Raw genomic sequence first — 56,359 nt, 5'->3', positions numbered from 1 at the left:
AAGTTTCTCCGCGAAGAATTGAGAAGAACCCGCGGACGCCGCCGGCGAACATGCCTCCGCCGATGGCAAGGAGCGCCGCGCCCATGCTGGCCGCGACGAGCGTCTCGAACTTGCCGTGTCCGTACGGGTGATCCCAGTCAACCGGCTGGCGGACGAGCCGCAGACCCCAGAGCGCCGCCAAGTCAGTTCCCACGTCGGCGACAGAGTTGAAGCCGTCGGCTAAAAGGGCCGCGCTGCCGCCGAAAAAGCCGCCGAGCGTTTTAAGCAGCGCGAGCAGGGCGTTGCACCCCAGTCCAAGCCGGGATATTTTTGTCAGCCGTTCTGTTCGGTCCACTCTGCCACCTCCTTTGCGCTCATCATAGGTGCGAAGGCCGTGTTAGAGCAAGGCGACTTGGGTGAGTTCCGGTGAAATACGGGGAGGAAGGACTTGAAGTCCTCCCTCCCCGCGTCCCTAGCCGATGCCCCCAAGCCGAATGCCCATGACGAACACGAGGATCGTCAGGCCGCAGAAAACGTACTTGCCCAGCGGGACGATCAGCGGCGAAAGATTTCCGTTTCGTCCCAGCCGAATTTGGTCGGCCGCAAACCCGCTTCCGCCGATCCAGAAGAACATCACGGCGGCGAGCAGGGCGCCCAGCGGCAGGACGTAAATGCTGATCAGGTCCATCCACGCGCCGAGACGGGCCCCGTCTTCCAGCGCGATTCCCAAGGCCAGACCGGCCAAAGTGATGACCGCAACCGACGCGGCCCGTGAGAGGCCAAACCGGTTCTGAAGCGCTTCGATCGGAGCCTCGTACAGGTTGACCAGCGACGTCAGGCCGGCGCAGAGGGCGGCGAAAAAGAATATGGTGCAGAAGAGCGCGCTGGCGGGAATCCCTTTGAAAATTTCTGGCATCACGATGAACATGAGCGGCGGTCCGGCCGTCGGAGCGACCTGATGGGCGAACGTGGCGGGAAGAATGACGACCGCTGCCAGCAGGGCGGCGACTGTGTCGAAGAACGCCACAGATTTGGCGGACGAGACGATATCGACGTCGTCTTTCAGATAGCTGCCGTAGACCAGCGTGCCGCTGCCGGCAATGGACAGGGAGAAGAACGCCTGGCCGAGGGCGTAGACCCACGTCTTAGGCGTCCAAAGGACTTGAAAGTCCGGGTGGACGAGGAACTTGTACCCGTCGAGGGCTCCCGGCAGAAAGGCCACTCGGAGGGCCAACAGGGCGAACATGAGAAAAAACAGCGGCATGATCGCCTTGTTCAGCCGTTCAATTCCCCTGCTCACGCCGGCCGCCATGACGAAGAGCGTCAAGAGGATCGCGGCGGTGTGCCAGCCTAAACTGCCCATCGGTCCGGCGACGGCGCCGAAGAAAGCGCCGCTGTCGGGAGCTGACGTGACGAGACCTGAGGCGGACTGGACGAAGAACTTGATGATCCAGCCGACGACTACCGAGTACCCGACGGCGATTCCTAAAGCGCCCACGACGGGGATATAGCCTAGAATGGCGCCGCCTTTCAGGCCTCGGCGGCTCATGACCTTCTCGAACGCTCCGATCGGCCCGGACCTCATCGCCCGGCCGAACGCCATTTCCTCGATGACGCCCGAATAGCCCAGCAAGGCCACGGCGATAAAATACGGGATCAGGAACGCCGCCCCGCCGAGCTGCCCGACCCGGTACGGAAACAGCCAGATATTGCCCATGCCGACCGCTGAACCGACGCATGCCCAGATGAACCCGGCTCGGCTTTTAAAAGAATCTCTTTTCTGTGAAGACTGCAATCTGAAAACCTCCTTCGGTACGTTTTTCCATGAGAACTCATTTCCAAGGGGCGCGCGAAGCGGCGTCCCTTCAGGTCGGATAAAAAATCATGACGGGTCATCTCCTTCAAAAAAAGAGGGCCTCTCCTGCTGGAGAAGGCCCTCTCGTTCGTCTTAAACGAAAAGGCCGCGTCGGACAAGTCCGCGCGGCCCTCTTTGCGGTAGAACGGCACAAGGCGGCGGACTAGAAGTTCCGCCACCACCAAGACATATTCAGCTGGAATGAGCGTACGATCATAAAAATCGCTCCTCACTGAAGATAGGGCAATTATAGTCTCGGGAAGGCCGCCCCGTCAAGGAAAGTTCGCCAAGGGAGAGCCGGCCGGAGAGAGTATAATACCCGAAGATAAGGGAAAGAGTTTTCGCACAAAACACAGGGGGCATGTTGGTATGGAAAGCACGCTGATTCGGCCCGACGACATTTGGTCGCTGTGGGCCCTCTTGGTCGGTTGGGCGGCCGTGAGCATTTACTTGGAGCAGAAATATCGCTGGGCCGCGAAGGTGTCCGGCGCGGTTATCGCGCTGTTGGGCGCGCTGGTGCTGTCAAACCTGCGGGTCATTCCCACTGACAGCCCGGTGTACGACGCCGTTTGGGAGTATGTGGTCCTTTTGGCCGTCCCGATGATGCTCTTCGGTGCCGACCTGCGGCGTATTTGGCGCGAGAGCGGCCGGACGTTCTTGGCGTTTCACTTAGCCGCGTTTGGAACCGGTTTAGGGGCAACGCTGGCGATTGCCCTGATGGGCCGGGTAATGCCCGAGCCTCTGGCCATCGGCAGCATGATGACCGGCTCCTACATCGGCGGCACGGTCAACTTCGTCGCCATGGCCGACCAGTTCCACGTGAGCCAAAACGTGATGAACGCGGCGATCGTGGCGGATAACCTGAACATGACGCTGTACTTCTTCGTGCTTTTTGCCATTCCGACGGTCGCCTTTTTCCGGCGCCATTTCCCCACCCCCTACGAGACGAAAGCCAACGAGTTGGTGGACGCGGCGGCCAATCGGGCGGCGGCGTACTGGGGACGCAAGGAAATATCCCTGTTGGACATTGCCAAGGTCGTAGGAACCGGTTTCGTGCTGGCGGCTGTGAGCGTCAAACTGGCCAGCTGGGTCGGAGGCATGGCGTCGCTGCCGACTGTGGTGCGCGCGATTTTTGGCAGCAAGTACTTTGTCGTCACCACGCTGACCGTGATTGCCGTGACCTGTTCGCCCAAGTATTTTGCCGAATGCCGGGGTTCGAACGAGATCGGCACGTTCTTAATTTATATTTTCCTCGTCGTCATCGGCGCGCCGGCCTCGATCGGGGCGATTATCCGCCAAAGCCCGATCCTTCTCGTGTTCTGCGCCTTTGTGGTGTGCTGCAACATGCTCGTCACCCTAGCGCTTGGAAAACTTTTCCGGTTCAACTTGGAAGAGCTTCTCGTCGCGTCAAACGCCACAGTCGGCGGCCCCACCACGGCTGCGGCGATGGCTATCTCCAAGGGCTGGAGCGACCTCGTCCTGCCGGCGATGCTCGTGGGCGTTTGGGGATACGTGATCGGCAACTGGTGCGCCGTCTTTTTAGGTCAGCTCGTGTTCCCTTCGGTTCTGTAATATAGTTATTTAGTTAGGCCGCCGCAGGTTTCTGCGGCGGCCTAAGTTTTTCCGAACCGGCCAATGAAAAAGCCTCCCCAACGGGGAGGCTAATTCACGAAACTGAACGCTCGAAGCAGACCGGCTGAGGCGCGTCAGACGAAGCGTCGCAAAGCTTTGAGGGGGAAGAGGGACCGTCCGCGAGGGGGGTGGACGGCTCGACGCAGGAAGAGGGGTTCCTGCCGAACTAACGCGCCCAAAGGAGAGGGGGCTCCCGCTGTCAGCTGTTGCTTTCGAGGCTCCGCATAGGCTGCGGATCGTTCCTGGAGAGTCGGAAGAAACCAAGGCGAAGAGGGTCGTCTTGTTAGCTTCTTCTAACATGAGGAATAATAGCACGGGAATTTGGAACGCGCAAGAGGGGAGTTTTTTCTTTTTTCGTCTGGGACGAGGGCTTTCGTTCGTGATAGCATAAAACGGACGAAAAGAACTGGGAGGGTTGAGAATGATCTGCTGTCATCTGGACGACGCTGGGTTCTACGAGGCTCTTGGCCCCGGGCTGGTTCAAGCGGTATCTTTTCTGCGGCGGCCGTGGGAAGACGAGCGTTTTTCGTCCGTCAGGGCGCTCGCCGATCTGCCGGTCGGCAAGTGGCCTTTGGACGGCGAAAGACTTTTCGTGTCGGTGGAGGAGCCTTTGACCCGGCCAGCGGATTTGACGCCGCTGGAAAGCCACAGGCGCTTCGTGGACTTGCAGATGACGCTTCTCGGAGAGGAGCGGATGATCTGGCGCCCGCTCGGGGGACTGACGTCTCGGGGCGAGTGGGATTTGGCCCGGGACATTCGGTTTTATGAGCCCTGCCCTGAAGGCTCAATCGTCGACGCCTCTGACGGACGAATGGTCCTCTTTTTCCCTCACGACGGCCACGGCCCGCTCGTGGCGCCGAAGACCCCAGCGAAGATTAAGAAGCTGGTTGTCAAAATCAGCTGGGCCCTGTTGAACTTGAAGGGCTGAAGAAAAGCGCCCGCCGCAGAAACTGCGACGGGCGCTCTGTTTTTGAGCGGTTATTTTCGGTTGATTCGGGAGCTGTTGGCGATGACAGAAATGGAGCTTAAAGTCATTGCGGCCTCGGCGATGAGCGGGTGGAGCAGGGCAGCCATGGCCAGAGGAAGGGCGACAAAGTTGTACCCGAACGCCCAGAACAGGTTCTGTCGGATCACCTGAAAGCTGAGCCGAGAAACGGCGATAACGTCCGGCAGGGCGGGCTGGTCCATCTGGACGATCACCGCGTCGGCATTGTCGACTGCCAGCTCGCTGCCGCTTCCCACCGCGATACCCACGTCGGCGCCCTTGAGGCCTGCCGCGTCGTTGATTCCGTCGCCCAACATGACGACCTTGTGCCCTTGGGACTGATAGCGGCGGACGATTTTGAGCTTCTCTTCCGGGCGAACTTCCGAAAGCCACTCAGAAATGCCCACGGCCCGCGCGACTCGCTCGGCGGCCGCGTCGTTGTCGCCTGTAGCCATCACGGGCTGAACGCCTTGGTCGATCAGCCGGGAGACCATTTCCTTCGCTCCTGGGCGAATAGGATCCTGCAGGGCGATCAACCCGATCGGCTGGCCGTCCTTGGTGACTTGAACGACCGTCCGTCCCAGCGCCAGCTGTTCCTGAACCTCAGGAAGCCGCTTGCTGATCAGCCGACCGATGACCCACAGACAGCCGTCGACTCGGGCGGAGACGCCTTGGCCCGCTTCCTCGGATACGTCGGACGCCGGCCGGACGTCCGGGCACAGCGCCGAAATCGCCTTGGCGAGCGGGTGGCTGGACGCCGCCTCGATCGACGCCACAGTGCTGAGCGCGTCGTCAGGCAGGTTGTGCCAGACGACTTCCGGGCGTCCCAGCGTGAGGGTGCCGGTCTTATCGAGAACGGCGACGGAAACGGACCCCAGCGTCTGGACCGCTTCGGCGTTGCGGATAATGACGCCCCGCCGGCTGGCCGCGCCGGTAGCGGAAATCAGCGCCATGGGCGTTGCCAGCCCGAGGGCGCAGGGACAGGCGATCAGCAGAGTGGACAAAAAGGCGAACAGCGCCAGATCGCCAGGGCTGCGAAGTGACGTCACCCAAGGCAGGTACTGTCTCGCCGCGTCAAGGAACGAATAAAACCGGTCACCGGTGAGAAGCCAGAAAACCCCGGCGATGACGGCCAGCCCGGCGACGAGAGGGACAAACGCGCCGGTGACCCGGTCGGCGAACGCCTGAATGGGGATTTTTGCCCCCTGCGCTTCCTGAATGATGGCGATGATCTGGGACAGAAAACTGTCCTCGCCCACGTGGGTGACTTGAACGTCCAGCTGGCCGGAAACGAGCACGCTGCCGCCTGTGACGTCGTCGCCGGCGCTTTTGGCGCTGGGGATAGGCTCGCCGGTGAGCATGGCCTCGTCCACGGATCCTGTGCCGGTTAGGACTTGGCCGTCCGCCGGGATCCTTTCACCGGCCATGACCCGAATGACCTGTTCGGGCTGAAGCAGCTCAATCGGCACGGTGGTCGTCACGCCGTCGTCCGAGACCAGTCGGGCGTCTTTGGATTGAATGGTCAGCAGGGCGCGGATCTCCCGGGCCGCCCGGTCCCTCAGTCGGGACTCGATGTACCGCCCGATCAAGTGAAGGGTCACGATCATCGGCGCCAACATTCCAAACGACGGAATATGAAAGCCGGCGGCTTCCAAGGCGCAGGTCAGCCACGCGGCCAACGCGCTGAGGGCCACCAGCACGTCCATGTTGGCGTGTCCGTGGGACAGGGCGATCCACGAGCTTTTTAGGACGCCGGCGCCGGCGGCGAAAATGGCGGCCGCGCCGCAGACGAGGTTAATCCAAACGGCGTATGGAACGTGGTGGCCTGCCATGTGAAAGCCCATGAGAACGGTCGGCGGGATCATCGCGATCACGGCCACGGCCATATTCCGACGGGCGGCCTGATATCGTTTTCGCTCCGCGTCCAGCGGGCGCTCTCTGGACGTCTGATATCCCGCGCGGCGGATCGCTTCTTCGAGGACTTCCAGCGGAACCGGCTTGTCCAGCACGGCAAACGCGGTGCTCGTGGCTAGGTTGACTGCCGCGAACTTGACCCCGTCCACCTGCATCAGACTCTTCTCGACGATTCTGACGCACCCGGCGCAGGTCATGCCCAGCACCGTGATCGAACAGGTCGTCTTGTTTGCCGCTTCCATGGCGTTCACACTCCTCGCGATTTCTGACATTTTCAGCCTTATTATGGACGACCGGCCCGGCCGTGGGTATCAAGTAAAAAGGTGATCCCAGTCCGCGCAGATAAACTACTTTGGGAAAAATATCCCGCCGAGATTGAGCTCGCCGCGGTTGAAGGGAGAAGGGGAGAAGTTAGCCTTTCGTTACGATAACCTTTCAGGTAAAATGAACCCATGCAAGTGAAGTCACAGACTTGGCGTTAATACCAAAATTTCCCGAAAAAGGGGTGCGTACGCATGAAAAAACGTTCCATCGCTTTAGGGCTCCTGACCGCTCTTGCACTGCCGGCTATGGCCTTGGCCGCCTACCCGGAAAAGCCAATTTCAGTCATCGTCCCGTCCACCGCCGGTGGCGGCACCGACACGATGGCCCGCATCGTGGCCAAGTTCGCCGAACCGCTGCTGGGTCAGCCGATGGTGATCGTCAACAAGCCAGGCGCTGGCGGGCAGATCGGTTTTGAGGCGATTGCCAGAGCAAAAGCCGACGGCTACACGATTGGCTGTCTGTACACGCCTCACCTGACCGCTCACGTCTCCGACAAGCGGGCCGGGTACACCAATGACAGCTTCTACGCGATCGCCAACGTGGTGACCGACCCGGGCATTCTCGTCGTCCCGGCGAACAGTCCCTTCAAGACCATGGCCGATATGGTGGCGGCGGCGAAGGCCGAGGGCGCTCACCTGACTGCCGGAACGTCCGGCCCGGGCGGCGACGACGATTTCGCCCGGGGAATGACCGAGGAATCCTGCGGCATCAAGCTGACGCCCGTGCCGTCCAAGGGATCGTCGGACGCGAAAGCGACCGTCATGGGCGGTCACGTCGATATGTCGTTCATGAACGTGTCGCAGGTGGAAGCTCAGATCAAGTCGGGCGACCTTCGCGCCCTAGCCGTGCTGACCAAGGCGCGGGTTGCCGAGCTGCCTGACGTCCCCACCGCTTTGGAGCAGGGGTATGACGGGATTTTCTCCGACTCGTCCCGCGGTTTTGCCGCGCCCGCCGGCGTGTCCGACGAGGTCAAGGCGAAGCTGGACGAGGTATTTGCCGCGGTCATGAAGGATCCTGAGTTCCTGAAAGCCGCCGAAGGACAGCTTCAGCTGAACGTCATGGATCACGCTGCCTACGCGGAGTACTTGGCCGAGCAGCAGAAGATGACGGACAGACAATTCGAGGTCAACCCCTGGTAAGGGAGACGGCGAATGAATAAAAAAACCCTCGACATCCTGAGCGGAGCCGCGGGGATTCTTCTGGCGGCGGCCATATTCATGGCCGCCGCTTTGTTCCCTCAAAGCGCCGCGCGCTCGGCTCGGTACGTCAAGTTCCTGTCCTGCGTGATGGGCGTCCTGTGCGCCGTCTTGGTGGGAAGCGCGGCCTTTTCCCGGCGCAACGCTGAGCCGATTCGGTGGATTAAGGCTCGGCGGCCCTTCTGGCTGGCTTTGGTCGCTACGGTCGCCTACGCGGCGGCTATGAACTGGCTGGGTTTTTACCTGTCCAGCGGACTGTACGTGATCGCCCTCGGCTGGGGGCTTGGGTACCGCCGGCCGGTCAGCTTGTTCCTGTCAGCGGCGATCCTTCTGCTGGTCATCTGGGGCGTGTTCGAGCGCTTCCTCGTCGTCCCGATCCCTCGGGGAATATGGGGGTTCTGATATGTTGAGTCTGCTGACGCAAGCCTGTCTTACCCTCCTGCAGTGGAAGGTCCTGGCGGCAATTTTCGTCGGAACGGCGTCGGGCATCGTCATCGGCGCGATTCCTGGCCTGACCGCCACAATGGCCGTGGCCCTGCTGATACCAGTGACGTTCGGCATGGACCCGGTCGTCGGCCTCGCCCTGATGGGCGGTGTGTACTCCGGCGGCATGTACGGCGGGGCGATTTCGTCGGTTCTGCTTTCCACGCCCGGAACGCCCGCGGCGGCGGCGACGGCGTTTGACGGCTACCCGATGACCCGGAAGGGCGAGGGCGGCAAGGCCATTGCCGTGGCGACGGTCGCCAGCTTCTGGGGCGGCATCATCTCCACGCTCGCGCTACTGTTCGTCGCGCCGCCTCTGGCCCGGGTGGCGCTCGAGTTCGGACCGCCGGAGTACTTCCTGCTGGCGATCCTCGGCCTGTCCAGCATCGTCACGCTCACGTCAGGCAACCTGCTCAAGGGGCTTATTTCGGGCTGTCTTGGGCTGCTGGTCGCGCTGGTAGGGACCGACCCAATTGACGGGTACATTCGTTTTTCCGGCGGCTTCATCGAGCTGTTTGAGGGCGTGTCGTTCATGCCCGCGCTCATCGGGCTGTTCTCGGTGAGCCAAATTCTGGAGCTCACGTCTGAGACTCATATCCTGCAGCTGGAAGCCGATCCGAATTCGCTCAAGCGGTCCAAACTGCCCAAAGGTCTGGGCGGAACGATCGCCCGAGGCGGCCTGATCGGCACCATCGTCGGCATCCTGCCCGGAGCCGGCGCGACGATTTCGGCGTTCATCTCCTACAACTTGGCCAAGCAGATCGACAAGGAGCCGGAGACGTTCGGCACCGGGAACCCCAAAGGCGTCGCGGCATCGGAGAGCGCCAACAACGGCTGTGTCGGCGGGTCGCTGGTGCCCCTGCTCACGCTGGGAATCCCCGGCAACTCGGTGGCGGCCGCTCTCATGGGCGGGCTGATGATTCACAACCTCATTCCTGGGCCGGAGCTCTTCACCCGGTTCGGCGGGGTGACCTACGCGTTTATCCTGTCGCTGTTCTTGGCCAACGTGGTCTTTCTCGTGCTGGGGCTCTACTGCGCCCCAATTTTTGCCCGAGTGGCCACCGCGCCCAACGCGGTGCTCATTCCGGCGATCGCCGTTCTGTCCGTCGTGGGCAGCTATGCCATTCAGAACAGCATGTTCGACGTGGGGCTCATGCTGGCGTTCGGCGTGGCAGGGTATTTCCTCAAGCGGGCCGGGTTTGACCTAGGAGCCATCGTGCTTGGGCTGATCCTTGGCCCGATTGCCGAGCTCGGGTTCGGCCAGTCGCTGGCCATTTCCGGCGGGTCTTTTGCGATTTTCTTCGACCGGCCGGTCAGTCTGGTCCTCTGGGCCCTGATCGTCCTGCTGCTGGTGCCGGCGTTCATTAAAAAGCGCCGTCGGGCCCCAAAGGCCTGAAGCTGGAAAGGAGAAACGAAGATGACGCGCGGCGAAGTTGAAGCGTGGCTGAAAGAAAAAGGAATCCCGTTTGAGGTGACCGAACACGAGCCGGTGTTCACCATCGAGGAGATGGAGCGTTTAGGCCTGACGAAGCTGGGAACGGTCTGCAAGAACCTGTTCCTTCGGGACGGCAAGGGGACGAAGCACTTTTTAGTCGTCATGCGGGAGGACCGGCGGGCCGACCTGAAACGGCTGTCCGCCCAGCTGAACGCGTCTCGCCTCAGTTTTGCGTCGGCCGAGCGGCTGATGAAGTACTTAGGGCTGACCCAAGGGGCGGTCACGCCGCTGGGAATTTTAAACGACGCGTCCCATCAGGTCATTGTTGTGTTGGATAAAGGGCTTCTCGGCGAAAAGCGGCTGGGTATTCACCCGTGCGAGAACACCGCCACGCTGTGGATCAGCTGTCCTGACCTGCTGAAGGTTGTCGAACTCTGCGGCAACCCGCTGATCGAAGAGAACTTTGACTGACCGTGAGACAGAGAAGGACAAATTAACAGAAAAGAGAGAATTGCGGGCATATCCTACTGGAGGGCCCGCAATTCTTCGTTGCGGATCGTTGGGGCCCTCCATACAATGAATTTATCTGATAATTTGCACGGAGGTGACCCAATGAGAGGATTAGCAAAAACGGTTTTAACGCTCGCTATTTTAGGAGGTGCGACCATGGCAAACGCAGAAGTGAAGACGATTTATCTTGCCGGAGGCTGTTTTTGGGGACTTGAAGCGTACCTGTCAAATCTCCCCGGCGTGGTGGATACAGAGGTCGGTTATGCCAACGGCCTGAACAAGGCGCCCAGCTATCAGGAGGTCTGCACCGGGCTGACCGGTCACGCTGAAACCGTCAGAGCCCGATACGACGATCAGGTCATCGGCTTGGAACGGCTCGTCTCGCTGTTCCTGTCGGTCATCGACCCCACGTCGGTGAACCGTCAGGGCGGCGACGTGGGAACCCAGTACCGAACCGGCGTGTACTACGAAAACGAGGCCGACCGGCCCCAGATTCAGCTCGCCTTTGACGCCGCGGCCCGGCAGCTCGGCCAGCCGCTGGCAGTGGAGCTCAAGCCGTTGGAGAACTTCTTCCCGGCCGAGGACTACCACCAGGACTACCTGAAAAAGAATCCCGGCGGCTACTGCCATATCCCCCGTTCGCTCATCGAAGACGCGGCCAAGACCGTCCCGGAGACGCGCGCCTACGTCCGGCCGAGTGACGAAGAACTTCGCAAAAAATTGAGCCCCCTGTCGGCTCACGTGATGCTTGAAAACGGCACGGAAGCTCCGTTTGACAACGAATACTGGAAGACCGACGAACCGGGAATCTACGTGGACGCCGCGACCGGCGAGCCGCTCTTCTCGTCCCGGGACAAGTTCGACTCCGGCTGCGGCTGGCCTGCGTTCTCGGCCCCGATAGAGGGGAGCGCCGTTCACGAGCGGGTTGACGCGTCCCACGGCATGATCCGGACGGAAGTGCGGAGCCGGGCCGGAGACCTTCACCTCGGCCACGTGTTTGAGGACGGCCCGAAGGATAAAGGCGGCCTGCGGTACTGCATCAACAGCGCGGCGGTCCGCTTTATCCCGCTGTCCAAAATGGACGAGGAAGGCTACGGCGCTTGGAAGGACAAAGTAAAGTAACGATCCCTTGTTCCTCTTCCGACGACGTGCTATGATGTTAGTGCATGGTAACTTTATGTCGGGAGGTAGGGAGTATGAAAATCGGAGTCTTTTACGGCAGCACCACTGGCGTAACCCAAGAAGCGGCGGAAACGATCGCTGAAAAGCTCGGCGCCGACGTGAAGAACGTCGCGGAGGCTGAGGCTTCTGATTTTGACGGTTATGATGTGCTGGTTCTCGGCAGCTCCACGTGGGGGCTGGGAGATCTTCAGGACGACTGGGCCGATTTTCTGCCCAAAGTCGCCAGCAGCAATCTGTCCGGCAAAAAAATCGCCCTGTTCGCCTGCGGCGATCAGGTGGGCTACAGCGACACCTTCGGCGACGCCATCGCCGAAATCCACGATCAGCTGGCTTCGTCCGGCGCGGCCTTCATCGGCGCGTGGCCGGCGGACGGCTATGAGGGAACCGGCCGGGCTCTGAAGGACGGCAAGTTCGTTGGCCTCATGCTGGACGACAACAACCAGTCTGACCAGACGGCTGATCGGATCAGCGGCTGGGTCGATCAGATCAAGGGAGAAATGGCGTAACTCAACCGAGCTGAAGGGAAGCCGCATCGCGGCTTCCCTTTTTGCTTTCAGAAGATTTTTGAAGCGAAGACTATTCATCGGCTCAAGAAAACCTTGCTTCTTGGGCCGAAAAACATATAATAAAAGAGATACGTATATTATCTGCTTTAAAAGTCAGTGAAAGTTGTTAAGAGTTTCGCGGCGAAAAGAGGGATCTGCGTGAAAAAATTGCTAATGACACTTCTCATGCTGGGATTGGCAGCAGCCAATCTTTCGGCTGCCGCGCCCCGCAGTGGGCAGGAGAAGTCGGGAAGCAAACCGCAGGTATCTCAGGAAGCCCTTTCGGAGCCGACGGGCGACTCCTGCCGTGCCGTGCCGTTCTCGTCCCAGCCGGAAGAGTTGAGCGACCTGAAAAACGCGCTCTGTTCGGTGGATCCGAACGCTCAGTTGGAACAAAAAGGAGACCAGTCCGGCGTGGCGTTCTGTTTTGCCCCCGGGCTGAGGGGCTTTGCTCAGGTGCGGGCCGGGCACGCTCGGCTTGCGTGGTGGTACGACCAAAAAATTTCCGTCGCCGACGGCGAAAAGATCGCCAACGAGTGGAATTCGTGCGCTGACGGCGGCCGAGCTTGGGTCGAAACGATTGACGGCGGCTGCCGCTTTTGGCTGGCCACCGACGCGGCAATTCACCAGCCGATCGACTTAAAGGCCGTCGTCAAGCTGATGGGCGCTTCCGCGCTGCTGAGCGCGCAGACGGTCGACTTTAAAGGATACGTCGACCAGGCCGTGAAAGCGGGCCATTAAGAGATTTGTTCATTCCTAAAAGGACCGCCGGCCGTTCGGCGGTCCCGTTTTTTCTGGCAAATATTCCATACCGCTGGGGCGGCTGTGAGGGAGAAGGATGGAGTACAGCGAACTGGTCCGGTCAATCGGCAAATGGCTGTCCGAAACGTACCGGGCGTTTCATCGGACGCCTGAGTTGGACCGTCATCTGCCCCAGACGAAAGCTCGAATAGAAGCCGTCGCGGCCGAAATAGGCGTGCCGCTGCGCGAGTGCGCCGGCGGGCTTGTCGCGTTCCTGCCGGGCGGCGGCGGGGCTGGAATCGTCCTGCGGGCCGATATGGACGCCCTGCCGGTTACTGAGGCCACAGGCCTGCCGTGGTCGTCCCAAATTCCCGGGCAGATGCACGCCTGCGGGCACGACGCCCACGTGACCATGGCGCTGGGCGCTTTAAAACTGCTGAAGGGGCGGAAGCTTCCCGGTCCGCTGACGGTTTGCTTTCAGCCTGCCGAGGAGACGACCGGCGGGGCCAAGCCGATGATCGACGCGGGGGCGGCGGGCCGCGCCGGCATGGCGTTTGCCCTGCACGTGGCGCCTTGGCTGGACGTCGGCATCGTCGGCGCCGCTAGCGGCGCCGTGCTGGCCTCGTCGGATACCTTTTCGGTGACTATTTCCGGCCGAGGCGGCCATGGCGCGTCGCCTCACTTGGCAGTTGACCCGGTCGTGGCGGCCTGTCGAGCCGTCGACGCGCTGCAGACCGTCGTCAGCCGGACGAGCCGGCCGTCTGACGGCGTTGTCGTCACGGTTGGCAGCTTCCACGCCGGAAGCGCCGGCAACGTCATTCCCGAGGACGCTCGATTTGACGGGATCATTCGCACCCTGTCGCGGGACGGCCGGGTTCGGGCGAAAGAGGCGGTTCGCCGGGTCGCCGAGTACACCGCCAATTCATGCGGAGCCAGCGCGGCCGTCTCGTTCGTCGAAAGCTATCCAGCGGTGATCAACGACCCTCGGGCCGTTCAGCTGGTTCAGGCGGTGGCCCGCCGCTGCGGGGTTCAGTCCGTGACACCGCCGGAGCCGTCGATGACCTGCGACGACTTCGCCTACTTCTGTCAGGCTCTGCCAAGCTGTTACGCCCACTTAGGCTGCCGTCATCCAGGCGAAACGGACGCCGCGGGGCTTCACAGCTCTCGTTTCCGGCTCGACGAGTCGTGTCTGCCTCTGGGAACGGCGCTGCTGTGCGAGCTGGCTGCCGCCGGCGCGCCTTGCGAATGATCGGACGAGCGGCTGCGCGCCTATTAAAATTTGTCTGAAATGTTAAAGGCCCGGCCCCGCGGAAGCGGGGCTGGGCCTCTTATTAGAGTTCTTACTCAGCTATGATGCTGGGGACAAGTCCAGCTGTTTTCCCGAATGGAACGGGAAGCTTTTCGCTTGACGCTCCGACGGCGGCAGAACACAATGAAGCAGTTGCTTAAACGAGGGCCCGGACGACGGGAGTTAAACTCAGAATGGCCTTGAGGGAGCGCATCTCTTCGATGAGCTTTTTGACTCGAGGAACCGGCCCCCGCAGCATGATGACCTCCAAGCAGCCCCGTTCGTTGGCGTGAATGTGGGTGGTGCAGAGGATAACGTCTTTGTAGTGGTGCTGGATCTCGGTCATTTTAGTCCCAGCCTCGCGGGTGTTGTGATTGTACGTGATGGTGATGCTTCCGTACACTTCACCCTGTCCGCTCTGCCACGTGTCGGCGGTGACAAAGTCCCGTATCAGTTGCCGAAGGGCTTCTGAGCGGGTAGGAACGCCCTGTTTGTGAAACCGCTTGTCGAAGAGCTTCAGCAGGCTCTCCGGCACGGCGACGCCGAAGCGAATCAGCTGGTCGTCGTCTGTCTTTTGAGTTTTGTCCACGGAACTTCCCCCTGTCTCTTATGGTTATTTCAGTATACACGTTTAAGCATTTATCCGACAGGTGGGGGCGAAATGTTTTTCAAGGAGGAACGACGATGGAATATCGGATGGAGCACGATACGCTCGGTTCCGTCGAAGTGCCGGCGAACCGCTTGTGGGGGGCTCAGACCCAGCGGAGTCTTCAAAACTTCCCGATAGGGAACGAGTCCGACCGCATGCCGAGGGAAATTATCAAGGCGCTTCTGATAATCAAGGCGGCCTGCGCCAAGATCAACCGGCAGTTCGGGCTGGTGCCTCAGGATATCGCTGACGCGGTGGCGTCCGCGGCCCTTCGGCTGTACGAGAACACGCCGTGGGAAGACTTCCCGCTGCAGGTCTGGCAGACTGGCAGCGGCACTCAGACCAACATGAACGTCAACGAGGTGATAGCCCGCGTCGCGTCCGACGCCATCGGACGTCCTGTTCACCCGAACGACCACGTGAACCGATCCCAGAGCACGAACGACGTTTTCCCGTCGGCCGTTCATCTGGCATCGCTCCTGCTGGCGGAGCGCCGACTGCTCCCGGCGGGAGAGAACTTAGCCAAACGGCTGGAGTCCAAGGCGAGACGGTACTCTCGGCTGATAAAAATCGGCCGGACTCACATGCAGGACGCCACGCCGGTGACGCTAGGGCAGGAAATCGGCGGCTGGGCGGCGTCGGTCCGTCGGGACTTGGGAATGATCGCCACGTCGCTGGAGCTCCTTAGGCCGCTGGCGCTCGGCGGAACGGCTGTGGGAACTGGGCTGAACGCGCCGGCCAATTTCGGCCTGCTCGTGGCTACCGAACTGACCGAGTTTTTAGGCACTCGAATCCTGTCGGAGCGGAACAAGTTTCACGCCCTGTCGAGCCGTGGCGAGCTGTGCGCCTTCCACGGGGTCGTGCGGACGCTGGCGGCTGACGTATTCAAGATCGCCTGCGACGTACGGCTGTTGGCCTCCGGTCCGCGGTGTGGTTTCGGCGAGCTGGTGCTGCCGGCCAACGAGCCGGGCAGTTCGATTATGCCCGGCAAGGTGAACCCCACCCAGTGCGAGGCCATTACCCAGATCGCCATTCAGATCATGGCCAACGACGTGGCGGTATCGATCGCTTCGTCGCAGGGCGCGCTGGAGCTCAACACCTACATGCCTCTGTTGGCCCGCAACGTGCTGTCCAGCTGTCAGCTGCTGGCTGACGGCATGCAGAGCTTTGCCGAGCGCTGCATCGTCGGCATAACGGCGAACGAGAAGCAGATCAGCCGTTTCGTCGGGCAGAGCCTGATGGTTGCGACGGCGCTTACTCCCGTGCTGGGATACGAAAAAGTGGCCGCTCTGGCCAAGTTGGCGTACGAGAACGACTCGTCCATTCGTGAAACCGTGCTGGCCGACGGCGCCTTGACGGCAGAGCAGTACGACCAGCTGATGATGATGGACCGGCTTGTTGGCCGTTCCATGGGCCGCAGCAAGGGCCGAGGCGCCAGGTTATGACCGAGCTGACCGTCTCCGTGGCGATCAAGGCCCGGCGCTCGACGAGAAGCTACAAAAACGAGCCGATTCCCCACGCCCTTTTGGAAGAAGTCCTTCGCCTTGCTTGCATGGCCCCGTCGGCGAAAAACGGCCAGCCTTGGCGGGTTACCGTCCTGCAGGGCGCGCGGCTGGAAGCGTTTCGGGCGGCCGTGGTCGCCGCCTTTGAGTCCGGGAAGACGGGCTCTTTCGGGGCGTCTGCCGGTTCCCTTCGGTCGATGAGGGGCGGCCGGTCGCTTCAGAAGGCGTTTGCCCCGGCGATGGAAGCCGCGGGCGTCTCGCCGGCCGAGCTGATCCGCCGCAGCATCGTCTTTTTCGACGCGCCGGCGGTCGCGCTGGTGTCCCTCGACGAGGCTGACCTGCCCAGAGGACTGGTTGACGCGGGACTTTTTGTCTCTCACCTCTGTCTGGCGGCTCAGGGACTGGGACTCGACAGCTGTATTGCCGGGTACGTTCGGATCGTCGAAGGGGCGGTCTCAGACTTCCTGAACTGGGGAAAGGGGCGGCGGCTTATCCTCGGCGTCGCGCTTGGCTACGGGGCAGGAGAGCCGATCGACGGGTTTAAAAGCCCGAGAGAGCCGTTTGACGAGACGGTTGAATGGGAAGAGTAAACGAAAAGCGAAGCAGCCGGACGGGAAGCCCGTCCGGCTGCTTTTTTTGTGCTCAGTTTAGTTCGGTCGGCAGTTCCCATCGTCGGGAGCCAGCAACCCTTCGCCGGCCAGCAGGCCTTCCAGCTCGGACGGCGCGGCGCAGACCCGCCAAGCTCCGGCGCGGCGCAGCGTCTTCTCGTCGGTGCTCGTCGTCAGGGCGACCACCCTCACGCCCGCGGCGACACCGGCGGCCACGTCAAGGTCGGTGTCCCCGACGTAAACGGTGCATTCGGGAGACGCGCCTAGCTTTTCCATAGCCAAAAGGAGCATGTCCGGGGCCGGCTTGGGGTTGGGCACTTGGCCGGCGCCGATGGAACAGTCCATCAGATCCCACAGGCCGGTTTGGCGCAGAATGGCGTCGCCGGTTCGGCGGTTCGTCGCGCAGCCTGTCGCGAGCCCGCGGCGCCGAAGGTTTTTCAGGCACTGGACCGTTCCGTCCAGCGGGCGGAACAGCGGCAGCTCGCTCGGCAGACAGACCTGTCGGTAGTAGTCGAGTATTTCTTCAGAAATCCCGCCGATCGCCTCGCGCCAGTACGCTTCGTCGTGCAGGCCGATGAACTCCATTAGCCTCTCCCGGGTGACCGGCGGAAAGCCGAACCGCTCGGACAGCAGGCGGAAGCTGTTGAGCATGGCGTCGCTGCTGTCGATCAGCGTCATATCAAAGTCGAAAAGAACCGCTTGAAGCACGAAAAATGGGCCTCCCTTCGCCGGCAGAACCCGGCTGTGTGGGACAAGGATACCACGTAAAACCTGACAGCGTCTGTCGGTCGAACTTCTGATCGCCGCCGGTACAAATGGACGACCCATACTCTATACGATATAATGTTCAGCACTACTAACTTAGCGGACGAGGTATAAGAACCAGAATTTTGTTTTTCGGAAAGGGGTAGGGGGAATGACACTCGACGAGATTCGGCCGGGCAACGTGGTGCGCATACGCCGTTCCAACGCGGCTGGCGTCGTGGGCCAGCGGCTGATGGACATGGGATTCTTTCGGGGGGCGGTAGTCGAAGTTCTGCGCAACGCGCCGTTGGTCGACCCGGTGGAATTTGTCCTTGACGGGGCGCACGTGTCGCTTCGCCATGAGGAGGCCCGACTGCTGGAGGTGGTGTCTTGATACGCATCGGCTTAGTCGGACAGCCTAACTGCGGTAAATCGACGCTGTTCAACATGCTGACCGGCGCGCGGCAGCATGTGGCGAACTACCCTGGCGTGACTGTGGACGTGAAGAGGGGCGCGTTCAAGTTGGACGGGGAGACCTATCAGGTTATCGACCTGCCGGGCGTGTACAGCATGACGTCCTACTCGCTGGAAGAGACGGTTACCCGCGACAGCGTGCTGAGCGGCGAAGCTGACTTCGTCGTCAACGTGCTCGACAGCTCCAACCTGAAACAGGGGCTGTACCTGACGGTTCAGCTCATCGAAATGGGCGTGCCGCTCATTCTGGCTCTGAACATGGCCGACGTGGCCGAAGGCCGGGGGCTGAAGATCGACGCCGGCAAACTGTCCGAGCTGCTGGGCGTCCCGGCCGTGAGAACGGTGGGAAACAAGCTCAGGGGCAAGGCCGAACTTCTGGAAGCGATCAAGGCCAAAAGCCGGAAGAAGTCGGACATGAAGCCGCTGGACTACGGCGACTTGTCCGAGGCCGTCGAAGAGCTGACCAAGGCGATAGAAGGCGTTTCAGGCTTGGCGTTTCCACCCCTTTGGGGAGCGGTCAAGCTTCTCGAGAACGACTCCCAAGTGGAGGACATCCTGAAGGCGACGCCCGCCGGGCCGGGGATTCTTGAGGCGGCGGAGAAGCACAAGAAAAATTTTTTTGAAGAAATCGGCGACACCTCGGCGGCGGAAGTCGGCCTGAGGCGGCACACCGCCGTTTCGGCCGTGCTGAATCAGATTCAGTCCAAGAGCCGAATCGGGCCGTCGATGACCGACCGAGCGGACAGGATTGTGGTTCACCGGGTCTTCGGGCCGATTATCCTGCTCGGCGTGTTCTACCTGCTGTATTACTTGTCCATCAACCGGGGCTACAAGCTTACCGAGTACTTTGGGCCGGTCCTGCGGCGGATCGAGCTGTACGCCACAATGATCCTTCCCAAGGGCGGCCTCCTGACCGACGGCCTTCTGAGGGATCTGGGCATGAGCGTCGTCATCTCCTTGAACGCGGTGCTGAACTACGTGCCGATCTTCCTCGTGCTTTTTGCCTGCATCGCCGTCTTGGAAGACTTGGGCTATATGCCCCGAATCGCGTTCATTCTCGACCGGGCGCTTCGCCGGTTTGGCCTGCAGGGCCAGTCGACCCTGCCGCTGATTCTGGGCGGCGTCTTCGTCGGCGGCTGCGCGGTTCCCGGCGTCATGGCGACCCGGGTCATCGCCGACGAAAAAGCCCGGCTGGCCACGATTCTCGTCGTGCCGATGATGAACTGTCTGGCCAAGGTGCCCCTGTACTCGCTGCTGATCGGCGCGTTCTTCGCCGATATTTCCGCGTCGATGATGGTGTTTATCTCCACGATCACCCTGTTCATGGCGCTGTGCGCGGCCAAAGTGCTCACCATGACGGTGCTGAAGAACAAGCCGTCGGCGCCGTTCATCATGGAGTTGCCGCCGTACCACATCCCGACCCTTCGGGGGGTCGTCCTTCGGTCGGTCGAGCGGACGCTGATTTTCGTCAAAAAGATCGGCACGATCGTCGCGGCTGTGACCGTGGGCATATTCTTTCTGACCCGGTTCCCCGGCGCGCAGGAAGACGTCGTTCAGTCTTGCCAGGCGGATGTGAACAAGGCGGCTCAAGACTTTCGGAGCGCCATCGCGGACACCCGGTTCGCGCCGCTGGTCGCCACCGACGAGGGCATGGAAGAGCTGATCGACGCCATGGACCGCACCAAGCGGGCTATTTTCGCCGGCGTCGCGAAGAGCAATTTGGTGAACTATCTGCCGTCGTCCACGCACTTCGCCGACCTGTACGACGTCTCGAAGAGCAAAGACCCGGACGTCCGCAAGGTCAACAAAGAGTGGCGGGCGTTTTTAGCCGCCCGCGGCCGGGCGAGAAAGCGCCTGTCTGACGACGTGCTTAATCGAAGCGTTCTGGGCCGAATCGGCCAGTTCTTGGAGCCGGTGACCAAGTACGCCGGGTTCAACTGGAAGGTCAACGTGTCGCTGCTGTCCGCCTTGGCAGCCAAGGAAAGCACCGTCGCGACGCTGGGACTGCTGTACAAGCCCGCCGACGAATCGCCGAACGGCAGCATCGCCCACGGACTTCAGAGCGAGGACGGCTACACGCCGCTTCACGCTCTGGCTCTGATGATCTTCATGGCCCTCTATCCGCCCTGTCTGGCGACGCTCGTCATGGTTAAGGTCGAGGCGGGGTCGTGGCGGTGGGTCGGCCTGTCGCTTCTGTTCCCAACCGTTCTTGGCCTGCTGTTCGGTTCGCTGATTTTCAGCGGCGGCCGGGCGTTGGGCCTCAACGGCCCCCAGATGGTGATCGTCTTCTCGGTCTTTGTCGCCATCTGTACGGTTGTTTTAGGAATGATCAAGCCCAAGAATCAGCTGCTTGAACTTCGGAAGGACTCGCCCGAACCGGCGGCGGGAGACTGATTTTTCACTGTGGTGCCTTCCTGCCGGCGAGCGGCAGGTGGACGAAATACCAGATTTCATGCGAAATCTGTATCTTGCAGCACGGAAGGATGATTCAAGTTGAAAAAGAAACTGATCGCGCTTCTGACCCTCGGACTGCTGTGCCTGTCCATTTCCGCGTTTGCCCACACGGCGCTGTTGAACTGCTATCTTGACGGCGACAAGGTCATCTGCGAGGGCGGGTTCTCCGACGGATCGTCCGCTGCCGGCGTTAAACTGATCGTTCGGGACGGGCAGAAGAAAATTCTCATCGACGCCAAGCTGGACGACCAGGGCACCTACGAGTTCCAGAAGCCCGAAGGCGACTACGAAGTGGAATTCAACGCCGGCCCGGGCCATCAGGTGATCGTCGACGGCAAGGATATCGAGTAACGGCTTTTGCAAGACCACTTCCGAACACATTTGAAAGGGGAGCTATACCCGATGAAGAGATTTGCCGGCTTTGCCGCCGCTGCTGCGCTCGTCCTCTGCGCCGTCCCTGCGATGGCTCACTTCCAGATGATCTATACCCCGACCAGCGTCCTTGAAAAGGGCGCGACGATTCCCGTTCGACTGGTGTTCACCCACCCCTTCGAGGCCGGACACACGATGGACATGGGCGTTCAGGAGTTCTTTGTGGTGCACAAAGAGAAAAAGACCGACCTGAAGGGCGATTTGAAGCCCATCAAGTGGACCAGCCTGACCAACAAGGGGGACGCTTTCGCTGCCGACGTCAAGTGCCGCTCCATGGGCGACTACGCCTTTGGCCTCGTGCCGGCTCCGTACTATGAGCCCAGCGAAGACCTGTGGATGCAGCAGTGCACCAAGATGATCGTCAACGTCGGCGCCACGCCGACCGACTGGGATCAGCCGATCGGCCTGCCGGTCGAGATTCTTCCGCTCGCCAAACCGTATGGGCTGTGGAAGGGCAACGTCTTTGTCGGCGTTGTCACCGCCGACGGCAAACCCGTTCCGAACGCCGAAATCGAAGTAGAGTACCTGAACCACGCTCCTGATCTGAAAAAGAACTGCTTCGTCAAGAAGGCTGCCATCGAGGACGCCAAGGAAGTTTTCTTCACCCAGACCATCAAGGCCGACGCGAACGGCACGTTCGTCTACGCTTTGCCCAAGGCCGGCTGGTGGGGATTCGCGGCGCTCGAAGCGGCGACCGTCCAGGTTGACGGCCACGACGTCGAACAGGATGCAGTACTTTGGGTCGAGGTCACTGACCTGAAGTAACGGCGTAAAGCACCGGCGTACTTCTGGCGTCTGGGCATATCCCAGGAGTGGGGAACTTCGAGGAAGAAGTTCCGAAAAAGGAGTTTTTCATGAAACTGCATAGCGTTACCTGCGCGGCTCTGTGTGGCTTGTCTCTGCTTGCGGCTCCGGCCATGGCTCACCACCTGTGGCTTCGGGCCGTTCCGAGTGAGAAGGGAATCACGGCGAACATGATCTACGGCCACCACTTCCCGAACCCGGAAGATATCCCCGCGCCTCGGCTGTCGATCTTTGACGACGTCAAACTGTTCGACGCCTCGGGCGAGAAGGCCTTCAAGCGCTCTGAGACGCCCAACTACGAGCACAAGCTCGACTCGGCAGCGCCTGCCGGCGGCTCGATCGTGGCAGTAGTTTACAAGCCGACGATCTGGTCCAACGGTCCTGACGGCTGGGCGATGAAGGGCAAAGCCGAGTACCCAACTGCCACCTATACCGAACAGTCCACGATGGGTGCAAAGACCATCCTGGTCAACGGCGACGGCGACATGGCATTCACGATGCAGCCGATCGGTCACAAGCTGGAAATCGTCCCCATGGCTGATATCCGCACGCTTGAAATCGGCAAACCGTTCCCGATCAAGGTCCTTCTGGACGGGAAGGGACTCAAGACTGCCGAGATCAAAGCCCGTTTTGGCGGCTTCTCCGAAGACGACAGCGACGAAGCGTACTACGGCCGAACGGATCTGAAGGGCGAAGGCCACATCATCGCCCTGCGCCCCGGCTTCTGGGCCATCGAGACCCAAGCGGTTGTGAAGGGTGCTGAAGGCGAACCGATTGACGAATACATCTACATAGCGACCCTCACCTTTGAAGTCCCAGAAAAATAATGAGCAATCAAGGAAGCCGGCCTCGAAAGAGGCCGGCTTCCTTTTGCCTTGCCGGGAACGGTTTGGCCCCCTCCCGCGGCAGATTGAGCGAAGGCAGATGGGCCGATGAAGTTTCAGCGGCGGTCCGAAGGAACTGAAAGTCCTATCGGTCAAGGTCAGAAGAATTTGAGGACGTGACTTCTATTCTGAGAGTATTAAAATTAGATTAATTCTAAAATAGGTGCGTGAAAAATGACAGCCTACGCGAAGATGATTTTGGACTTAGTCAACAGGCCGGATCACCATTACACGGCGGAGGGGATTTTTCTGGAGCTGAAGAAGGAAAATCCCAAAATCGTTCTGGCGACGGTGTACAACAACCTGAAATCGCTGTGCGATCAAAAGCTGATCCGAAAGGTCTCGGTTGAGGGGCAGCCGGACCGGTACGACCGGATCGTCCGGCACGACCATTTGGTCTGCCGGCGGTGCGGCCGGCTTTCGGACATCAAGCTGTCGGATCTGACCGAGTCCCTGCGCCGGCAGACCGGCATCATCGACCTGACCTACGACCTGAGGATCAATTACCTGTGCCCGCGCTGCCGGGCGGCACAAACTGGGGAGTCTTCTGACGGCGAAGCCTAACCGCCTGGGGGCAAAAAATAAAACGAGGGGGTCATATCATGCGTTCAATCACGAAAGTCAGCATTCAGTACGCTCACCGTTTCTTGGACTATGAGGGCGAAGCTCAGTACCTGCACGGCCATTCGGGACTTTTGACCATCGAGGTTGAAGGGGACGTGGACAAGAGAACGGGTTTTGTGTATCCCTGCAACAGCATGAAGCGCATCGCGTGGGATTACCTGAAAGCGTTTGATCACGCCCTGATCATGCAAGAAAACGATCCGCTTCTGCCGGCCATTCTCAAGGTGTACGAGGAGCAGGGCATCAGAAACGGCGCTGAGACGAACAGGACGCTCGGGGTCGCGTTTGACACGCCGCTGGCCAAGTCCTACCCGGAGTGCCGCCTCGTGGTGGTCAAGAAAGTGGCTACCTGCGAGAACCTGATCGAGATCTTCTACAACCTGATGAAAGACCAGATGAACATCAAGAAGATGACCTTCGCTTCCGGCGACAACAGCGCGTCGATGGACTTCTAGTGAACGCAGAAAAAAGTCAGGGCCGCCCATTGGGCGGCCCTGACTTTTTCTTATGTCCCGCAACAGAGGAAAAATTTTGTGGAATCGGCGGCTGGAAAAGCGCGGCAGGAACAGAAGGTTCAAAAGGAATTTGCGCTGCCTCAGCGGGCGAGAAACGCGTTCGCGAGCCGGTAGGTTTGTTTAATTTCTTTCGTCTCGAGACGCCAAGTCCTGAGCTCGTCGCGGATCAGGTCGGGATGTTTTTTGCTGATGTCTCTGAGCGCGTTCCCGACGGACTTTCGGACGTATTCGCTCGGGTCCTCCTTGTGGAACGCGAGCCTCTTGGCCGCCTCCTGCGGGTGCTCTTTAAAAAAGGGGCGGCCCGTCCAGATTCGCAGTCCCTCGGAGACCGCCCGTCTGACGTTCGGGTTTTCGTCGCTCAGCCACATGTCGATGACTGGCAAAGAGTTTTCATATCCGCGGGTTTTGCAAAACTCGTCGAACGCTTTTGCTAGAATTTCCTGAACTCGCCAGTCGCCGTCGTTTGAGACGACATCTTTCATAAATTGTAAGGCGTCGTCTGAGGCCGAGTATCCTAGGAGAAAAACGCTGTACATCCTAGCTTGGCGAACGTCCAGCCGATAAAGTTCTTTGGCAAAATCCACGGCCGTTTGGGGAGAAAGCGCTTTCCAGTCCCGTTGGGCCGCTTTTTCGATGTCTTTAAACCCGTTGACCGTTTGGGCGAGTTCGTCAATCAGCGGGACGATTGGGACGGCGGCTGGTTCCCTCATGATGTTCTCCTTTCGTTCGTCTCGGTTGGGCGGACTGGGATTTTTTCGTTCAGCGCTCGTACGTTCCCCTGACGAGGATTTTTCCGTCCCAAACCGCAGGAACGCCTCGGGCGACCACCGATCGAACCGTCCAGTCGTCGTTCAGGACGAGGCAGTCGGCGTCAAAACCCGGTTTTAGGCTTCCCTTGCCGGGCAGGCCGAGCAGGGCCGCCGGGTTTTTCGTCGCCAGCGAGACGGCGGTCGTCAGGTCAGCGACGCCGCCTGTGACGATGTCCCCGATGGTCTTTAAAATGGACGACGGGCTGCCGACGCCCATGCCGACGAGCTCTTTCTCCTCGTTGAAGACCGGCATGGAGCCGTTGCCGTCGGACGTCAGCGTCACTCGGCTGACGTCAGCTCCGGCGACGACGAACTGGCCGAACCGGGACGCGGCCTCGTCTGAGGCGGTGATGTCTGCGGCGCCGCCCTCGCGCACCCAGCGGACCGCGTCGCGGGTCAGGTCCTCGCATCGGCCCACGTGGGTGGGCAAAAATTGGGTTTTCGGCACGTCGGTGCCTCGCAGCGCCTCTCGCAGCGGCTCAAGGCCGGTTTCCTCGCTGCCCATGTGGACGCAGACGACGCCGCGCTTGCCCGCCAGCATGGCGGAGACTCGGACCGACGAGACGAGGCTCCGCAGCGCTTCGGCCGACGGGTGGGACGATCGGTGGTCCGACAGGGCGATTTTGCAGCCGATGACCTTGTCGATGAGACAGATGTCCCGAGCCGTCGAGCCGCACAGGTTCGGCCCGGGCAGCTGATACGAGCCGGTGAATATCCACGTCGAAAGCCCTTCGGCGTCCAGCGCCCGGCTTTTAGCCAGCAGGTCTTCGAGGCTTCGGTTGTATCCGTCCGTTCCAAGAAGCCCGACGGCGGTCGTGATGCCCGACCGGGTGAAGTCGGTCAGCTGGGCCGGCGGCGTGCGGAACTGAAAACCGCCCTCGCCGCCGGCGCCGGCAAAGTGGTTATGCCCGTCAATCAGCCCCGGAAGGGTCCGCGCGCCCGATACGTCCATGACGACCAGATCGGGCAGGACCGACCGAATGGACCGCTCGTCCAAGTCCGGGCAGATTTGGGCAATGCGCCCGCCTAAAATCAACAGGCTCGTGATCCCTTGAGGGGCCGGGTCGTACAGGTCGGCGTTCTTTATCAGCAGAGGGGCTGGGGCGTCGCTGCGTTTCACTTTGGTCGCGTCTCCTTTGTGTCCTGTTTTGGCGCGGCAGAGGCCGCGCCGTTGGCGTGAAAGAGGAAATTCTTTTTTCATGATAGCACCAACAGGCAAGCCGGCAAAAGAAAAACCCGCCGCTGACGCGGCGGGCAGGCACATCTCCTGTGATTGGTTACTTGAACCACTTGTCCTTCAGGGCCTGCAGAGACCCGTCGGCTTCCATGGCTTTCAGGGCGGCGTCGACCTTTTCCTTCAGCTCGGGCGCGTCCTTGGACATGGCCAGCGCCTTGTCGCCAGTGGAGATCTTCTGCTCGAACAGGGCGATCTTGCCGCCGAACTGCTCGCTTTTCACGTAGTCCTTGGCGACTGGCACGTCCATCAGCGAGGCGTCGGCCCGGCCGAGGACCACTTCCCTCACGCAGTCGTCGTACTTCTGGAACTTCTTCACCGTCACGCCTTCCATCGAGTCGGCGAAGGTGTCCTGAATTGTTCCCAGCTGAACTGTGACGATTTTCCCCTTCAGCTCTTCAATGCTCTTCGGCCCGTCAGGCCGGGTGATGAAGGCGCTGACCGACTCCTCGTAGGGAATCGAAAACGCCACCCGCTTGGCCCGCTCCTCTGTGGCGCTCATGCCCGCCGCGATCATGTCAATCTTTTTCGTCAGCAGGGCTGGAATCAGCGCGTCGAAGGCCATGTCCTGCCACTGAACTTCCATTCCCAGCTTGGCGGCGACCGCTTCTGCCAGTTCGACGTCAAAACCCTCCAGTTTTCCCGACGGACCGATAAACTCGTAAGGCGGGTAGGTGCTTTCCGTCCCCACTTTCAGAACCGGCGCGGCGAATGCCCCGCCCGCCAAAGCCGCCAGAAGCGCTGCGGTACAAATCAGTTTTTTCATGATGAAACCTCCGTTCAGTCAATTTGTTTTTGATGAACTGATGATAATTAAGTTTCGTCGATCTGTCAAGTGAAACTTGCGTTTATTTTTGCTGGGGCCAACGGGTTTTCTGCTACAATACGAAAAGCGACCCGCGGAGGTGAGAACATGGCTCAGGAGATGACGAACGCCGTTCGTATGGCTCAAAAGGCCGGCGTTTCGGTGGAAGTCGTAACGTACCCGGTGGACGAGAGCGACTTGAGCGCTGTTCACGCGTCCAGCGTCCTGGGCATCGAGCTGAATCGGGTGTACAAGACGCTGGCTCTGTTGGGAGACGGTCGGAAGGCGAATCTGGTCGTGGCGTCCATACCGGCGGACTGCGAGGTGGACTTGAAGGCGCTGGCTCGGGCGGCCGGGTACGGCCGAGTCGAGATGGTCCCGCTCAAGGACCTGTTCAGCCTGACCGGGTACCAGCGGGGCGGCTGTTCGCCGCTGGGAATCAAGCGGGCGCATCAGTTCTTCTTGGACGAGCGGGCGCTCGCTTTGCCGACGATCGCCGTGAGCGCGGGCCGTCGGGGCGTTCAGATGATCATCGCGCCAAGCGACCTGCTGAAGCTGACCGGCGGCAGGGCGGCGCCGGTCGCGAAGGAAGCGGAAGGCGCGGAGAGATGAGGCCGATCCTGTTTGAGAGAGAGACGGAAGAAGGCAGACCGGTTCGCCCTCTGCCGCTTCATCGGCGCGAGCCGGTGATATCGGTCAAGTCTCCCGACGGCGAGGAGCCGGAGGAGCTGGAACCACCGTCCCGGACGGTTCGCCTGCTGTCCCTTTTGGGAAAAATCGGCTCGGCTCTTTTGGGGTTGGCTCTGGTCCTGTGGCTTTTGCAGGGCTGGCACCCGTTTGGGGCGATTCTGGCGTTCTGCGGTATTTTAGGGCTGGTCGCCGTCTCCGGCGGCCGGTCGGACGACGATTGATCGGCGAAGAAAAAATCAGCGGCCCGGACTCGAAGGAGTCCGGGCCGCTTCGTTTTTTCGGCGTCAGTTTTGTGGCGCTGTGATTCGGCTCAGGCCGACGACCTGATTTACCGGCACGGTGAACGCGATGCCTCGGCCGGGAGAATTGAGCTGTCCGGCTTCCGTGACCGCCTTGATGATGGCGTCGCTGTTCTGCGGGGTAATCAGCATGAAGATCAGCTCTTTCGACGACTCGATGGAGAAGCTGAGAAATTTTCGTATCTCCGACGAGGGCGCGCCGCGTCCGTAAAGCGTGGTGGCGCCGAAGGCTCCGGCGGCGTTGGCGGCCTGGACGACCGTGTCGGCCTTGCCCCGTTCAACGATGATGACTAAAAGTTCCATTCTATTTCCTCCTTCAAGCGTCACAGCCGAGCTGCGATGGAAAGGACCATTGTGGCGATCATTGAGCCGAGCGACGTCAGCCCTACCAGCCCAAAGCCGGCGAGCAGGGGGTCGACCCCCGCGATGGAGCCTGCCAGGCCGAGGGCGATGGCCATGTTCACCGGTATGTTCACCGGCCCGGTGGTGGCGCTGGCCGCGTCAAGCGCCACGGCGGCGAACGGCTGAGGGGTGATGCAGGCGAAGAGGCCGACGGTCGCAAGGAGCGGCAGCAGCACCTTGATGTAGGAAACGCCGCTCATCAGCCGCCACAGCCCGAGCCCCATGCCTAGGCCGAAGCCGATCGCCACACCGTTGATCAGGAGCCGGCGGGAGATGACGCCGACCGAGAGCTCTTCCACCTGCAGTGCCAGAGTCCGCAGGGCCGGCTCGACCAGCGTGCCGAAGTAGCCCAGCACGACGCCGACGAGGACGATGAGCCACCGGTGATTCAGGACGTACAGGTTCCGTCCCACCGTGTCGCCCAGCGGGAGCAGGCACAGGTTCGCGCCGACGAGGAAAAAGTGAAGCCCGACGACCGTGTAGGCCAAGCCGATGAGAAAGCTTTTCACGTCGGCCAAGGGCTTCTTGAGCACCACGACTTGAATGACGAGAAGGACGGCAACCAGAGGGAGAACGCTCTTGGCCGTCTGGGCCAGCGGCTGAAGAAATGACAGGGTCTTCACAGCCGAACGACGCTCCTTTCAGGGAAGTTTTGTCCCTATTATAGGCGATCGGTTTCTTCCGTGCCGGAATATTTCCTTACGGTCGATTTTGGCTGACTTTCGGTTGCGCAGAGGTAAAAAAGTATGCTACAAAGTATTCCATATGAGAGGAATGGTGATGTATGGCGCGAAACGATCTGTCTCGGCTGGGAACTGCCCCGCTGGGAAAGCTCTTGCGGGAGTTTGGCGCGCCGGCGGTGGTGTCGCTGGTCGTCAACTCGGTTTACAACATTGTGGATCAGATTTTTATCGGCTGGGGAGTGGGGTATCTGGGCAACGCGGCGACCAACGTGTCGTTCCCGTTGGTCGCAATTACCATGGCCTTGGCGCTTTTGTTGGGCAACGGGAGCTGCTCCAACTTCAGCCTGTCGCTGGGGCGGCGCCAGCCGGAAGAGGCGGCCTTTTTCGTGGGCAACTCGCTGGCGGTTGAAAGCGTCCTCGGCTCGGTCTTAGCAGTCTTTTCATGGGTCTTTCTCACGCCGATGCTGAAGCTGTTCGGCGCGACGCCGACGGTTCTTCCTTACGCTCAAAGCTACGGCGCCATCTGCCTCATCGGCACGCCGTTCGTCATGGTTACCCTCGGGCTGGTCAACCTCATTCGGGCCGACGGCAGCCCCCGCTGGGCCATGTGGTCGTCTCTGACCGGCGCGCTGCTGAACGTGGCGTTAGACCCGATTTTCATCTTTGACTGGGGGCTCGGCATGGGAGTGGCCGGCGCCGCGGCCGCTACGGTCATCAGCCAGATGGTCTCGTTTTTCATGACCGTGGCGTACGCGTTTCGGTTCAACTCGATCACCCTGCAGCGGCACCACTTCAGGATTCAGCGGCAGGTGATGAGTCGAATTTTGTCCTTGGGCGCGTCCAGCCTGCTGAACAACGTCACCTTCATTATCGTCCAAATCTGCATGAACAACGCGTTGGTCAGCTGGGGAACTCAGTCACCCTACGGCTCGGATATCCCGCTGTCGGTCATGGGCATCGTGATGAAGGTCAATCAGATCCTCATCGCCGTTTTGATCGGTATCAGCATTGGCGCTCAGCCGATCTTGGGGTTCAACTACGGGGCCGGGAACATGGGCCGGGTTCGCCGAACCTACGGCCTGTCAGTTTGGACTGCCACAGTCGTCTGCGTCCTCGGCTGGAGCGTCTTCCAGCTTTGGCCCGATCAGGTGATGGAACTTTTCGGCCGGGGGAGCGACCTGTACTTCCAGTTCGCCCGCCGGTGCTTCCGGGTGTACCTGTTCACCATGCCGATCGTGGGCTATCAGATCGTCTCGGGTCTCTATTTTCAGGCGACCGGACGGCCCGGTCGGTCGATCGTGCTCACGCTGGTTCAGCGGATTCTGTTCATGGTGCCGGCAATTCTGCTGCTGCCTCTGGCTTGGGGGTTTGACGGGCTCCTGTACACCATGCCGGTGGCCGACCTGGCGGCCACGGCGGCCACGACGCTGATGATCGTCCCCGAGCTCCGGCGGCTCAGACAGCTGGAAAACTCGCGCCCGTCCGAATAGATCGGTAGAATGGCGTTGCACAGCCGAATAGGGTCACAGTATCATAGGTCAGTATTAGTTAAATAAGAGGTGATGGGCCGTGACGGCTTCGTACAAGGATTATTACAAAATACTCGGCGTCGAGCGCACGGCCGACGGGGCGGCGATCAAGTCGGCGTATCGGAAGCTGGCGAAAAAGTACCATCCGGACGTGAACAAGGCGCCGGACGCGGAAGCCCGCTACAAGGACATTAACGAGGCCTACGAGGTGCTGAACGACCCGCAGAAGCGGGCGACCTACGACCAGCTGGGGCCGGACTGGCAGAGCGCCTCTCAGGGGGCCGGTGGGTTCGGCGGTTTCCCCGGCGGAACGCGGGTGGACTTCGGCGACGCCGGGGACTTCAGCGAGTTCTTCAGGACGATATTCGGCGGTTTTGGCGGCGGCGGCCGGACGTTCCACTCGTCGGCGGGGCGGCGCGGAAGCGACGTGGAAGCGTCGATCGAGCTGTCGATCCGCGAGGCGTTTCACGCGCCGATGCGAAAGACCTTGACGCTTCGGGACGAGCGGGGCAGTCGGGAGATCGAGGTCAACCTGCCCCGGGGGCTCAGCGACGGCACGCGGCTTCGGCTTCGCGGCCAGGGCTCGCCCGGCTTGGGCGGTGGGCCGAACGGTGATCTGTTCGTCACTGTGAGGTTCCGGACTGACCCGGTCTTCGCCGTTCAGGGCTGGGACTTAGAGGTGAAAGTCCCTGTGGCCCCGTGGGACGCCGCTTTGGGCGGCACGGCGAAGGTTCCTACCGTGGACGGATCTGTGACCGTAAAAATTCCGGCCGGCACGAGGGGCGGCATGCGGCTTCGGCTGAAAGGGCGCGGCCTTCCCCTGCGGGAGGAGAGCCTGTCAGGCGACCTGTTCGCCCGGGTGGAGATCACCACGCCGCAGAGCCTGACGCCCCAGCAGAAAGAGCTGTGGGAGCGCCTGCGCGCGCTGGCCTAATAGACGATCAGCAAAAAAGTTTCCAAACAGGGGTTGCTCTTGGCCCGTCGAATCAGTTGGCTGGCGGCCTGCGAAGGCAGGCCGGCGCGGCTGGCTACTCGGCGGGCTTTTTCGTCGGCTTCCTGCCAGAACTTTTCCTCTGTCGCGCCTCTGCGGCGCGCCTCGGCGACGTCCCGCACCGGGAGAATAGAGGCCACGACGCGAATATTGCTGTCCCACCGGCCTGTCGCCGACGCGCGGACTTCCCAGTAAGTCATTTAACGGGTAATCCTCCTTGACTGATTTTCCTTGCGAAACGGCCTCGCGGCCGTCATAATACAAGATATACCACCACTGGAGGAGGTAATCGATATGAAACTTGGCGAATTGATTCAGACTGGCGACTGGAAAGGCGAAAAGCACGTTCCTGTCATCGACGCTCCTGAAACCGTCGCGGCCGGCGAGGCGTTTGAAGTCTGCCTGTCAGTGGGGAAGGAGATCGCTCACCCCAACACGACGGCTCACCACATCAGCTGGATGAAGCTGTTCTTCCTGCCCGACGGGGCAAAAAATCCGATCGAGCTGGCGGACTTCCACTACGTCGCTCACGCTGAATCGCCGAAGGGCGCGGACGAAGGCCCGTCGCTCTGCGAGCCGAAAGGATCTGTGACCCTCAAGCTCAAGACGAGCGGCACGCTGATGGCCCTTTCGTACTGCAATATCCACGGTCTCTGGGGCTCTGAAAAGCCTCTCGCCGTCAAGTAACAAGTTTCTGCGAGGAACTGAAAAAGGCCGGCCCGTTTGGGGCCGGCCTTTTTTTAACTGATGGAGCCGTCCGCCTGGTACGACTGGGCCAGCTGATCGCTCAGCTCCCGGACGACCGCCAGAGCCTTCACGGCGCTGGGCCGGGGATGACGGGGCTCAAGCCGGTAGCAGATTCGCTGCGGCGGCCGCTCGGCCAGCTGCTGGAACGAGAACTCGCCTTCCAGCGCGGCGCGGACGGACTGGGGGACGAGGCACCACTGGTCGGGAGAAACCAGCAGGCGACGGACGAGCGCCACCGTGTCGGGACGGCAGAGCGGCGATACCGTCGGATCCCAAATCTGGTCGTGCCACAGCGCCACGCGGTCGCCCCAGAGGATGGGCAGTTCGCCCTTTGGGTCCAGCTCGTCGGCAGAAACTGCCTCCGGCCAGTCGTCTCGCCGGATCCGCATGACCGACAGGTTCTCGTAAAACAGCGGCGTTGCGGTCACCTGAACCGACGGGCGGGCCGTCAGGACGAAGCCGAGATCCAACTCGTTCCGCTCGATCAGCTCGTAGACCTGCCAGCTCTGGTGAGTCCCCACTTCCAAGTGAATGCTCGGCTCGTTCTGCCGAACCGACTCGAACAGCCCGGCCAACAGATAGACGTTCACGCTGTCAACGGCCCCGATTCGCAGCTTTGAGTCGGCCTCCCGGCCGGTCGTCACCGACTGTAGGGCCGTTTTAATCTGCTCGGCGGCCCGAAGGAACCCGTCTCCGGCCGGCGTGAGACGCACCTGCTTGTCCCCCCGACGGCGGTCGATCATCAAATAGCCCAGCTCGCTTTCCAGCCGCTTGAGCCTCAGGCTCACGGTCGACTGGGTGACGTTCAGCATTTCCCCGGCCTTGCGGAAGCTGCCCGTCGCGGCGATGGCGAGAAACGTTTCGATTTCTGTCAGAAGCACCCTTATTCCCCCGTTCAGAGATGGATATTTATATAGATCATATCATAAATAGTATTCATTGGATTTACCAATGATTGCTTAGCTGGTATGCTGAATTAAGAAACTCGAGCGGTTCAGAACCTGGCGGCAAGGCCAGAGGAGGGGAGACCATGAAGGAAATTCGCGGGATTTTTGCGCCGATCGTCACGCCGTTCACCGATGACGACAAAATCGACTACGAGAGTTTGGCGTTCAACTTGGAGCGGCTGGGACGGACGAAACTGGCTGGAATTGTCGTCATGGGTAGCAACGGCGAGTTCGCGTCCCTGACCCAGCGGGAGAAAATCGACCTGATGAAGTTCGTTCGGGCGCATTTGGCCCCTTCAAAAGCGATGATCGCCGGCACAGGCAGCGAAAGCCTGCCGGTCACAAAAGAGCTGAACGAGGCGGCTGCCGACGCCGGAGCCGACGCCGTACTCGTCCTGAGCCCCACGTACTACAAGGGCGCTCTCACCCCGGCAGGGCTGACCGCGTGGCTGACCGCCGTCGCCGACGCCTCGCCGCTTCCCGTCATGCTCTACAACATGCCGGGCAACTCGGGCGTCAACATTCCTCCGGCCGTGACCGTGGCTCTGTCTCAGCACCCCAACGTGGCGGGGATCAAGGACTCGGGCGGCGTCATCGCCCAGATCGCCCAAGTCGCCCATCAGGCCCGGCCGGGTTTCGCCGTGTTCGCCGGCAGCGGGTCGTTTCTCATGCCCACGCTGCTCGCCGGCGGAGTGGGAGGAACGCTCGCAGTGGCCAACATCGCGCCGGACTACTGCGTCGAGCTGGCCGAGCGTGCTCTGTCGGGGGATATACCGGATGCGCGGCGCATGCAGGGCGAGCTGATTCCGCTCAACGGGGCCGTCACGTCCAAGTGGGGCGTGCCGGGGCTCAAGTGCGCCATGGCTAAGCTGGGCTGGAAGTCAGGACGGCTCCGCCTGCCGTTTTTGCCGCTGGGCGCCGAGGCCGAGCGCCAGCTGGCCGAAACGCTTGAAACGTTCCAGAGCCGAACCGGGTACGACCTGCACGTCGTCTGAGAAGACGGCTAATCGCAGACAAACTCAAGCCGGCACGCCGTGAGGCGCGCCGGCTTGTCTCTTGAACAAGTTCTCTTGACTGCCGCGTATGAACGCTATTTTTCTTCGGCCCGGAACGTGAAGATATCAGGTCGGGAGTAATGGCCGCAGGCGTCAAATTCCATTCGGCTTTTGGCTACCTCGTCCATATCGAGGTCCGCGATGATGATGTCCTCTTTGTCCCAGACCGGCCCAGCAACCACGTGCCCGTACGGGTCGATTACCGAGCTACCGCCGCGGCAAACAGTCCGTTCGAGGGAAGCGACCCGCTCCGGCTCGTGCAGGCCCTTCGGATAGCTCTCCTTCGTGATCAGCAGGTCGGCGTTGATGAAGTAGCAGTGGCCCTCAATAGCCACGTGCCGGATCGTCGACTGCCACTCCTCGTTGTCGTTCGTGTTCGCTGAGATGTAGATCGAGACACCCTTCTCGTAGAGGGCTACCCGCGCCAGCGGCATGTAGGTCTCCCAGCAGATCAGGACGCCCACAGGGCCCCAAGGCGTGGCGACGACAGGGAAGTACCCCTTGTTCCCGTCGCCCCAGACGACCCGCTCGGAGCCAGTCGGCTTGATCTTTCGGTGCAGGGAAAGCAGCTCGCCGGTGGGGCCGAAAATCATGTTGGAGTTGTACAGGGTCCCGCTCACGCCGTCCCGCTCCGAAAAGCCGATGCTGACGTACGCGCCGGCGCGTTTGGCCGCCTCGGACAGGAGCCGCGTCTCTTCGCCGCCGGTCACGACCGAGTTGTCGTAGTAGCGCTTCCAGTCCTCCCGGCCGCCCTCGTCCCGTTTCCCCACCGTGAAGCCAAAGGTCATGCCCACCGGGTAACCGGGGATAAACAGCTCGGGAAAGACGATGAACTCGGCGCCCTTCGCCGCCGCCTCGCCGATCAGCTGAACGGCTTTCGCGACACAGGCGGCCTTGTCAAAAAGAATCGGCTCGGCCTGAACGATTGCCAGACGGCAGTGCTTTTTAAGGTCCTGCATGGTTACGCTCTCCTGTCTTCGCTGGAATAGGATAATAATCTGAAGTTTCTTTATTTTATCTTAGCCCATCAGCTTCGCGCAAGGTCGCGTCCTCTGATGGGCCGATAAAAAGCGAGCCGCCCGATAACTTTCGTTATCGGGCGGCTGAATGTTTAAGTAAGTTGGTGCAGAAGAGTGAAGCTGTTTGGAGAGAAGAGAAGAGTTTAGAACAGACCGGAAATGACGCCGTTCTCGTCCACGTCGATATTGCACGCCGCAGGACGCTTCGGCAGACCAGGCATCGTCATAATCGCGCCGCACAGGGCCACCAAGAACCCGGCGCCGGCCGACAGACGAACCTCACGTACCGTCACGCGGAAACCGGTCGGACGGCCCTTCAAGTTCGCGTTGTCAGAAATCGACGACTGGGTCTTAGCCATGCAGACCAGAAGGTCGTCCTTGCCCAAATCGTGAAACCGCTTCAGGTCCTTCTCCGCGTCCGCCGTGAAGTCCACGCCGTCAGCCCCGTAGATCTTCGTCGCGATGGTCGTGATCTTCTCCTTCGGGCTCATCGACGGCTCGTACAGGTAGTGGAACGTGTTGGGCTGGTCGCAGGCCTCGACAACCGCCTTTGCCATCTCAATACCGCCCTCGCCGCCCTTGGCGAAGATCTCCGACAGGACGACCTTGGCGCCGAGCGCCGCGCACTTGTCCTCGACCAGCTGCAGCTCCTCGGGCCGGTCGGTGGGGAACGCGTTCACCGCCACGACGACCGGCAGGCCGAACGAGTTCATGTTCTCGATGTGTTTCTCCAGGTTCGGGATCCCGGCGGCCAGAGCCTCCATGTTGACCTCGCCCAGCTTGTCCTTCGCCACGCCGCCGTGCATCTTCAGAGCCCGGACCGTCGCCACAATCACGACGGCGTTCGGCTTGATTCCACCGAGACGGCAGACGATATCCAAGAACTTCTCAGCGCCCAAGTCAGCGGCGAAGCCCGCCTCAGTGATCGTGTAGTCGGCCAGTTTCAAGCCGTACTGGGTCGCCATAATGCTGTTGCAGCCGTGGGCGATATTGGCAAACGGCCCGCCGTGGATGAACGCCGGCGTGTGCTCCAGAGTCTGAACAATATTCGGCTTCAGCGCGTCCTTGAGCAACATCGTCATCGCGCCCTGAGCTTCCAAATCGGCGCAGGTCACAGGCTTGCCGTCGTAGGTATAGGCCACGATGATCCGGGAGAGCCGCTCTTTCAGGTCGCTCAGGCTCGTCGCCAGACAGAAGATAGCCATGACCTCGCTGGCCACGGTGATATCGAAGCCGTTCTCGCGGGGCACGCCGTTGGCCTTACCGCCCAGTCCGATGACGATATTCCGAAGCGAGCGGTCGTTCATATCCATCACGCGCTTGAGGACGATCTGTCTGGGGTCGATGTTGAGCGGGTTGCCCTGCTGGAGGGAGTTGTCGAGCATTGCGGCGAGCAGGTTATGAGCGGCCGTGATGGCGTGGAGGTCGCCGGTGAAGTGGATATTGATATCCTCCATTGGGACGACCTGGCTGTATCCGCCGCCGGCGGCGCCGCCCTTGACGCCGAAGACCGGCCCGAGCGAGGGCTCGCGGAGGGCGAGAGCGGCCTTCTTGCCGATCTTGAACATCGCCTGAGCGAGTCCGACGGCCGTGGTGGTCTTCCCCTCTCCGGCGGGGGTGGGGGTGATGGCCGTGACGAGAATCAGCTTGCCGTTGGGGCGGTCTTTGACCGAGTTCCAGAGGTCGTGGGAGATCTTGGCCTTGTAGCGGCCGTACAGCTCGAGATCGTCTTCGGGAATGTTCAGCTTCGCGGCGACGCTGACGATGGGGTCCATCTTGCAGGACTGCGCTATTTCGATATCGCTCGGAAAGGGCATGGATATCTCCTCCTAAATAGAGAAAATTTGCATGGCCGATCATAAGATTCGACTCTACGGCCAGCAATCAACAACATTATACTGTGGTCGAAAAGGTTGAGGATCAGAACTCTGACGGAATGCCGAATAAATAAGGGCAGAACGTCGGACGTTCTGCCCTTAAAAAGCAGCTTGGCTTCCTGTTACTCGGCGTCGCTGATCAGGGCGAGGACGTTGTTTTCGAGGATCTGCTTCTCGTCGAAGTTGATCAGCCGGAGGAAGTAATCTGCAATACGCTCGTACTTGTGCCCAAGCGATCTCTATAATGGGACGGTTTTGACATGGCTTATACCCATCAGCAATACCTTGCATGAACACCTCCAAGTGAGTTGATTTTCAGTTGGTATTCCTCATTTTTTGAAGAGCAAATCTGGCAATACCATTGAAATTTGTGGAATATAGGTAATAAGAAATAAGGCAATAAAGCTGATCAAAATCCATATCCAAACGTCTTTCATTAGTTCGCTGAGGGATATTTTGGTCACTCCTGCGGCGACAAAAAGATTCAGTCCAAAGGGTGGAGTAAACATTCCAATGGCGCCATTTACCACCATAATAATACCCAAATGTACGGGGTGTACACCGAATTGCACCGCAGAAGGCAAAAATAGAGGCGACATTATTGTTTGAATAGACGCTGGATCTAAAAACATTCCGGATATTAACAATATGATGTTGATAACTAATAGAACCATTATTTGAGATTGGGCTACCGAGTTTAGAACCTTTGCTAATGTTGCGGGTATTTGAAGTCTAGTCAGTAACCAAGAAAAAACGCTAGCTCCAGCTAAAATGATCATCACTTGAGCCGTGCCTATAGCCGATTCATAAGCGACATTGACGAGCTCTTTAAAAGAAAGCTCCCTATATATGAAACAACTGACAAAAATGGCATAGACAGATACAATACCTGCTGATTCTGTAGGTGTGCAGAAACCTCCGTAGATACTTCCAATAATCAGAATTGGGATAATTAAGGCCCAACCAGAGCTTTTAAAAGAATTCCATCTGTGTTCGGATGTTGCTTGGGGTCTTAAGGGAACATTGTGTTTTCGAGTGTAATAAGCGCTGTAAAGCATAAAAGCTGTACCATAAATGATGCCTGGGAAAAAACCTGCCAAAAAGAGTTCCCCTATGGAAGTTCCTGTCACTGTACCATATACAATCATGCCGATGCTGGGGGGAATAATCACAGCTACAGAGGAAGCTGCCATGATAAGTCCTACGGAAAATCCCCTGCTATAGCCGCTCTGTTCCATCACGGGTAGCATTAAAGAGCATATCGCTACGACTGTAGCGGGTGAAGAACCGCTGACAGCTCCCAGAAACATGCATGTGAGTACCACGGTATACGCTAGCCCACCACGCTTATGTCCTACCAATGCATTGGTAAAGTCCAATATACGGGGCGCTAAACCGCCTTGATTCATTACATTGGCCGCAAAGATAAAAAAAGGAACAGCCATCAAGGAAAATTTGTCGATACCTGCAAACATCCGCTGGAGTATGATGCCTGGTGTGATTGAAGTAAAGCATGTCAATACAGTAGCAGTTGAAACAATCAAGGCCATAAAAACAGGAAGATTCAATGCCAGCATGATAAATAAAAAGAAGAATAAAATACTTGTCATGATTGTGTGCTTTCTTTTTTTACGGATTTTAACAATGATCGCACCTTGTCTAAGGATTGCAGCGTGTAAAGAGCAAAGCCGATGGGAAAACAAAGATAAATTACGTACATTGGCATATTCCCTATGGTCGATGAAACTTGGTTTGTAGTATAAACTTTCTGAATAAATTTAAAGGATACGATCAACAAAATGGCGCCGAAGATGATTCCTACAACGTTGAGTAAGATTTTGAGGATGCATTTGCCCTTCCTGCTTAAAACATTGGAAAGAACGTCAATAGCAATATGAGATTCTTCACGAATGCACATAGAAGAACCGATGAAAGTAATCCATACAATTAGGTACCGTAGCGTTTCTTCAGCCCAAAAGATGGCAGATTTGAAGAAATAGCGAAGTGTCACATTGACGAAAAGTAAGATGATGGCGAACAAGAGACAAGTTGCTAAAAAAATCTTAGTCGCATGATTAACATATTTCATCTTATTCCTCGCTTATGCTGTTATTTTGTTTCCTTTTCCACAGCCTCAGTCACCAGATTGAGCAAATCTTTGCCTACAATGCCTTCAGCGATATCATAGACGTTTTTCATATGGGCTCTCATTTTTTCCCGCTCTTCTGTACTAAGATTGAGAACTACCGTTCCGCTATCCTTGATAGTTTTTAGGTACCCTACTTCTTCTTCGGCTACGAGATGTCTTTCCCAAGTTGCTATTTCCTTAGCATTACGTGTAATAATTTCTTTTTTCTTCTCATCCAATCCATCAAACCAGTCCTTACATACTAAAAATACATGACCTAGATATGCATGGTTGGAAAGCAGCATGTAGTTTTGGACTTCGTAAAGTTTTACCGAAACAATGGTTACTAAAGGGTTCTCTTGACCATCAACGCTCCCTTGCTGCAGTGCATTGTATAATTCGCTGAAGTCTATGGGGGTTGGGTTGGCTCCTAGGGCTTTGAATTGCTCCATAATAATGGGGCTTTCCATAGTGCGAAATTTTAACCCCTGAAAATCATCCATTTTTGCTATTTTCTTGTTGCAAGTAAAATTCTTGAAACCATCTTCATAAATTGCTAATCCTTTTACACCATTAGCTTCGAGAGTGGATAATAATTTCTGTCCTATTGGTCCATCAAATATTTTATAGGCTGTATTTTTGTCGGGAAATAGGAAGGGAAGGTCAAAAATTTGTAATGTGGGATTAAAGCCGCTGATGCGCGCTGTAGGAAGAAGAGCAATTTCCTGTGTACCCATCTGCACACCCTCGAACATCTCACGAGCTGATCCCAGCTGACCGGATGGGAAAACGTCAACCAAAATACTTCCTTCGGATTCTTTTTCTACCCGTTTTTTGAATTCATCTGCCGCTCTGGCTTGAGGAGTATTGGGCATAAAGCCATGACCGTAAGTAATTCTTATAGGGTCATCCGCTCCTTTGGCCTGAAGGGCTCCAATCGCTAAAATAAAAAAACAGGGGCATATCCACATAAGAGCTTTTTTCAACTTTAATCCTCCTCGTTATTTTTACTGTCGCAGCACAGGTCTTGGCTGCATTATTTGTTCCTTAGATCACCAAGCTAGCCACAATGATGTCAATGCTCAATGAAAATGGTACGGCCTCCTTTCTGAACGGCACTTTGTCTGAAGGGTAAGCTAAGCTCGTGCAGTAGATGACCAAAGCTGGACAGTGGCTTAGTTCCCCCCTCGTGGTTGTTACATAATGTCTCAATAAAATACAGTCCTTAAGCTGCATATAATTCGAAAAAGGTTTATCCCTCCTTCTCGATCATAAAGTGAAGCAATGTCTGTCAGATTGCTTTGTTACGGTGAAATAATAAAATGAGAAGCTACTATATAATAATAAGGACAAAATGATGGGGCGAAGGTGTCCTTAAAGGACACCTTTTTATCCAAGGAATAGCTATAAAGTACAATGCTCATTGGGGAAAACTTGAAGAAGGTATACTAGCCCAAAGATAATGTTGTTTTTAGCGAGTTACTATGAACAGGGTTTTACAGGCATTGTTAGTGATTTTATCTGATGATCATGGATGAATCGCTGATGATAAAAGTAACAAATGATTACAGTGAGTTCTCTCCTAGACGTCTTGATAAGCGAGCCTTCGACCGCTATAGTTAAACTATCGCGTTGATTTGATGAAGTGCTGTGTAGTTATGGGGACGAAGTATTTTCTTCATTAAGGAGGGATTCGGATGAAACGGTGCGGTTTTCTTGTAACGGCGCTCGGCGCTCTGGTTCTGTGTTCGACGGCTTGTGCCGATCCAGTGCAGTTGGTTATGGGGACAGGCGGCACGACGGGGACGTACTATCCTTTGGGCGGCGCTATTTCTCAGATTGTGTCTGACCACTCCGACGGTGCGGTGACAATTTCAGCTCAGGCGACAGGGGCTTCAAACGAGAACATTAACCTGCTGAAAAACGGCGACGTTGATTTGGCGATCGTCCAGAACGATATCGCGTTCTACGCCAAGACCGGTTCGATGTTCTTTAAAGAGCCTGTGAAGAATATCCGGGCGATTTCCCGCCTGTGGCCAGAACCGATTCAGGTGGCGGTGAACAAGGACTGCCCGGCCAACTCGATCGCCGATTTTGGGAAGCTGAGAATTTCTATCGGCGCGCCCGGCTCCGGCAACGAGGCGAACGCCCGTCAGATTTTCGGCGCGTACGGTTTCTACGAGGAGAAGGACGGCAAGGGCGAGTACAAGGGCTTTGAGCCGTTCTTCCTGTCTTATGCCGAGACGACAAGTCATTTCAAGGACCGCCAGATCGACGGATTCGAGTTCACTACGGCGGCACCGAACTCGGGCATTCAGGAGATCGTGACGACCCAGCCGCTCAAGTTCATCAATATCGACGGCGCAAAGCGTGACGAGATTATCAAGGCGTACCCGTTCTTCGCTCCCAGCGTTATCCCGGCTGACACGTATCAGAACCAGCCCAAGCCGGTCGATACGATTGCCGTTCAAGCGTGCTTGTTCTGCCGCTCCGATTTGCCGGATGACTTGGTCTACACGATCACGAAGACGATGTTCAGCCAGCTGGCTCTGATCGGCGAGGCGCACCACAAGGGCAAGGAGATTGTCTTGGAGAAGGCGCTGGACGGTCTGCAGGTTGAGGATCTGCACCCGGGCGCTCTGAAGTACTACAAGGAAGTCGGCCTGATCAAGTAGTCGGCCTTTTCGAGCCCAGCGGCTTCTTTGGCTCTAATCGAGGAGGGGATCCGGTTCGCCGGTTCCCCTCTTGTCTTCAAAGGGGCGGAGGACGTGAAAAAATTTTATTTCGCCGGTCTGGTCTGTCTGGCTGCGGCTGCCGTTTTTTTCGCGTTTCGTCCCCAGTTGTACTTGATCGTTCGGGACGAGTCCGGGAGGGTTCGATATGCCGCCAAAGTCGACGAGGGGCAGCAGTTTACGGTTCGTTTTGTCCACTCGGTGGCTCTGAGGCCGGTGGACGAGATTTACACGGTTCGGCCGGACGGGATTCAGGTGACCGCGACAGATTACGATATGACCGGCGCGGGGCTTCCGGCTGAGCCGCTGCCGGGGCAGAAGTTTGAAATTTCGAACGGTAAGTTTCACATCACCGGGTTCACGACGGTTTTAAAGACGCTGACGTATCGGGTGGCTCGAGTGGTGGCAAATCATCGGTTCATTATGAACGGCGCTGAGCATCGGCTCAGCGAGTGGGGGAATCCGGGGCGTCCTGTGACGTTTTCCGTGATCCGAACGTCGCCGCTTTTCATCTGGCGGGGTTTTTGACCGGCTGGAGGCGCTGGGCGGACGCTGGGACAGTTGATGGGAGTGAAGACGATTGAAGAACGCTGAGAAGGATCTGGAGAAGAGCGCGGCTCAGTCTGGCGAGTCGCCGGCGGTTTTGTCGGCGGAGACTGTGACAAATGAGGAAAAGACGCAGGAGATTTTGGAGAAGTACGACCGAGAAGCGCAGGTCCGCGGCTTGAGCAGCCCCTGGGGGCTGGCGATTCGTTGGATGTGCATTCTTTTCTCGCTGTTCCAGTTTTACACCGCCGGGTTCGGCGTGCTGCCGGCGACGATTCAGCGGTCGACTCACCTGTTCTTCGTGATGGCGCTGATCTACCTGCTCTATCCGATGACGTCCAAGATGTCCAGAAAGTCAGTCCACTGGGCTGATCTGGCGTTGGCAGTCATCAGTTCGGTGGTGGCGCTTTATCTGACGGTCAACTATCACAATCTGATGTTCCGCGCCGGCGAGCCGACGACGATTGACCTGATTTTCGGCGCCTTGGCGATTCTGCTGGTGCTTGAGATCTCCCGCCGTATCGTGGGAATGCCGATTGTGATCATCGCAGTCGTTTTTGTGGCCTACGCCAAGTGGGGACATTTGATTCCGGGATTTTTGGCTCACCGGCAGATCGGTTGGACTCGAATTATCAACCACATGTACCTGACGACTGAGGGGATTTTAGGGGCGCCGCTGGGCGTTTCGGCGACGTTCGTGTTCCTGTTCATCCTGTTCGGCGCGTTCCTTCACAAGTCGGGGCTGGGAAAGTTCTTCATCGACTTAGCTCTGGCGGCGACGGGACACCGGGTCGGCGGTCCGGCGAAGGTGGCCGTTCTGGCTTCGGGCCTCTTTGGGACGATTTCCGGCAGTTCGGTGGCCAACACGGTGACGACGGGAACCTTTACGATTCCTCTGATGAAGCGGATTGGGTACTTGCCGCACTTTGCTGGGGCTGTTGAGGCGGCGTCGTCCACCGGCGGACAGCTTATGCCGCCGATTATGGGCGCTGCGGCGTTCATCATGTCCGAGTTTATCGGCGTGCCGTACATTCGTATTGCCACGGCCGCGATCCTTCCGGCGGTTCTGTACTATTTGGCCGTGTTCGTGATGATTCACATGGAGGCGCTGCGCCTTGGCCTGCGGGGGATCCCGAAGGAGGAGCTGCCGAACACGAAGAAGGTGTTCTTCAGCGGCGGGCACCTGCTGATCCCTGTTGTAGTGATCATTTACATGCTGGTGAAAGGGTACACGCCCCTGAAGGCGGCGTTCTACAGTATCCTTTGGACCGTGGCTATCGCCATGTGCCGGAAGGCGACCCGCATGTCGGTGAGGGATATCCTGGACGCTTTCGAGGACGGCGCGAGAAGCGCTCTCGGCGTGGCGGCGGCCTGCGCCTGTGCCGGGCTGATCATCGGTTCGGTCACTCTGACCGGTATCGGGCTGAAACTGGCCAACGGCATCGTGGCGCTTGCGGGCGGCAAGCTTCTGCCCACGCTGTTCTTCACCATGGTGGCGTCGATTATCCTTGGGATGGGGCTTCCGACGACGGCGAAGTACATCGTCCTGTCCGCCATGGCGGCGCCGGCGATTCAAAAGTTCGGCGTGCCGACTCTGGCAGCCCATATGTTCATTTTCTACTACGGCATCATCGCGGACCTGACGCCTCCTGTGGCGCTTGCGGCCTATGCCGGCGCGGGCATTGCCGGGGCCGATCCGATGAAGACCGGCTTCCAAGCTCTGAAGCTGGCCGTCGCCGGGTTCCTGATCCCGTACTTCTTCGTTTACAGTCCCGAGCTGCTGATGATTCAGGCGAACGCTTCGGGGTTGATTCTGCCGATCGTGACGTCGATTATCGGGGCAATTCTTCTGGCGTTTGCCGGGGCCGGCTTCTGGCTGAAACAGTTGAACATCATCCAGCGGGTCTGCTTGTTTGCGGCGGCGCTGCTTCTTATTAAGCCCGGGCTAATCACCGACCTGTGCGGCATTGGCATTGCGGCTGCGGTGTTCATCTGGCAGAAGGCTTTGGTCTCGCGGCGCGCGTAAACTGACCGGGGGCGGCGCGCTGCGCCGTCCCCTTTGTATTCTGAGGCGCGAAAGGTCGGCTCGTATCGGCCGAGCGGTGGAAAGGCCGTGCAATAAACAAAAATTTTTCATTGGAACCCGGGGGGTGTGTCAGTGAGGATTTTTCGTCCGCTACTCGCTGTTTTCTGTGTTTTGTGCGCTTCGGCTGCGGCGGGCAACGAGCCGATTTTGACGATAGAGTCCCACATTCAGCCGGCTGCCCCTCAGGTTGTCACCGCGACGCCGGTGAGTTCTTCGCCTGCTGTTTCAGGTGAAGTGAAGAGGAAAAACGGCCCCACCCCCGCTCCTTCGTCCCGGGCGCATAAGACGCCGTCTGACGGACTGTACCGCGCCGGCGGCGGTTGCGCGGGCTGCTTTGGCCCCAACGGCGCGCTGAGCGGGAAGCCCGGACGGACCTTTACCTTTCCCGATCGGCTGACCGGCTCGCCGGTGGCTTACCGGGGCGTGCTGTACCTGTCCTGCGGTCAGACGCTGTGCGCGTTTGACCCGAAACGGGAGAAGCTGCTTTGGGCGGTTCAGCTGAAAAGCCGTCCGACAGTTCCCGCTCTCGCCGGAGGGCGGATGTTTTTCGGGACAGAAGACGGCAATTTGGTGGCGCTGAAAGCCGAAACTGGTGCCGTCCTGTGGCAGCTCAATGCCAAGGGGATGACGTTTTCCTCTCCTGTCACGGCGTTTGAAAATGCTTTTTTTGCGGTCAGCTCCAGCGGAACGCTTCTGTGCCTCGACGGCGCGTCGGGAAAAGTGAAGTGGCAGACCGAGACGGGATTGAACAACCCGACGGCGCTCTTGTTTGCTGACGAAATACTGCTTGTCGGCGGACAGAACCTCGGATATCAGGCGTATCATCCTGTTTATGGATATCGTCGGTGGCAGGGCGGCGACGGCACGTCGATGGACGTGTCGCCCAGCTGGTCCGACGGGACGGCATACTTCCCCGACACGAGGGGGCGCGTCAGAGCGCTGCGGGCCCAAAACGCCCGGTTCCTTTGGACGAGCGAGCCCTTCTCGCCGCTGGCAGCTCCGCTGGTCGTCTCAGGTGAACGGGGTTGGGGCGTCACGGCGGACGGCGCGGTTTTTGCCGTCGGCTTGACTGAGGGAAAGGTTATCTGGCGTACCCAGCTCCCTGGACGGGTCTTGACCGCTCTTGCCGTTTCGTCCGACGGGCATGGTGTTTATACGGTGACCGAAAAGGGGGCATTGTACGCTCTGGACGGAAATACGGGTATGGTACAATGGGACATCCCGTTTGGCGAACCCCCAGCGGCTGATCCCGTGCTGAGCGGCGGCGCACTGTGGGTTTGCTGCGGGAACAAATTGAGTGAAGTGCGGTGATTGGTCCCAGCCGCGCGCTCGAAACCTGGCGGAGGAGGAATTGACACAATGGCTGATCAGAAAAAGAAGAACGAGTCCGGCAGCACCACGGCAAATTCAGCGCGGGAGAAAAAACGCCTGCCGCTGATCGTCCTGGGCATTTTGGTTTTAGTTATCTTGGTGAACGTGGTCTTCACTTTGAGCAGGGACCAAGTCGGGCCGTTGAAGGAAGAAATTGCCAAACAGCAGGCCCAGATTGAAGAAATGCAGGGCAAATTCGCTTCCCTGAGCGAGAAAGTCGGACAGCTTCAGGCGATAACTAACGGGATCGTCGGCGAGAGCGCCGCTCACGACAAAGTCCTTCGCGCTGGGTACGACCTTTATAAAGCCCAGCTGAAATACCTGAACGACGCGGTAGGCGAGATGGGCCAGCTTTTGGGCGACGTGCCTCAGGTCCCGGCAAACGACGAGGCGAAAGAGACCGCCCCGGTGATCGTTGAGGCGTTGAAGCCTGAAGCGGCCGCAGAAGCCCAAAAAGGCGAGGCTCCGGCTCCTGAGGTCAAACCCGACGAGAGGGCCGAGGAGCCGGCTCCGGCAGAAGCTCCGGCCGTCGAGGTCAAAAAGGACGAGGCTCCGGCTCCTGAGGTTAAGCCCGCTGAGCCGGCTGTAAAGTCGGCCCCAGCAGAAGCTCCGGCTGCCGAAGTCAAAAAGGACGAGGCTCCGGCTCCTGAGGTCAAGCCCGACGAAGCGTCTGTAAAGTCGGCCCCGGCAGAAGCTCCGGCCGCCGAAGTTAAAAAGGACGAGGCTCCTGCTCCTGAGGCCAAGGCCGCGGAGTCGGCCGAAAAGGGCGCCCCGGCGGAAGCTCTGGGCCCCGGCGAGAAGCAGTAGACAAACACATCAGAAGACGGACCATCCGGCGAGGGTGGTCCGTCTTTTTACGCTGTTTTATCGAAGAAGTGGTAAGATTATCTACAAAAATAAATCGTCGCGGCTTGTGGCGCTTTTGCGCCGGTCGAGCGAGAGGGAGATGGTCGCCGGAGGGCAGAAAACTGGACGCAGAGCGGGAGGGACAACGGCGGACGCGGCGGCAATGCGTCCTGTAGGTGAAGGAGGTCGCAGATGAAAGGCGAAGCTCGTTCTGGAAATATCCTGAAGTTTGTCCTGTGCAGCTTGTTTGGCGTTTTCATGTTCTTTTACCCTCTGACGATCGGCGGAAAGTCAACGATTCCCGTTGACCACATCATCAGTTATATTCGAGCCAACTGGGCGTCCGGCGCGAAGCTCTACGTGCTGCTGGTCATGTACTGCGGCGCCCTGTTGCCCTTTTTGAGGAAGAACTGGAACAAGGACGGCATCACGACGTTCTTCTCGATCGCCAAGGTGTGCGGCGCGATTTTCGGGACGATCTTCTTTTTCAACATGTTCTCGGCCTCGCCGAGTATGGCGTGGTTCTGGGACAAAGAAGTCGGCCCGTTCCTGTACAACACCCTTTCGACGCCGGTCGGCCTGGTCATTCCCATCGGCTCCATCTTCCTGGCGTTTCTGGCTAGCTTCGGCCTGATGGAGTTCACCGGCGAGCTGATGACGCCGATCATGCGCCCGGTCTTTAAGACTCCCGGCCGCTCGGCGATCGACGCCGTAGCGTCGTTTGTGGGCAGCTATTCCATCGCCCTGATTATCACCAACGGCGTGTACCGCTCGGGGCGGTATTCGGCCAGAGAGGCCGCGATCATCGCGACGGGCTTTTCGACGGTTTCGGCCACGTTCCTTCTGATCGTCGCGAAAACGTTGGGACTGATGGACCGCTGGTCGATGTACTTCTGGGTGTCCCTGCTGGTGACGTTCGTCGTCACGGCCCTCACGGCTCGGCTGTGGCCCCTGCGCTCTATTCCGAACACGTACTTCACCGGCGAGAAGGTCGAAGACCCGGTCCGTCAGGGGAGTATCTTCCAGCGGGCGTGGGAAGCCGGCATCGAGACGGCCGAACACACAAAACCCATTTTCGTGCTGGTGTGGGACAACCTCAAGGCGGGGCTCAACATGGCGTTTGCGGTCATCCCGTCCATCATGTCGGTCGGCCTGCTCGGGCTGGTTCTGGCTACCTACACGCCGCTGTTTAACTGGTTCGGCTACCTGTTCTATCCGTTCTTCAAGGTCTTCGGCGTCAGCCAGGCCCTTCTGGGCGGCAAGGCCGCGGCGGTCTGCCTGCCTGAAATGTTCCTGCCCGCCATGCTGATTGCCGGCGAGGGTACGGCTCTGCTCAAGTTCGTCATTGCTGTGGTGAGCATTTCCGAGATCCTGTTCTTCTCCGCGTCGATTCCCTGCGTCATGGGGACGGATATTCCGCTGTCTCTTCGGGACATTTTGGTTATTTGGTTCGAGCGGGTGGTGCTGTCGGTCGTCATCACGATTCCGATTGCCATGCTACTGGGCTTCTCCGACGTGGTCGCCGCGGCGTCATAGCGGTTCAACTGTTTTTAAATCGCTTCCCCTGAGGGGAAGCGATTTTTTCGTGCCGAAGGCCCGGAGCCGCCGAGACGGCCCAGGACGGCGCTCCTGTGCTAAACTAAACTATCATCACATGAGAACAACTGTTGCGGCTGTGGGGGTGACCCGATTGGTCTCGGTTCTGCCTGCCGGAGAGGGCTGTCTGTTTTTGGACTTTGGGAACGTCATCGATATGGAGGTGAACGGCCGCGTTCAGGCGGTGAAGCGGGCTTTGGAGGGCCGGCCGTTTGTTGGGTTGGTTGAGCTGGTCCCGTCGTACCGTTCGTTGGCCGTGTACTTTGACCCGATCGCGACAGACGTCCCGGCCTTGAGAGAGGCTCTGGCCCGTTTGGCTTCCGAAACGGCCGCTCTGCCGGCTGAGGGCGGAACGGTCCTGCGCCTGCCGGTCTGCTACGGCGGCGACTACGGCCCGGACATGGGGAACGTGACGTCTCATACCGGGCTGAGCGAGGCCGATGTGGTGGCCCGGCATACCGGCCGGGACCTTTACTGTTACATGTTGGGCTTTCTGCCCGGGTTCGCCTACTTGGGCGGCATGGACGAGTCGTTAGCGACACCCCGTCTGACGACGCCGCGAAAGCGAATAGAGCCCGGTTCGGTGGGCATAGCAGGGCGCCAGACCGGCGCGTATTCGGTAGCCAGCCCGGGAGGGTGGCAGATCATCGGCAGGACGCCGGTGCGGCTGTACGATCCCGACAGGTCGCCGGCCGCGGCGATTCAGGCCGGCTTCTGGGTGCGCTACTACGCCGTGACGGCCGAGGAGTATGGCCGTATCGCGCGGCAGGTCCAAGCCGGCGCGTACCAGCTTGAGTTGGGGAAGAGGGGGAGCGGGGAATGAGACTGCATATCAGCTCTCCCGGCCCCCTGACGACAGTACAGGATTTGGGCCGATGGGGATATCAGGCGATGGGAATGCCGGTCTCCGGCGCGATGGACCCGTCCTCGCTCCGGCGGGGAAACGCGATGCTGGGCAACCGGCCGGGGGACGCGGCGCTTGAAATGGCCTGCGTCGGGCCGGACGTGACGTTTGAAGGCTCAGGGGCGGTCGTCCTGACTGGCGCCGAGCTTTCGGCGCAGCTGAACAGCAAGCCGGTGGAGAACTGGGCCGTTTTTGAGGTGAAGTCGGGCGACAGGCTCCGTTTCGGCCAGCTGCGCCGCGGCGTCTGGGGATACCTGTGCGTCACTGGCGGAGTGAGCGTCCCACTCGTGCTTGGCAGTCGGAGCACGTACCTGAAAACCGGCACTGGCGGACACGGCGGGCGGGCCCTCGCCGCGGGCGACGTTTTGCAGACTGGCGAGCCGTCGGCCGCGTGGCGGCGCCGCGTCGGGTTTATCTGTCCGGACTCTCTCAAGCCCGACTGGTCCGACCGGGCGCTCGGTTTGGTCTTGGGCCTTCAGCAGGACGCGTTCCCGCCCGCCGGGCTGGCGACGCTCTTTGAAAGCGAGTACCGGGTTGATCTGACGTCTGACCGAATGGGGTACCGGCTGGAAGGGCCAGCGGTCGAGCGCGCCCTGCCGCCGGATATCGTCTCCGACGGCGTGCCGCTCGGAAGCGTTCAGATTCCCGGCTCCGGGGAGCCGATTGTCATGATGGCGGACCGGCAGACGACCGGAGGGTACACAAAAGTTGGCGTCCTGACGGCGGTCAGCACGGCGTTTTTGGCCCAGCACCCCGCCGGTTCGTCGGTGAGGTTTCGCCGGCTGAGCCAGGACGAGGGAGTTGAAGAAGCCCGGCGGGAAGCCGAGGTTTTAGCGGAACTCGCCCGCGCCGTTGCCCGTTGGTTCGCCAGGCCGGACGAAAAGCTGAAGACGACGCTCGGCGGGACGTGGGGCCCCGCCGGCCAGAGATGGAACTTGGCGTGGCGGCTTGAGGGCCGCCTTGAGGGAGGAAGGGCAAATGAACGTGGTTGACCTGAACAGCGACTTGGGCGAGAGCTTTGGGCCGTGGGTCATGGGCCGGGACGAGGACGTCCTGACGTTCGTCTCGTCGGCCAACGTGGCCTGCGGGTTTCACGGCGGGGATCCGGCGGTGATGCGCCGGACCGTTCGCATGGCGGCGGAGCGCGGCGTGGCTGTGGGAGCGCACCCGTCGTACCCTGACAAGGTCGGCTTCGGCCGCCGGGAGATGAACTGCACGCCCGACGAGATTTACGCCGACGTGCTGTACCAGATCGGGGCACTTCGGGCGTTCTGCGGGGCGTGCGGCGTGCCGCTTCAGCACGTCAAGCCCCACGGGGCCATGTACAACACCGCCGGCCGGGACGAGGCCAAGGCGGCGGCGATCGCTCAGGCCGTACGGGACGCGGGCGGCGGTTTGATTCTGCTGGGGCTGGCCGGCTCGGCGCTCGAGCGGGCGGCTCAGACGGCGGGCGTTCGGTTCGCCGCCGAAGCGTTTGCCGATCGGGGGTACATGGACGACGGCTCGCTGGTGCCGCGCTCGCGGCCCGGCGCGTTCGTGACCGACCCGGACGCGGCGGCCGAACGGGTCATTCGTATGGTGAAAGAAGGGGTCGTCCAGTCGGTGAACGGCCGCTCCGTTCCGTTGGCGCCTCAGTCGATCTGCCTTCACGGCGACAACTCGGCGGCCGTCGAGCTGGCTCGGACGCTCCGAAAGAAAATTGAGGCGTCGGGCATTCGGATCGCACCGTTGGCGGAGCTGATCCGATGACCCGGGCAGCTGACTACGCCGACGCCTCGCCGACGCAGGTTAGGGAAATGATTCGCGCCGGTCGGTGGGACAACCCCACGTCTGGCATGTGCGCCGGGTACGTGCAGGCCAATCTGGTCGTCCTGCCCCGGGACTGGGCGTTCGATTTTCTCCTGTTCGCGGTCCGCAACCCGGTGCCCTGTCCAATCTTGGACGTCACAGAGCCGGGGGAGACCGAGCCGAAGCAGATGGCGCCGGGCGCGGACTTGGCGGCCGATCTGCCCAAGTATCGGGTGTGGGAGAACGGACGACTGACCGCCGAGCCGACCGACGCGCGGCCGTTTTGGCGGGACGACTTGGTGGCTTTTCTCGTCGGCTGTTCTTTCTCCTTTGAGACGGCGATGGCTCAAGCAGGCTGTCCGGTTCGGCATATAGAGTGCGGCTGCAACGTGCCGATGTACCTGACGAACCAGCCCTGCCGGCCGGCGGGACGAATGAAAGGGAACATGGTGGTCTCCATGCGTCCCGTTCCGTCTCATCTGGTGAGCCGGGCGGTTCTCTCGTCCGGCCGGTTCCCGCGGGTTCACGGCGCGCCGGTCTGGGTCGGAAACCCGGAAGGGCTTGGCGTCGCGGACTTGAGCAAGCCGGACTTCGGCGAGCCCGTGCCGATCAACCCGGGCGAAGTGCCGCTTTTTTGGGGGTGCGGCGTCACGCCGCAGGCCGCTCTCATGGCCAGTAAGCCGCCGTTTGCCATTACCCACGCGCCCGGACACATGTTCATCTGCGACGTGAGGGACAACGAGCTGGCGGTCTTTCCGTAGTTGGCTGGGCAAGAAACAATCGAAGAGGAGGGGCGTCCTGTGGGACCGAAAAAGATATTAGGCGTGTACGGCGGGCTTGGACCTGCCGCTTCCGCCGAGTTCATGCGGCTGCTGGCCGAGTTGGCGCCGGCGTCATGCGACCAGGAACACCCGGTCGTTTACCTGTACTCCAACCCGAAAACGCCCGATCGGTCGGACGCGCTGCTGCGCGGCGGCCCGAGCCCGGAAGGTCCTCTGAAAGCCGGGCTCGAGACCCTGTGCCGTTGGGGGGCGGATATCCTCGCGGTGCCGTGCAACACCGCCCACTGCTTTATCGACCGGTTCAGGGAAGAGCTGCCCAAACCGCTGATTCACATTGTGGAAGCCACGGTGAGCCGGGCTTTAGAGGTCTCGCCGGCCTGCTGGCTCGTCGCGACCGGCGCGACGCTCGCGTCGGGTATCTACGAGAAGGAAGGGGAACGACAGGGGGCCCAGTTCTTTGAGCCGGAGCCCGACGAGCGCCCGGAGTTTGACCGGATCATTCGGCTCGTCAAGGGCGGGCGGATGGAAGAAGCGGGGGAACGGATGAAATCCGCCTGCGGCCTGCTGTGGCGGCGACGGGAGCTGCCCGTGATCTGCGCCTGCACCGAGCTGCCTCTGGCGTGGGCAGCGGCGGGGCTGCCGGACGAGAGAGGAGTTTCGAGCCTTGAAAGTTTGGCTCGAGCGTGCCTGAACGAGCTGTACGAGTAGACGAAAAATAAAAAGCAGTGCGGCCGAAGTTTTCTTCGGCCGCACTGCTTTTTTGAGTCAGCGCTTTTTCCGCCACCACGCGGCGAGGGCTCCCGCTGCGGCGGTGATAGGAACTGTGAGCAGCAGTCCGACGGTACCCGCCAGACTTTGCGCAATTTCTTGGGCGACCTGCCCGTCGTTGAGCAGCTGGTGGATGTCCGGTTGGGCTTGGGCCATGAGGATCAGAAGGCACAGGCTGCTGCCGAAATACGCCAGAACCAGCGTGTTGACCATGGTGCCGAGAATTTCCCGCCCCACGTTCAGCCCTGACTGCCAAAGTCGTTTCGGCGCGATGTCCGGGTCGTAGTCCTCCAGTTCGGCCATGGCTGCGGACACGGAGATCGCCACGTCGTGAACGGCGCCGGCCGCGCCGATGATGACCGACGCGAGGAACACGTGTCCCATGTTGATCCCCTCGACGGTCGAAGAGAGGACGAGCGCGCCGTCGGAGCCCAGTCCGGTGATCTGCCACAGCTTGAGGGCCGCAAAGCCGAGGAACCACGCGGCCACGGCGCCGCCCAGCGCGCCGCCTAAGGCGACCGGCCAGTAGCGCTTGCGCCTGACGACGACGCCGATGGTCAAAATGGACACGACGGCGACGGCGCCCAACGCGCCGGCCAGCGGAGACGAGCCAGCGGCGGCCGACGGCAGAAACACCGAGGCTAAATACCACATGGAAAGCGCCAGCCCGATCAGCGCCCGGGCGCCTGCCCGTCCCGCCGAGACGACCAGCAGCCCGGCCACGGCGGTCAGAAACGCGACGACCGCCGGCAGGCGGAACCGGTCGGCCAGCGACGCCACGGTTGAACCGTCCGGCAGAGTGTCGATGACCATCACGTAGTCGCAGCCGGGTTTCAGCTCCAGCGCGCTGTTGACCAGCCGCTCAATTTTCACCGTCTCCCTGGCACCCTGCCGGTCGCCGGACCGGTACAACACGCTGGCTAAAATGGACTGGCTCTCCCAATTCGGGTCGTCCTGCGCCGAACTTTCCTTCGGCAGAAGTTCGGTCTTCAAAAGCCTGACGATCCACGTTCCTTGGTCGGTCCAAGCCCGACGGGCCAGGACGTCGCTTGCCGTGTACGCGCCGACTGACAGGACGGCGACGAGAACGAGATAGGTTAAGCGGCGAAGGAGCGGCGTTTTCTTCTCTTGAGGGGCTACCATACGGCAACAGCTCCGTCGGTCCGGGGTTCGGTCGCGCCGCAGAGGACGCCCGAGCCATCCCGGAGAATCACTTGACCGCGGCCGAAGCTGGTATCGTCGGCTGAAACGGTTACCTGATGGCCTCGGTCTTTCAGGGACAGGGCTAAGTCGTTGGGGAAGGTCTGCTCCAGCTCGAGCGACAGGCCGCCGGTCCACTGCCACCGAGGCCGATCAAGGGCTTCCTGAGGGTTCAGACCGTCGTCGGCCAGCGAGCTGACCACTTGGACGTGGCCCTGCGGCTGCATGAACGCGCCCATGACGCCGAACGGCCCGAAGGGCTGGCCGTCCCGGCAGAGGAATCCCGGGATAATGGTGTGATACGGCCGCTTGCCCGGCGCGAGACAGTTCGGGCTGGCTGGATCAAGGGAGAAATTGGCCCCCCGGTTGTGCAGAGCGATGCCGGTGCCGGGGACGACCACGCCGCTGCCGAACCCCATGTAGTTACTCTGAATGTAGCTGACCATGTTGCCGTCCCCGTCAGCTGACGCGAGGTACACCGTGCCGCCGCACCTCGGCGAACCGGGACATGGCAGCTCGGCTCGGTTCCGGATGAGGGCGCGGCGTCTCTCGGCGTAGCCCTCGCTCAGCAGATCGGCCAAGGGGACGTCGGCCTGTCGGGGATCGGCGATGTAGGCCTTTGCGTCGGCGAAAGCCAGCTTCATGGCTTCGACGGTTTGGTGGAGAAAGAGCTCCCTATCCCGTGTCGGCTCAAAGCCCCGCAGGATGTTGAGCGCCAGAAGAACGGTCAACCCATGGCCGTTTGGCGGCAGCTCGAAGACCTGATAGTTCCGGTAGGGGACCGACAGGGGCTCGACCCATTCGGGAGAGAACGCCGCCAAATCCTCGGCGCTCAGCCACCCGCCGGACGACCGGACGAACGAGCCGATCTGCCGGGCCAGTTCGCCGCGGTAAAAACTCTCGCCGCCCGTGCGGCCGATCTCTTCTAGGGTCTCGGCGTGGTCCTTCAGCGTCACGAGCTCGCCGGGCTCGGCTTCGGCGAGTCCGAACGTTTGAAGCCACGGGGCGAAGAGGCCATTTTCCCTAGCGAGGGCCGAGAAAAGCTCCTGCGCCGCCTTCCACAGTTGGGCCACTTTTGGCTGCAGGGGGAACCCGCCGCGGGCGTACCGAACCGCCGGACGCAGGACGTCGGCCAGCGGCAGCCGGCCGAATTTTTTTGAGAGCGCGCCCCAAGCGGCTGGGACGCCAGGGACGGTGATCGGGGCGAGCCCTCGGGCCGGGACTGACGAGTGGCCCTCGTCGCGTAGCGTCTGAGCCGTCAGGCCAGCTGGACAGGGGCCGCTGGAGTTGAGGCCGTAGAGCTTCCCTCCCGTGTGGACGAGGGCGAACGCGTCGCCGCCCAAGCCGTTGCTGGTGGGCTCGACGACCGTCAGAACGGCGGCGGCCGCCAAGGCGGCGTCTACTGCGTTGCCGCCGGCCTTGAGAACTTCAATTCCGGCTCCGGCCGCCAGAGGGTTCGACGCGGCCACCATCCCATTTTTGCCGAAAACGAGCCGCCGTCGGGACGGGAAAGAGTACCGCTGAGAGTTAAACGGGAAAGCCACAGGGATCACGTCCAGTCTTCGTGTCGAAAGTTCCGCACCGTTTCGCCTCATTGGGCTGAATCGGCGGTCCTTTGCCATTATACGACCGAGGCGGCCGTGTTAAGATAATACAAACCACAGGGTGAGGGGAGGCAAAACGATGGATGACCAGCCGCTTGTACCGGACGGCCGAACCGAGCGGCGCAGCTTTCTTATCGCGTTGGGCTTGGTGACGGCGGCGTTCGTCTGGCTGCTGAGGCCCTTCTGGGGCACGCTCTTTTGGGCCTGCGCCCTCGCCGTGCTTTGCGCGCCGCTGTACCGGCGGTTTCAGAAGGCGACCGGCTGGAGGAGCAGTCCGTCGGCGGCAGTGACGCTCGCCGTCGTGGCTGTGGCGGTTATCGGGCCGCTGTGCCTGTTCGCCGCCTCGTTCTTCGCTCAGGCCACGTCCATTTACCGGGACGTTCAGTCCGGGGCGATTGACCTGTCGCAGTACAGCCTGCGGGTGCGCCAATCGTTTCCGGTTGTGCAGGCAGCCCTGACCCGGCTGGGGCTCGGCGGCTCGTCGCTGTCCGAGGGGATGACGAGCGCTGTCCTCGCGGCCGGCCGGTTTGTGACCCAAAACGCCGTCTCGTTGGGGCAGGGCGCACTGGGGTTGTTTGCCGACTCCTGCTTGGCCCTGTACATGGCGTTCTTTCTCATTCGGGACGGAGGCTCGCTGGCCGAGATCCTCATCAAGGCCCTGCCGCTCGGCGACAAACGGGAGCGTCGGCTGTTTGAGACGTTCGTTGGCGTGATCCGCTCGACGGTGAAGGGCAACGTGCTGATGGCGTTCCTTCACGGGGTCATCGGCGCCGTCACTCTGGGATTTTTGGGAATGAACGGCTTGCTCCTGTGGGGCGTGGCGATGGGCGTCTTGTCTCTCGTCCCGCTCGTCGGCACGGCGGTCGTCTGGCTTCCCCTGTCGATTTACATGGCCTCGTCGGGCAACTGGACAGGGTGTTTTTTCCTCGCCGGAGTCGAAATTGCAGCGATGGTCGGCGTCGACAACGTCCTTCGTCCGGCGATGGTCGGACGGAGCCTCCAGATGCCCGATTATCTGGTGCTCTTGTCGACGCTCGGCGGGTTGGCTTCGTTCGGCTTGGGAGGCATGATCGCCGGCCCGTTGGTGGCGGCCCTTTTCGTGTCCGCGTGGAAGATATTCATGGGCGAACTGAACGACAGATAAAAAACTCCCAGAGGAAAT

At 60.0% G+C, this 56,359-nt stretch carries 56 protein-coding genes (1 of these 56 cut by a window edge); 37 read left to right on the top strand and 19 right to left on the bottom strand.

All coding sequences use genetic code 11. The features are described 5' to 3' along the window. Positions 1-334, bottom strand: partial view of a cation diffusion facilitator family transporter gene (locus tag HMPREF1249_RS03950; RefSeq protein ID WP_008519773.1) — the start only. 563 nt of this gene lie to the left of the window's left edge; 334 of the gene's 897 nt are visible here — the first part of the coding sequence; it begins with the start codon at positions 332-334; its stop codon lies off the left edge, out of view. A gap of 117 nt (positions 335-451) precedes the next feature. Further along, a complete protein-coding gene (locus HMPREF1249_RS03945) occupies positions 452-1,774 on the bottom strand; it encodes a sodium-dependent transporter (RefSeq protein ID WP_008523452.1) in 1,323 nt (440 codons plus the stop codon). A 429-nt stretch (positions 1,775-2,203) separates the two neighbouring features. Between HMPREF1249_RS03945 and HMPREF1249_RS03940 the strand changes: the two genes are divergently transcribed. Beyond that, a complete protein-coding gene (locus HMPREF1249_RS03940; protein ID WP_008519770.1) occupies positions 2,204-3,406 on the top strand; it encodes a DUF819 family protein in 1,203 nt (400 codons plus the stop codon). A 481-nt stretch (positions 3,407-3,887) separates the two neighbouring features. Continuing rightward, positions 3,888-4,394, top strand: a complete 507-nt coding sequence (locus HMPREF1249_RS03935) for a YhcH/YjgK/YiaL family protein (protein WP_008519766.1) — start codon at positions 3,888-3,890, stop codon at positions 4,392-4,394. A 50-nt stretch (positions 4,395-4,444) separates the two neighbouring features. Here the strand turns inward: HMPREF1249_RS03935 and HMPREF1249_RS03930 are convergent, their stop codons facing one another. After that, positions 4,445-6,607: a heavy metal translocating P-type ATPase gene (locus HMPREF1249_RS03930; protein ID WP_021775855.1), complete on the bottom strand. Its 2,163-nt coding sequence runs from the start codon at positions 6,605-6,607 to the stop codon at positions 4,445-4,447. Between the two features lie 273 nt (positions 6,608-6,880). On the opposite strand from HMPREF1249_RS03930, the gene HMPREF1249_RS03925 reads away from it, so the two are divergent. The 8 genes from HMPREF1249_RS03925 to HMPREF1249_RS03890 all read left to right on the top strand — a co-directional run bounded on the left by HMPREF1249_RS03925 (position 6,881) and on the right by HMPREF1249_RS03890 (position 14,030). Beyond that, a complete protein-coding gene (locus HMPREF1249_RS03925; protein WP_008519760.1) occupies positions 6,881-7,828 on the top strand; it encodes a tripartite tricarboxylate transporter substrate binding protein in 948 nt (315 codons plus the stop codon). Between the two features lie 12 nt (positions 7,829-7,840). Then, the gene (locus tag HMPREF1249_RS03920) at positions 7,841-8,287 is read left to right on the top strand and encodes a tripartite tricarboxylate transporter TctB family protein (protein WP_008523450.1); all 447 of its coding nucleotides are present in this window, start codon (positions 7,841-7,843) and stop codon (positions 8,285-8,287) included. A gap of 1 nt (position 8,288) precedes the next feature. After that, entirely contained in the window at positions 8,289-9,764 is a 1,476-nt protein-coding gene (locus HMPREF1249_RS03915) for a tripartite tricarboxylate transporter permease (protein ID WP_008519757.1), read from the top strand. Between the two features lie 21 nt (positions 9,765-9,785). Continuing rightward, positions 9,786-10,274 (top strand): prolyl-tRNA synthetase associated domain-containing protein, encoded by a 489-nt coding sequence (locus tag HMPREF1249_RS03910; RefSeq protein ID WP_008523448.1) that lies wholly within the window; start codon positions 9,786-9,788, stop codon positions 10,272-10,274. Positions 10,275-10,469: 195 nt separating this feature from the next. After that, positions 10,470-11,435 carry a peptide-methionine (R)-S-oxide reductase MsrB gene (gene msrB / locus HMPREF1249_RS08200; RefSeq protein WP_155801310.1) on the top strand — a complete coding sequence of 322 codons (966 nt, stop codon included), beginning with the start codon at positions 10,470-10,472 and terminating at the stop codon, positions 11,433-11,435. A gap of 74 nt (positions 11,436-11,509) precedes the next feature. Further along, on the top strand, positions 11,510-12,001 hold the full coding sequence (locus HMPREF1249_RS03900; RefSeq protein WP_008519751.1) for a flavodoxin: 492 nt from the start codon (positions 11,510-11,512) through the stop codon (positions 11,999-12,001). 198 nt (positions 12,002-12,199) lie between these two features. Beyond that, a complete protein-coding gene (locus HMPREF1249_RS03895) occupies positions 12,200-12,781 on the top strand; it encodes a hypothetical protein (protein WP_008523443.1) in 582 nt (193 codons plus the stop codon). 97 nt (positions 12,782-12,878) lie between these two features. After that, positions 12,879-14,030, top strand: coding sequence for a M20 metallopeptidase family protein (locus tag HMPREF1249_RS03890; protein WP_008519748.1), 1,152 nt, complete (start codon positions 12,879-12,881; stop codon positions 14,028-14,030). 196 nt (positions 14,031-14,226) lie between these two features. Here HMPREF1249_RS03890 and nikR read toward each other — a convergent pair whose 3' ends face one another. Then, the gene (nikR, locus tag HMPREF1249_RS03885) at positions 14,227-14,658 is read right to left on the bottom strand and encodes a nickel-responsive transcriptional regulator NikR (RefSeq protein ID WP_008523441.1); all 432 of its coding nucleotides are present in this window, start codon (positions 14,656-14,658) and stop codon (positions 14,227-14,229) included. Positions 14,659-14,753: 95 nt separating this feature from the next. Between nikR and HMPREF1249_RS03880 the strand changes: the two genes are divergently transcribed. After that, entirely contained in the window at positions 14,754-16,163 is a 1,410-nt protein-coding gene (locus HMPREF1249_RS03880) for a class II fumarate hydratase (RefSeq protein ID WP_008523440.1), read from the top strand. After that, positions 16,160-16,810 (top strand): nitroreductase, encoded by a 651-nt coding sequence (locus HMPREF1249_RS03875; RefSeq protein WP_008519743.1) that lies wholly within the window; start codon positions 16,160-16,162, stop codon positions 16,808-16,810. The genes HMPREF1249_RS03880 and HMPREF1249_RS03875 overlap by 4 nt, the downstream gene beginning before the upstream one ends. A 57-nt stretch (positions 16,811-16,867) precedes the next feature. On the opposite strand, the gene HMPREF1249_RS03870 is transcribed toward HMPREF1249_RS03875, so the two are convergent. Beyond that, positions 16,868-17,536, bottom strand: coding sequence for an HAD family hydrolase (locus HMPREF1249_RS03870; RefSeq protein ID WP_008519740.1), 669 nt, complete (start codon positions 17,534-17,536; stop codon positions 16,868-16,870). Positions 17,537-17,744: 208 nt separating this feature from the next. On the opposite strand from HMPREF1249_RS03870, the gene HMPREF1249_RS03865 reads away from it, so the two are divergent. The 7 genes from HMPREF1249_RS03865 to HMPREF1249_RS03835 all read left to right on the top strand — a co-directional run bounded on the left by HMPREF1249_RS03865 (position 17,745) and on the right by HMPREF1249_RS03835 (position 23,699). Further along, complete coding sequence (locus HMPREF1249_RS03865; RefSeq protein WP_008519738.1) at positions 17,745-17,966, top strand: FeoA family protein; 222 nt, start codon at positions 17,745-17,747, stop codon at positions 17,964-17,966. Beyond that, the gene (feoB, locus tag HMPREF1249_RS03860; protein ID WP_021775868.1) at positions 17,963-20,440 is read left to right on the top strand and encodes a ferrous iron transport protein B; all 2,478 of its coding nucleotides are present in this window, start codon (positions 17,963-17,965) and stop codon (positions 20,438-20,440) included. Before HMPREF1249_RS03865 ends, feoB begins: the two co-directional genes overlap by 4 nt. Positions 20,441-20,539: 99 nt before the next feature. Further along, positions 20,540-20,851: a hypothetical protein gene (locus HMPREF1249_RS03855; protein WP_008519732.1), complete on the top strand. Its 312-nt coding sequence runs from the start codon at positions 20,540-20,542 to the stop codon at positions 20,849-20,851. Between the two features lie 51 nt (positions 20,852-20,902). Next, positions 20,903-21,697 (top strand): DUF4198 domain-containing protein, encoded by a 795-nt coding sequence (locus HMPREF1249_RS03850; RefSeq protein WP_021775852.1) that lies wholly within the window; start codon positions 20,903-20,905, stop codon positions 21,695-21,697. 89 nt (positions 21,698-21,786) lie between these two features. Next, positions 21,787-22,563: a DUF4198 domain-containing protein gene (locus HMPREF1249_RS03845; protein ID WP_039873213.1), complete on the top strand. Its 777-nt coding sequence runs from the start codon at positions 21,787-21,789 to the stop codon at positions 22,561-22,563. Between the two features lie 231 nt (positions 22,564-22,794). Further along, positions 22,795-23,184 carry a Fur family transcriptional regulator gene (locus HMPREF1249_RS03840; protein ID WP_021775857.1) on the top strand — a complete coding sequence of 130 codons (390 nt, stop codon included), beginning with the start codon at positions 22,795-22,797 and terminating at the stop codon, positions 23,182-23,184. 38 nt (positions 23,185-23,222) lie between these two features. Next, positions 23,223-23,699, top strand: coding sequence for a 6-pyruvoyl trahydropterin synthase family protein (locus HMPREF1249_RS03835; RefSeq protein ID WP_008519722.1), 477 nt, complete (start codon positions 23,223-23,225; stop codon positions 23,697-23,699). A 140-nt stretch (positions 23,700-23,839) separates the two neighbouring features. On the opposite strand, the gene HMPREF1249_RS03830 is transcribed toward HMPREF1249_RS03835, so the two are convergent. From HMPREF1249_RS03830 to HMPREF1249_RS03820, 3 genes are all read right to left on the bottom strand, one after another. Next, positions 23,840-24,469, bottom strand: coding sequence for a DNA alkylation repair protein (locus HMPREF1249_RS03830; protein ID WP_021775854.1), 630 nt, complete (start codon positions 24,467-24,469; stop codon positions 23,840-23,842). Between the two features lie 49 nt (positions 24,470-24,518). Then, complete coding sequence (iadA, locus tag HMPREF1249_RS03825; protein ID WP_039873229.1) at positions 24,519-25,688, bottom strand: beta-aspartyl-peptidase; 1,170 nt, start codon at positions 25,686-25,688, stop codon at positions 24,519-24,521. Between the two features lie 157 nt (positions 25,689-25,845). Beyond that, positions 25,846-26,568 (bottom strand): transporter substrate-binding domain-containing protein, encoded by a 723-nt coding sequence (locus tag HMPREF1249_RS03820; protein ID WP_021775849.1) that lies wholly within the window; start codon positions 26,566-26,568, stop codon positions 25,846-25,848. A gap of 147 nt (positions 26,569-26,715) precedes the next feature. Here HMPREF1249_RS03820 and ybaK point away from each other — a divergent pair, with 147 nt between their 5' ends. Then, a complete protein-coding gene (gene ybaK, locus HMPREF1249_RS03815; RefSeq protein ID WP_008519710.1) occupies positions 26,716-27,219 on the top strand; it encodes a Cys-tRNA(Pro) deacylase in 504 nt (167 codons plus the stop codon). Further along, on the top strand, positions 27,216-27,518 hold the full coding sequence (locus HMPREF1249_RS03810) for a hypothetical protein (protein WP_008519708.1): 303 nt from the start codon (positions 27,216-27,218) through the stop codon (positions 27,516-27,518). Before ybaK ends, HMPREF1249_RS03810 begins: the two co-directional genes overlap by 4 nt. Positions 27,519-27,581: 63 nt before the next feature. On the opposite strand, the gene HMPREF1249_RS03805 is transcribed toward HMPREF1249_RS03810, so the two are convergent. Both HMPREF1249_RS03805 and HMPREF1249_RS03800 read right to left on the bottom strand, forming a co-directional pair. Beyond that, positions 27,582-27,899 carry a P-II family nitrogen regulator gene (locus HMPREF1249_RS03805; protein WP_008519706.1) on the bottom strand — a complete coding sequence of 106 codons (318 nt, stop codon included), beginning with the start codon at positions 27,897-27,899 and terminating at the stop codon, positions 27,582-27,584. A gap of 20 nt (positions 27,900-27,919) precedes the next feature. After that, positions 27,920-28,621 carry a DUF1538 domain-containing protein gene (locus HMPREF1249_RS03800; RefSeq protein ID WP_008519704.1) on the bottom strand — a complete coding sequence of 234 codons (702 nt, stop codon included), beginning with the start codon at positions 28,619-28,621 and terminating at the stop codon, positions 27,920-27,922. 161 nt (positions 28,622-28,782) lie between these two features. Here HMPREF1249_RS03800 and HMPREF1249_RS03795 point away from each other — a divergent pair, with 161 nt between their 5' ends. Then, positions 28,783-30,171 carry an MATE family efflux transporter gene (locus tag HMPREF1249_RS03795; RefSeq protein ID WP_008519702.1) on the top strand — a complete coding sequence of 463 codons (1,389 nt, stop codon included), beginning with the start codon at positions 28,783-28,785 and terminating at the stop codon, positions 30,169-30,171. A gap of 79 nt (positions 30,172-30,250) precedes the next feature. Then, positions 30,251-31,144, top strand: a complete 894-nt coding sequence (locus tag HMPREF1249_RS03790; RefSeq protein ID WP_008523429.1) for a DnaJ C-terminal domain-containing protein — start codon at positions 30,251-30,253, stop codon at positions 31,142-31,144. On the opposite strand, the gene HMPREF1249_RS03785 is transcribed toward HMPREF1249_RS03790, so the two are convergent. Then, positions 31,141-31,401 (bottom strand): hypothetical protein, encoded by a 261-nt coding sequence (locus HMPREF1249_RS03785; RefSeq protein ID WP_008519698.1) that lies wholly within the window; start codon positions 31,399-31,401, stop codon positions 31,141-31,143. The genes HMPREF1249_RS03790 and HMPREF1249_RS03785 overlap by 4 nt on opposite strands. Before the next feature lie 94 nt (positions 31,402-31,495). Between HMPREF1249_RS03785 and HMPREF1249_RS03780 the strand changes: the two genes are divergently transcribed. Further along, positions 31,496-31,888: a class II SORL domain-containing protein gene (locus tag HMPREF1249_RS03780; protein WP_008523427.1), complete on the top strand. Its 393-nt coding sequence runs from the start codon at positions 31,496-31,498 to the stop codon at positions 31,886-31,888. Between the two features lie 53 nt (positions 31,889-31,941). Here HMPREF1249_RS03780 and HMPREF1249_RS03775 read toward each other — a convergent pair whose 3' ends face one another. After that, on the bottom strand, positions 31,942-32,829 hold the full coding sequence (locus HMPREF1249_RS03775; protein ID WP_008523426.1) for a LysR family transcriptional regulator: 888 nt from the start codon (positions 32,827-32,829) through the stop codon (positions 31,942-31,944). Positions 32,830-32,978: 149 nt separating this feature from the next. Between HMPREF1249_RS03775 and HMPREF1249_RS03770 the strand changes: the two genes are divergently transcribed. Continuing rightward, a complete protein-coding gene (locus HMPREF1249_RS03770; RefSeq protein ID WP_008523425.1) occupies positions 32,979-33,890 on the top strand; it encodes a dihydrodipicolinate synthase family protein in 912 nt (303 codons plus the stop codon). Positions 33,891-33,985: 95 nt separating this feature from the next. Here HMPREF1249_RS03770 and HMPREF1249_RS03765 read toward each other — a convergent pair whose 3' ends face one another. The 5 genes from HMPREF1249_RS03765 to HMPREF1249_RS03745 all read right to left on the bottom strand — a co-directional run bounded on the left by HMPREF1249_RS03765 (position 33,986) and on the right by HMPREF1249_RS03745 (position 39,960). Then, the gene (locus HMPREF1249_RS03765; protein ID WP_008519690.1) at positions 33,986-34,909 is read right to left on the bottom strand and encodes a carbon-nitrogen hydrolase family protein; all 924 of its coding nucleotides are present in this window, start codon (positions 34,907-34,909) and stop codon (positions 33,986-33,988) included. Between the two features lie 203 nt (positions 34,910-35,112). Beyond that, positions 35,113-36,786 carry a formate--tetrahydrofolate ligase gene (locus HMPREF1249_RS03760; RefSeq protein WP_008519688.1) on the bottom strand — a complete coding sequence of 558 codons (1,674 nt, stop codon included), beginning with the start codon at positions 36,784-36,786 and terminating at the stop codon, positions 35,113-35,115. Positions 36,787-37,175: 389 nt separating this feature from the next. Continuing rightward, positions 37,176-38,456 carry a TRAP transporter large permease gene (locus tag HMPREF1249_RS03755; RefSeq protein WP_008523424.1) on the bottom strand — a complete coding sequence of 427 codons (1,281 nt, stop codon included), beginning with the start codon at positions 38,454-38,456 and terminating at the stop codon, positions 37,176-37,178. Then, entirely contained in the window at positions 38,453-38,935 is a 483-nt protein-coding gene (locus tag HMPREF1249_RS08220) for a TRAP transporter small permease (protein ID WP_008523423.1), read from the bottom strand. The genes HMPREF1249_RS03755 and HMPREF1249_RS08220 overlap by 4 nt, the downstream gene beginning before the upstream one ends. 20 nt (positions 38,936-38,955) lie before the next feature. Beyond that, on the bottom strand, positions 38,956-39,960 hold the full coding sequence (locus HMPREF1249_RS03745; RefSeq protein WP_008523422.1) for a TRAP transporter substrate-binding protein: 1,005 nt from the start codon (positions 39,958-39,960) through the stop codon (positions 38,956-38,958). 711 nt (positions 39,961-40,671) lie between these two features. Here HMPREF1249_RS03745 and HMPREF1249_RS03740 point away from each other — a divergent pair. The 11 genes from HMPREF1249_RS03740 (at position 40,672) to HMPREF1249_RS03690 (ending at position 52,333) form a co-directional block, all read left to right on the top strand. After that, complete coding sequence (locus HMPREF1249_RS03740; RefSeq protein ID WP_008523421.1) at positions 40,672-41,649, top strand: TAXI family TRAP transporter solute-binding subunit; 978 nt, start codon at positions 40,672-40,674, stop codon at positions 41,647-41,649. 93 nt (positions 41,650-41,742) lie between these two features. Next, positions 41,743-42,234, top strand: coding sequence for a DUF1850 domain-containing protein (locus HMPREF1249_RS03735; RefSeq protein ID WP_021775863.1), 492 nt, complete (start codon positions 41,743-41,745; stop codon positions 42,232-42,234). 52 nt (positions 42,235-42,286) lie between these two features. Further along, the gene (locus tag HMPREF1249_RS03730; RefSeq protein WP_021775856.1) at positions 42,287-44,278 is read left to right on the top strand and encodes a TRAP transporter permease; all 1,992 of its coding nucleotides are present in this window, start codon (positions 42,287-42,289) and stop codon (positions 44,276-44,278) included. A 132-nt stretch (positions 44,279-44,410) separates the two neighbouring features. Further along, on the top strand, positions 44,411-45,649 hold the full coding sequence (locus HMPREF1249_RS03725) for an outer membrane protein assembly factor BamB family protein (RefSeq protein ID WP_008523417.1): 1,239 nt from the start codon (positions 44,411-44,413) through the stop codon (positions 45,647-45,649). A gap of 48 nt (positions 45,650-45,697) precedes the next feature. After that, positions 45,698-46,516, top strand: a complete 819-nt coding sequence (locus tag HMPREF1249_RS03720; RefSeq protein ID WP_021775859.1) for a hypothetical protein — start codon at positions 45,698-45,700, stop codon at positions 46,514-46,516. 231 nt (positions 46,517-46,747) lie between these two features. Further along, a complete protein-coding gene (locus HMPREF1249_RS03715) occupies positions 46,748-48,091 on the top strand; it encodes a YjiH family protein (protein ID WP_021775864.1) in 1,344 nt (447 codons plus the stop codon). A gap of 154 nt (positions 48,092-48,245) precedes the next feature. After that, positions 48,246-48,974, top strand: coding sequence for a 5-oxoprolinase subunit PxpB (pxpB, locus tag HMPREF1249_RS03710; RefSeq protein ID WP_021775850.1), 729 nt, complete (start codon positions 48,246-48,248; stop codon positions 48,972-48,974). After that, on the top strand, positions 48,971-50,047 hold the full coding sequence (locus tag HMPREF1249_RS03705; protein ID WP_021775853.1) for a 5-oxoprolinase subunit C family protein: 1,077 nt from the start codon (positions 48,971-48,973) through the stop codon (positions 50,045-50,047). The genes pxpB and HMPREF1249_RS03705 overlap by 4 nt, the downstream gene beginning before the upstream one ends. Then, entirely contained in the window at positions 50,034-50,804 is a 771-nt protein-coding gene (locus HMPREF1249_RS03700) for a LamB/YcsF family protein (protein ID WP_008519672.1), read from the top strand. The genes HMPREF1249_RS03705 and HMPREF1249_RS03700 overlap by 14 nt, the downstream gene beginning before the upstream one ends. After that, on the top strand, positions 50,801-51,604 hold the full coding sequence (locus tag HMPREF1249_RS03695) for a putative hydro-lyase (protein WP_008519670.1): 804 nt from the start codon (positions 50,801-50,803) through the stop codon (positions 51,602-51,604). Before HMPREF1249_RS03700 ends, HMPREF1249_RS03695 begins: the two co-directional genes overlap by 4 nt. Before the next feature lie 39 nt (positions 51,605-51,643). Next, the gene (locus HMPREF1249_RS03690; RefSeq protein ID WP_008523412.1) at positions 51,644-52,333 is read left to right on the top strand and encodes an aspartate/glutamate racemase family protein; all 690 of its coding nucleotides are present in this window, start codon (positions 51,644-51,646) and stop codon (positions 52,331-52,333) included. 57 nt (positions 52,334-52,390) lie between these two features. Here the strand turns inward: HMPREF1249_RS03690 and HMPREF1249_RS03685 are convergent, their stop codons facing one another. Both HMPREF1249_RS03685 and HMPREF1249_RS03680 read right to left on the bottom strand, forming a co-directional pair. After that, positions 52,391-53,536 carry a YibE/F family protein gene (locus HMPREF1249_RS03685; protein WP_008519665.1) on the bottom strand — a complete coding sequence of 382 codons (1,146 nt, stop codon included), beginning with the start codon at positions 53,534-53,536 and terminating at the stop codon, positions 52,391-52,393. Next, positions 53,530-55,065, bottom strand: coding sequence for a gamma-glutamyltransferase family protein (locus HMPREF1249_RS03680; RefSeq protein ID WP_008519663.1), 1,536 nt, complete (start codon positions 55,063-55,065; stop codon positions 53,530-53,532). The genes HMPREF1249_RS03685 and HMPREF1249_RS03680 overlap by 7 nt, the downstream gene beginning before the upstream one ends. Positions 55,066-55,276: 211 nt before the next feature. On the opposite strand from HMPREF1249_RS03680, the gene HMPREF1249_RS03675 reads away from it, so the two are divergent. Further along, positions 55,277-56,341, top strand: coding sequence for an AI-2E family transporter (locus tag HMPREF1249_RS03675; protein ID WP_008519659.1), 1,065 nt, complete (start codon positions 55,277-55,279; stop codon positions 56,339-56,341). Positions 56,342-56,359 lie beyond the last annotated feature (18 nt).

It is taken from the genome of Jonquetella sp. BV3C21 (assembly GCF_000468895.1).
GTDB lineage: Bacteria > Synergistota > Synergistia > Synergistales > Dethiosulfovibrionaceae > Jonquetella > Jonquetella anthropi.
The sequence above is the reverse complement of the archived record's forward strand: the minus strand, read 5'-3'. Positions and strand labels throughout refer to the sequence as shown.

Coding starts and splice junctions, on each gene's coding strand:
- HMPREF1249_RS03940 (WP_008519770.1), top strand. CDS start 2,204: ATGGAAAGCACGCTGATTCGGCCCGACGACATTTGGTCGCTGTGGGCC.
- HMPREF1249_RS03935 (WP_008519766.1), top strand. CDS start 3,888: ATGATCTGCTGTCATCTGGACGACGCTGGGTTCTACGAGGCTCTTGGC.
- HMPREF1249_RS03930 (WP_021775855.1), bottom strand. CDS start 6,607: ATGGAAGCGGCAAACAAGACGACCTGTTCGATCACGGTGCTGGGCATG.
- HMPREF1249_RS03925 (WP_008519760.1), top strand. CDS start 6,881: ATGAAAAAACGTTCCATCGCTTTAGGGCTCCTGACCGCTCTTGCACTG.
- HMPREF1249_RS03920 (WP_008523450.1), top strand. CDS start 7,841: ATGAATAAAAAAACCCTCGACATCCTGAGCGGAGCCGCGGGGATTCTT.
- HMPREF1249_RS03915 (WP_008519757.1), top strand. CDS start 8,289: ATGTTGAGTCTGCTGACGCAAGCCTGTCTTACCCTCCTGCAGTGGAAG.
- HMPREF1249_RS03910 (WP_008523448.1), top strand. CDS start 9,786: ATGACGCGCGGCGAAGTTGAAGCGTGGCTGAAAGAAAAAGGAATCCCG.
- msrB (WP_155801310.1), top strand. CDS start 10,470: ATGGCAAACGCAGAAGTGAAGACGATTTATCTTGCCGGAGGCTGTTTT.
- HMPREF1249_RS03900 (WP_008519751.1), top strand. CDS start 11,510: ATGAAAATCGGAGTCTTTTACGGCAGCACCACTGGCGTAACCCAAGAA.
- HMPREF1249_RS03890 (WP_008519748.1), top strand. CDS start 12,879: ATGGAGTACAGCGAACTGGTCCGGTCAATCGGCAAATGGCTGTCCGAA.
- HMPREF1249_RS03880 (WP_008523440.1), top strand. CDS start 14,754: ATGGAATATCGGATGGAGCACGATACGCTCGGTTCCGTCGAAGTGCCG.
- HMPREF1249_RS03875 (WP_008519743.1), top strand. CDS start 16,160: ATGACCGAGCTGACCGTCTCCGTGGCGATCAAGGCCCGGCGCTCGACG.
- HMPREF1249_RS03865 (WP_008519738.1), top strand. CDS start 17,745: ATGACACTCGACGAGATTCGGCCGGGCAACGTGGTGCGCATACGCCGT.
- HMPREF1249_RS03850 (WP_021775852.1), top strand. CDS start 20,903: ATGAAGAGATTTGCCGGCTTTGCCGCCGCTGCTGCGCTCGTCCTCTGC.
- HMPREF1249_RS03845 (WP_039873213.1), top strand. CDS start 21,787: ATGAAACTGCATAGCGTTACCTGCGCGGCTCTGTGTGGCTTGTCTCTG.
- HMPREF1249_RS03840 (WP_021775857.1), top strand. CDS start 22,795: ATGACAGCCTACGCGAAGATGATTTTGGACTTAGTCAACAGGCCGGAT.
- HMPREF1249_RS03835 (WP_008519722.1), top strand. CDS start 23,223: ATGCGTTCAATCACGAAAGTCAGCATTCAGTACGCTCACCGTTTCTTG.
- HMPREF1249_RS03830 (WP_021775854.1), bottom strand. CDS start 24,469: ATGAGGGAACCAGCCGCCGTCCCAATCGTCCCGCTGATTGACGAACTC.
- HMPREF1249_RS03820 (WP_021775849.1), bottom strand. CDS start 26,568: ATGAAAAAACTGATTTGTACCGCAGCGCTTCTGGCGGCTTTGGCGGGC.
- ybaK (WP_008519710.1), top strand. CDS start 26,716: ATGGCTCAGGAGATGACGAACGCCGTTCGTATGGCTCAAAAGGCCGGC.
- HMPREF1249_RS03810 (WP_008519708.1), top strand. CDS start 27,216: ATGAGGCCGATCCTGTTTGAGAGAGAGACGGAAGAAGGCAGACCGGTT.
- HMPREF1249_RS03805 (WP_008519706.1), bottom strand. CDS start 27,899: ATGGAACTTTTAGTCATCATCGTTGAACGGGGCAAGGCCGACACGGTC.
- HMPREF1249_RS03795 (WP_008519702.1), top strand. CDS start 28,783: ATGGCGCGAAACGATCTGTCTCGGCTGGGAACTGCCCCGCTGGGAAAG.
- HMPREF1249_RS03785 (WP_008519698.1), bottom strand. CDS start 31,401: ATGACTTACTGGGAAGTCCGCGCGTCGGCGACAGGCCGGTGGGACAGC.
- HMPREF1249_RS03780 (WP_008523427.1), top strand. CDS start 31,496: ATGAAACTTGGCGAATTGATTCAGACTGGCGACTGGAAAGGCGAAAAG.
- HMPREF1249_RS03770 (WP_008523425.1), top strand. CDS start 32,979: ATGAAGGAAATTCGCGGGATTTTTGCGCCGATCGTCACGCCGTTCACC.
- HMPREF1249_RS03765 (WP_008519690.1), bottom strand. CDS start 34,909: ATGCAGGACCTTAAAAAGCACTGCCGTCTGGCAATCGTTCAGGCCGAG.
- HMPREF1249_RS03760 (WP_008519688.1), bottom strand. CDS start 36,786: ATGCCCTTTCCGAGCGATATCGAAATAGCGCAGTCCTGCAAGATGGAC.
- HMPREF1249_RS03755 (WP_008523424.1), bottom strand. CDS start 38,456: ATGACAAGTATTTTATTCTTCTTTTTATTTATCATGCTGGCATTGAAT.
- HMPREF1249_RS08220 (WP_008523423.1), bottom strand. CDS start 38,935: ATGAAATATGTTAATCATGCGACTAAGATTTTTTTAGCAACTTGTCTC.
- HMPREF1249_RS03740 (WP_008523421.1), top strand. CDS start 40,672: ATGAAACGGTGCGGTTTTCTTGTAACGGCGCTCGGCGCTCTGGTTCTG.
- HMPREF1249_RS03720 (WP_021775859.1), top strand. CDS start 45,698: ATGGCTGATCAGAAAAAGAAGAACGAGTCCGGCAGCACCACGGCAAAT.
- HMPREF1249_RS03715 (WP_021775864.1), top strand. CDS start 46,748: ATGAAAGGCGAAGCTCGTTCTGGAAATATCCTGAAGTTTGTCCTGTGC.
- HMPREF1249_RS03705 (WP_021775853.1), top strand. CDS start 48,971: ATGAGACTGCATATCAGCTCTCCCGGCCCCCTGACGACAGTACAGGAT.
- HMPREF1249_RS03700 (WP_008519672.1), top strand. CDS start 50,034: ATGAACGTGGTTGACCTGAACAGCGACTTGGGCGAGAGCTTTGGGCCG.
- HMPREF1249_RS03695 (WP_008519670.1), top strand. CDS start 50,801: ATGACCCGGGCAGCTGACTACGCCGACGCCTCGCCGACGCAGGTTAGG.
- HMPREF1249_RS03685 (WP_008519665.1), bottom strand. CDS start 53,536: ATGGTAGCCCCTCAAGAGAAGAAAACGCCGCTCCTTCGCCGCTTAACC.
- HMPREF1249_RS03680 (WP_008519663.1), bottom strand. CDS start 55,065: ATGGTGGCCGCGTCGAACCCTCTGGCGGCCGGAGCCGGAATTGAAGTT.
- HMPREF1249_RS03675 (WP_008519659.1), top strand. CDS start 55,277: ATGGATGACCAGCCGCTTGTACCGGACGGCCGAACCGAGCGGCGCAGC.